49 protein-coding genes (1 of these 49 only partly in view) are annotated in these 57,324 nt (G+C 62.7%); 20 read left to right on the top strand and 29 right to left on the bottom strand.

The features are described from left to right. Nucleotides 1-124: 124 nt before the first annotated feature. On the top strand, nt 125-1,384 hold the full coding sequence (gene wecC, locus JFC13_RS13245; RefSeq protein ID WP_198397546.1) for a UDP-N-acetyl-D-mannosamine dehydrogenase: 1,260 nt from the start codon (nt 125-127) through the stop codon (nt 1,382-1,384). A 73-nt stretch (nt 1,385-1,457) separates the two neighbouring features. Here the strand turns inward: wecC and JFC13_RS13240 are convergent, their stop codons facing one another. The 5 genes from JFC13_RS13240 to JFC13_RS13220 form a co-directional block, all read right to left on the bottom strand. Beyond that, on the bottom strand, nt 1,458-2,285 hold the full coding sequence (locus JFC13_RS13240) for an ABC transporter ATP-binding protein (protein WP_408610768.1): 828 nt from the start codon (nt 2,283-2,285) through the stop codon (nt 1,458-1,460). Then, the gene (locus JFC13_RS13235; RefSeq protein WP_232488589.1) at nt 2,278-3,129 is read right to left on the bottom strand and encodes an ABC transporter permease; all 852 of its coding nucleotides are present in this window, start codon (nt 3,127-3,129) and stop codon (nt 2,278-2,280) included. The genes JFC13_RS13240 and JFC13_RS13235 overlap by 8 nt, the downstream gene beginning before the upstream one ends. A gap of 75 nt (nt 3,130-3,204) precedes the next feature. Continuing rightward, complete coding sequence (locus tag JFC13_RS13230) at nt 3,205-4,437, bottom strand: FAD-dependent oxidoreductase (protein ID WP_198397544.1); 1,233 nt, start codon at nt 4,435-4,437, stop codon at nt 3,205-3,207. A gap of 135 nt (nt 4,438-4,572) precedes the next feature. Beyond that, on the bottom strand, nt 4,573-5,058 hold the full coding sequence (locus tag JFC13_RS13225; RefSeq protein WP_198397543.1) for a pyridoxamine 5'-phosphate oxidase family protein: 486 nt from the start codon (nt 5,056-5,058) through the stop codon (nt 4,573-4,575). 63 nt (nt 5,059-5,121) lie between these two features. Then, entirely contained in the window at nt 5,122-5,376 is a 255-nt protein-coding gene (locus tag JFC13_RS13220; RefSeq protein ID WP_198397542.1) for a hypothetical protein, read from the bottom strand. Nucleotides 5,377-5,558: 182 nt separating this feature from the next. Here JFC13_RS13220 and JFC13_RS13215 point away from each other — a divergent pair, with 182 nt between their 5' ends. Then, entirely contained in the window at nt 5,559-5,885 is a 327-nt protein-coding gene (locus JFC13_RS13215; protein WP_143923694.1) for a rhodanese-like domain-containing protein, read from the top strand. A gap of 56 nt (nt 5,886-5,941) precedes the next feature. Here JFC13_RS13215 and JFC13_RS13210 read toward each other — a convergent pair whose 3' ends face one another. Genes JFC13_RS13210 through glsA form a run of 3 tightly spaced genes read right to left on the bottom strand, consistent with a single transcriptional unit; the run spans nt 5,942 to nt 8,881 of the window. After that, a complete protein-coding gene (locus tag JFC13_RS13210) occupies nt 5,942-6,250 on the bottom strand; it encodes a DUF4287 domain-containing protein (RefSeq protein ID WP_198397641.1) in 309 nt (102 codons plus the stop codon). Further along, nucleotides 6,237-7,859: an MFS transporter gene (locus JFC13_RS13205; RefSeq protein ID WP_232488588.1), complete on the bottom strand. Its 1,623-nt coding sequence runs from the start codon at nt 7,857-7,859 to the stop codon at nt 6,237-6,239. Before JFC13_RS13205 ends, JFC13_RS13210 begins: the two co-directional genes overlap by 14 nt. A gap of 11 nt (nt 7,860-7,870) precedes the next feature. Then, entirely contained in the window at nt 7,871-8,881 is a 1,011-nt protein-coding gene (glsA, locus tag JFC13_RS13200; RefSeq protein WP_198397541.1) for a glutaminase A, read from the bottom strand. 186 nt (nt 8,882-9,067) lie between these two features. Between glsA and pgm the strand changes: the two genes are divergently transcribed. Next, nucleotides 9,068-10,708, top strand: coding sequence for a phosphoglucomutase (alpha-D-glucose-1,6-bisphosphate-dependent) (pgm, locus tag JFC13_RS13195; RefSeq protein WP_198397540.1), 1,641 nt, complete (start codon nt 9,068-9,070; stop codon nt 10,706-10,708). 28 nt (nt 10,709-10,736) lie between these two features. Here the strand turns inward: pgm and fdxA are convergent, their stop codons facing one another. Next, nucleotides 10,737-11,069 carry a ferredoxin gene (fdxA, locus tag JFC13_RS13190; RefSeq protein WP_009884581.1) on the bottom strand — a complete coding sequence of 111 codons (333 nt, stop codon included), beginning with the start codon at nt 11,067-11,069 and terminating at the stop codon, nt 10,737-10,739. Between the two features lie 503 nt (nt 11,070-11,572). Between fdxA and JFC13_RS13185 the strand changes: the two genes are divergently transcribed. Beyond that, nucleotides 11,573-12,031, top strand: a complete 459-nt coding sequence (locus tag JFC13_RS13185) for a hypothetical protein (RefSeq protein WP_198397539.1) — start codon at nt 11,573-11,575, stop codon at nt 12,029-12,031. Between the two features lie 123 nt (nt 12,032-12,154). Here the strand turns inward: JFC13_RS13185 and JFC13_RS13180 are convergent, their stop codons facing one another. Next, nucleotides 12,155-13,204 (bottom strand): LCP family protein, encoded by a 1,050-nt coding sequence (locus JFC13_RS13180; protein WP_198397538.1) that lies wholly within the window; start codon nt 13,202-13,204, stop codon nt 12,155-12,157. A gap of 267 nt (nt 13,205-13,471) precedes the next feature. Here JFC13_RS13180 and JFC13_RS13175 point away from each other — a divergent pair, with 267 nt between their 5' ends. Beyond that, nucleotides 13,472-14,698, top strand: coding sequence for an MFS transporter (locus tag JFC13_RS13175; RefSeq protein ID WP_198397537.1), 1,227 nt, complete (start codon nt 13,472-13,474; stop codon nt 14,696-14,698). Nucleotides 14,699-14,812: 114 nt separating this feature from the next. On the opposite strand, the gene JFC13_RS13170 is transcribed toward JFC13_RS13175, so the two are convergent. The 4 genes from JFC13_RS13170 to JFC13_RS13155 form a co-directional block, all read right to left on the bottom strand. Continuing rightward, nucleotides 14,813-16,156, bottom strand: a complete 1,344-nt coding sequence (locus tag JFC13_RS13170) for a replication-associated recombination protein A (RefSeq protein WP_332839411.1) — start codon at nt 16,154-16,156, stop codon at nt 14,813-14,815. A gap of 82 nt (nt 16,157-16,238) precedes the next feature. Next, nucleotides 16,239-17,507 (bottom strand): MFS transporter, encoded by a 1,269-nt coding sequence (locus JFC13_RS13165; RefSeq protein ID WP_232488587.1) that lies wholly within the window; start codon nt 17,505-17,507, stop codon nt 16,239-16,241. Between the two features lie 38 nt (nt 17,508-17,545). Then, nucleotides 17,546-18,217, bottom strand: coding sequence for a GntR family transcriptional regulator (locus tag JFC13_RS13160; RefSeq protein WP_198397536.1), 672 nt, complete (start codon nt 18,215-18,217; stop codon nt 17,546-17,548). A gap of 56 nt (nt 18,218-18,273) precedes the next feature. Further along, nucleotides 18,274-18,912, bottom strand: a complete 639-nt coding sequence (locus JFC13_RS13155) for a hypothetical protein (protein WP_198397535.1) — start codon at nt 18,910-18,912, stop codon at nt 18,274-18,276. Nucleotides 18,913-19,342: 430 nt separating this feature from the next. Between JFC13_RS13155 and JFC13_RS13150 the strand changes: the two genes are divergently transcribed. Beyond that, on the top strand, nt 19,343-19,609 hold the full coding sequence (locus tag JFC13_RS13150; RefSeq protein WP_198397534.1) for a hypothetical protein: 267 nt from the start codon (nt 19,343-19,345) through the stop codon (nt 19,607-19,609). A gap of 39 nt (nt 19,610-19,648) precedes the next feature. Here JFC13_RS13150 and JFC13_RS13145 read toward each other — a convergent pair whose 3' ends face one another. After that, entirely contained in the window at nt 19,649-21,406 is a 1,758-nt protein-coding gene (locus JFC13_RS13145) for an FAD-dependent oxidoreductase (protein ID WP_198397533.1), read from the bottom strand. A gap of 77 nt (nt 21,407-21,483) precedes the next feature. On the opposite strand from JFC13_RS13145, the gene JFC13_RS13140 reads away from it, so the two are divergent. Continuing rightward, a complete protein-coding gene (locus JFC13_RS13140; protein ID WP_198397532.1) occupies nt 21,484-22,482 on the top strand; it encodes a LysR family transcriptional regulator in 999 nt (332 codons plus the stop codon). 36 nt (nt 22,483-22,518) lie between these two features. Here JFC13_RS13140 and JFC13_RS13135 read toward each other — a convergent pair whose 3' ends face one another. Then, nucleotides 22,519-23,283, bottom strand: coding sequence for an IclR family transcriptional regulator (locus JFC13_RS13135; protein ID WP_232488611.1), 765 nt, complete (start codon nt 23,281-23,283; stop codon nt 22,519-22,521). A gap of 191 nt (nt 23,284-23,474) precedes the next feature. Here JFC13_RS13135 and JFC13_RS13130 point away from each other — a divergent pair, with 191 nt between their 5' ends. Genes JFC13_RS13130 through JFC13_RS13115 form a run of 4 tightly spaced genes read left to right on the top strand, consistent with a single transcriptional unit; the run spans nt 23,475 to nt 28,145 of the window. Further along, on the top strand, nt 23,475-24,023 hold the full coding sequence (locus tag JFC13_RS13130; protein WP_198397530.1) for a thioesterase family protein: 549 nt from the start codon (nt 23,475-23,477) through the stop codon (nt 24,021-24,023). Between the two features lie 47 nt (nt 24,024-24,070). Further along, complete coding sequence (locus JFC13_RS13125; protein WP_198397529.1) at nt 24,071-25,231, top strand: acyl-CoA dehydrogenase family protein; 1,161 nt, start codon at nt 24,071-24,073, stop codon at nt 25,229-25,231. Next, nucleotides 25,228-27,363, top strand: a complete 2,136-nt coding sequence (locus JFC13_RS13120; protein WP_198397528.1) for an acetate--CoA ligase family protein — start codon at nt 25,228-25,230, stop codon at nt 27,361-27,363. Before JFC13_RS13125 ends, JFC13_RS13120 begins: the two co-directional genes overlap by 4 nt. Then, nucleotides 27,360-28,145: an enoyl-CoA hydratase-related protein gene (locus tag JFC13_RS13115; RefSeq protein WP_198397527.1), complete on the top strand. Its 786-nt coding sequence runs from the start codon at nt 27,360-27,362 to the stop codon at nt 28,143-28,145. Before JFC13_RS13120 ends, JFC13_RS13115 begins: the two co-directional genes overlap by 4 nt. A 243-nt stretch (nt 28,146-28,388) precedes the next feature. Here JFC13_RS13115 and JFC13_RS13110 read toward each other — a convergent pair whose 3' ends face one another. Continuing rightward, entirely contained in the window at nt 28,389-29,039 is a 651-nt protein-coding gene (locus JFC13_RS13110; protein WP_198397526.1) for a copper resistance CopC family protein, read from the bottom strand. Between the two features lie 33 nt (nt 29,040-29,072). Continuing rightward, a complete protein-coding gene (locus tag JFC13_RS13105; RefSeq protein ID WP_198397525.1) occupies nt 29,073-29,633 on the bottom strand; it encodes a low molecular weight protein-tyrosine-phosphatase in 561 nt (186 codons plus the stop codon). Between the two features lie 109 nt (nt 29,634-29,742). Between JFC13_RS13105 and JFC13_RS13100 the strand changes: the two genes are divergently transcribed. The 3 genes from JFC13_RS13100 to JFC13_RS13090 all read left to right on the top strand — a co-directional run bounded on the left by JFC13_RS13100 (nt 29,743) and on the right by JFC13_RS13090 (nt 33,160). Continuing rightward, nucleotides 29,743-31,689 (top strand): M13 family metallopeptidase, encoded by a 1,947-nt coding sequence (locus JFC13_RS13100; protein WP_198397524.1) that lies wholly within the window; start codon nt 29,743-29,745, stop codon nt 31,687-31,689. Nucleotides 31,690-31,832: 143 nt separating this feature from the next. Next, nucleotides 31,833-32,726 carry an alpha/beta hydrolase family protein gene (locus tag JFC13_RS13095; protein WP_198397523.1) on the top strand — a complete coding sequence of 298 codons (894 nt, stop codon included), beginning with the start codon at nt 31,833-31,835 and terminating at the stop codon, nt 32,724-32,726. Continuing rightward, nucleotides 32,723-33,160: a MarR family winged helix-turn-helix transcriptional regulator gene (locus JFC13_RS13090; RefSeq protein WP_198397522.1), complete on the top strand. Its 438-nt coding sequence runs from the start codon at nt 32,723-32,725 to the stop codon at nt 33,158-33,160. Before JFC13_RS13095 ends, JFC13_RS13090 begins: the two co-directional genes overlap by 4 nt. Nucleotides 33,161-33,234: 74 nt before the next feature. Here the strand turns inward: JFC13_RS13090 and JFC13_RS13085 are convergent, their stop codons facing one another. Continuing rightward, nucleotides 33,235-34,749, bottom strand: coding sequence for a DUF1684 domain-containing protein (locus JFC13_RS13085; RefSeq protein WP_332839410.1), 1,515 nt, complete (start codon nt 34,747-34,749; stop codon nt 33,235-33,237). Between the two features lie 177 nt (nt 34,750-34,926). Here JFC13_RS13085 and JFC13_RS13080 point away from each other — a divergent pair, with 177 nt between their 5' ends. Continuing rightward, nucleotides 34,927-36,306 (top strand): M18 family aminopeptidase, encoded by a 1,380-nt coding sequence (locus tag JFC13_RS13080; RefSeq protein ID WP_198397520.1) that lies wholly within the window; start codon nt 34,927-34,929, stop codon nt 36,304-36,306. A gap of 360 nt (nt 36,307-36,666) precedes the next feature. On the opposite strand, the gene JFC13_RS13075 is transcribed toward JFC13_RS13080, so the two are convergent. Together JFC13_RS13075 and JFC13_RS13070 are read right to left on the bottom strand one after the other, a co-directional pair. Then, entirely contained in the window at nt 36,667-37,659 is a 993-nt protein-coding gene (locus JFC13_RS13075; RefSeq protein ID WP_232488586.1) for a TAXI family TRAP transporter solute-binding subunit, read from the bottom strand. 16 nt (nt 37,660-37,675) lie between these two features. Further along, the gene (locus tag JFC13_RS13070) at nt 37,676-39,913 is read right to left on the bottom strand and encodes a TRAP transporter permease (RefSeq protein WP_232488585.1); all 2,238 of its coding nucleotides are present in this window, start codon (nt 39,911-39,913) and stop codon (nt 37,676-37,678) included. Between the two features lie 316 nt (nt 39,914-40,229). On the opposite strand from JFC13_RS13070, the gene JFC13_RS13065 reads away from it, so the two are divergent. Together JFC13_RS13065 and JFC13_RS13060 are read left to right on the top strand one after the other, a co-directional pair. After that, a complete protein-coding gene (locus JFC13_RS13065; protein ID WP_198397519.1) occupies nt 40,230-41,000 on the top strand; it encodes an amidohydrolase family protein in 771 nt (256 codons plus the stop codon). A 128-nt stretch (nt 41,001-41,128) separates the two neighbouring features. Next, nucleotides 41,129-42,805, top strand: a complete 1,677-nt coding sequence (locus JFC13_RS13060; protein ID WP_198397518.1) for an ABC-ATPase domain-containing protein — start codon at nt 41,129-41,131, stop codon at nt 42,803-42,805. A gap of 45 nt (nt 42,806-42,850) precedes the next feature. Here JFC13_RS13060 and JFC13_RS13055 read toward each other — a convergent pair whose 3' ends face one another. Continuing rightward, entirely contained in the window at nt 42,851-44,320 is a 1,470-nt protein-coding gene (locus tag JFC13_RS13055; RefSeq protein ID WP_198397517.1) for an MFS transporter, read from the bottom strand. A 294-nt stretch (nt 44,321-44,614) separates the two neighbouring features. Between JFC13_RS13055 and JFC13_RS13050 the strand changes: the two genes are divergently transcribed. Beyond that, a complete protein-coding gene (locus JFC13_RS13050; RefSeq protein WP_332839409.1) occupies nt 44,615-45,355 on the top strand; it encodes a TetR/AcrR family transcriptional regulator in 741 nt (246 codons plus the stop codon). Nucleotides 45,356-45,380: 25 nt separating this feature from the next. Here the strand turns inward: JFC13_RS13050 and JFC13_RS13045 are convergent, their stop codons facing one another. Next, on the bottom strand, nt 45,381-47,729 hold the full coding sequence (locus JFC13_RS13045) for a thioredoxin domain-containing protein (protein WP_198397516.1): 2,349 nt from the start codon (nt 47,727-47,729) through the stop codon (nt 45,381-45,383). A gap of 148 nt (nt 47,730-47,877) precedes the next feature. On the opposite strand from JFC13_RS13045, the gene JFC13_RS13040 reads away from it, so the two are divergent. Continuing rightward, complete coding sequence (locus JFC13_RS13040) at nt 47,878-48,771, top strand: hypothetical protein (protein WP_198397515.1); 894 nt, start codon at nt 47,878-47,880, stop codon at nt 48,769-48,771. A gap of 76 nt (nt 48,772-48,847) precedes the next feature. On the opposite strand, the gene JFC13_RS13035 is transcribed toward JFC13_RS13040, so the two are convergent. After that, nucleotides 48,848-49,663, bottom strand: coding sequence for a glycerophosphodiester phosphodiesterase (locus tag JFC13_RS13035; RefSeq protein WP_198397514.1), 816 nt, complete (start codon nt 49,661-49,663; stop codon nt 48,848-48,850). A 304-nt stretch (nt 49,664-49,967) separates the two neighbouring features. Here JFC13_RS13035 and JFC13_RS13030 point away from each other — a divergent pair, with 304 nt between their 5' ends. Next, nucleotides 49,968-51,461, top strand: coding sequence for an alanine/glycine:cation symporter family protein (locus JFC13_RS13030; protein WP_198397513.1), 1,494 nt, complete (start codon nt 49,968-49,970; stop codon nt 51,459-51,461). A gap of 329 nt (nt 51,462-51,790) precedes the next feature. Here JFC13_RS13030 and JFC13_RS13025 read toward each other — a convergent pair whose 3' ends face one another. From JFC13_RS13025 to JFC13_RS13005, 5 genes are all read right to left on the bottom strand, one after another. Continuing rightward, nucleotides 51,791-52,501: a hypothetical protein gene (locus JFC13_RS13025; protein WP_198397512.1), complete on the bottom strand. Its 711-nt coding sequence runs from the start codon at nt 52,499-52,501 to the stop codon at nt 51,791-51,793. A 313-nt stretch (nt 52,502-52,814) separates the two neighbouring features. Further along, a complete protein-coding gene (locus tag JFC13_RS13020; RefSeq protein ID WP_101573238.1) occupies nt 52,815-53,207 on the bottom strand; it encodes an ectoine synthase in 393 nt (130 codons plus the stop codon). A 156-nt stretch (nt 53,208-53,363) separates the two neighbouring features. Further along, nucleotides 53,364-54,656 carry a diaminobutyrate--2-oxoglutarate transaminase gene (ectB, locus tag JFC13_RS13015; protein WP_198397511.1) on the bottom strand — a complete coding sequence of 431 codons (1,293 nt, stop codon included), beginning with the start codon at nt 54,654-54,656 and terminating at the stop codon, nt 53,364-53,366. A 167-nt stretch (nt 54,657-54,823) separates the two neighbouring features. After that, entirely contained in the window at nt 54,824-55,246 is a 423-nt protein-coding gene (gene ectA / locus JFC13_RS13010) for a diaminobutyrate acetyltransferase (RefSeq protein WP_232488584.1), read from the bottom strand. Between the two features lie 600 nt (nt 55,247-55,846). Next, nucleotides 55,847-57,324: the 3' portion of an L-serine ammonia-lyase gene (locus JFC13_RS13005; protein WP_198397510.1), read on the bottom strand. 37 nt of this gene lie beyond the right edge of the window; the window shows 1,478 of its 1,515 coding nt (coding positions 38-1,515); the start codon falls outside the window, past its right edge — the gene reads right to left on this strand; the stop codon is at nt 55,847-55,849.

Below are 57,324 nucleotides of genomic sequence, written 5' to 3'. Positions count from 1 at the left end.
CCCGAAAAATCATTACTATTTCATTTGTCGTACCAAATCCCCAACACCGGCACGCCTGCAACCACCTTGTCGAACAAACACAGGTACCGTCGGATGAACCACCAACAGTCTGGAGCACCTAGCCATGAATGCTATTGCTGAGAGCACCCGTCCCTCCGTTGCCGTGATCGGTCTCGGTTACATCGGTCTGCCGACTGCCGCGGTCCTCGCAAGCACGGGTGCGGATGTCGTCGGCGTGGACATCAACCAGCACAACGTCGACGTCATCAACGCCGGCCAGGTGCCTTTCGTCGAACCCGATATGGCCACGACTGTTGCCGGAGTCGTCTCGCAGGGATACCTCAAGGCGACGACCGAGACTCCCCACGCCGACAACTACATCGTGGCGGTACCCACGCCCTTTTCCGAGGGTCACAAGCCGGATCTGTCCTACATTGAGACAGCGGGCAAGCAGATCGCCCCGCTGCTCGAAGGCAATGAACTCATCATCCTCGAATCGACGTCGCCTCCCGGTGCCACCGAGTTCCTCGCCGATACGGTCCTCGCTGCCCGCCCGGACCTGACACTCAAGCCGGGCGCCCCTCAGTCGATCTACTTCGCCCACTGCCCCGAACGCGTCCTGCCGGGGCGCATCATGATCGAGCTGCGTACCAACGACCGCATCGTCGGCACCCTCAACGGTGAGGCTGGGGAACGGGCGCGTGAACTCTACGAACTCTTCTGTGAGGGCGAGTTCCTCATGACAGATGCTCGGACGGCAGAGATGGCGAAGCTGACAGAGAACGCCTACCGCGACGTCAACATCGCCTTCGCCAACGAGCTGTCGATGATCTCGGATGGCCTCGACATCAACGTCTGGGAGCTCATCCGACTGGCCAACCACCACCCCCGGGTGAACATTCTGCAGCCCGGCCCAGGAGTCGGTGGACACTGCATCGCCGTCGACCCGTGGTTCATCGTGGCCACCGCACCGGAGCATTCCTCGCTGATCAGGACCGCACGCGAGGTCAATGACGCGAAGCCCCGCTTCGTCCTCGACAAACTCCTCCCCCAGGCCAAGCGCATCAACGATGTGCAGATCGCAACACTGGGACTGGCGTTCAAACCCAACATCGACGACCTGCGTGAGAGCCCTGCCCGGCAGATCGTCGGCAACCTGGCGGACGAGCTTCCGCAGGCGAACATCATGGCTGTCGAACCCAACATCGACAAACTTCCCTCCGAGTTGGCGGCTCGTGAGAACGTGACTCTTACAGAGATGAACGAAGCCGTCCGTGCCGCCGATATCGTGTTGATGCTCGTCGACCACAACGAGTTCGTCCGCCTGGACCGGACGCTCCTGGCGCAGAAGATCGTGCATGACACCCGGGGTGTTTGGAGCTGAGGAACTCAGCCACTCCATAAGCAGAACGGGCGCTCGGTCATCGACCGGGCGCCCGTTGGCATTCACACCTGGGTCAGTCTTTCTCCGCTTTGGTGAAGGCTTGGTATTCCTTGATGACGTCCGCCGCCGGACCGTCGGAACGCAGGACACCCTGCTCGATCCACAGAGCGCGGTTGCACGTGTCTTTGATCGTGCGCATCGAGTGTGAGACGAGGAAGACCGTACCGGCGTTCTCTCTGATCGCACGGATTCGACCCTCGGAGCGATCCCGGAACTTCTTGTCACCGACGTTGAGCGCCTCATCGACGATGAGGATCTCGTGCTGGACCGAGGTCGCGATGGCGAACTTCAGCCTCTGGGACATGCCCGAGGAATAGGTGCGCATCGGCAGATCGATGAAATCGCTCAGTCCGGTGAACTCGACGATATCGTCGAACTTCTCGTCTACCTCGGCGCGGGTCAGGCCCAGTGCCAGAGAACCGAGTACGATGTTGCGCGCACCGGAGAGATCAGGAATCAACGCTGCGCCGACGCCGAGGAGATTCGGCCTCGAGCTCGCGTAGATCGCACCTTCCGAGGTGGGCGTCAGTCCCGTGATGGAACGCATGAGCGTGGATTTGCCGGAACCGTTTGAGCCGATGACTCCGATGGATTCGTTCTTGTGGGCGACGAAGCTGACGCCCTTGAGGGCATGGACCTCGCGAAGTCCGCGCCGCTTTGTCATCACGTCTTTGCTGCCGAGCTTGAGCTTCTTGCCCGTCGCCAGCGTCTTGTAGCGGACGTGGACGTCGTCGCAAACCACCACGGGCGGATGGTTCTTCGTCACCTCGGGGAGACTGCCCGTGTAGATCGGGGTCTCTTCGTTCGACGAATCGCTCATCGAGTCTGTCGAGTCACTCATCGCGACCAAACCTCTCTTCGGCCTGCCAGAAGAAGACGAAGCCGATGATGAAGATGCCGAAGGCCCAGATGGCAAGGTGCCAGAAATAGTCGTAGGGGATGACGCCATCCTTCATGAGGATTCCGCGAGCAATCGCCAACACGTTGTTCAACGGCTGCCAATCAGCATAGGGCTGTAGATCGGGGTTGATCTTCTCAACCATGACCTTGAGGTCGAAGAACACGCCAGAGGTGTAGAAGATCATCCGCGAAATGAACGGGGTGACCTGGGAGAGGTCACGGAAGTGAACAGTGGCGCGGGCAAAGATGAAGGCCACGCCCTGGTTGAAGATCCAGAACAGGATGACCAGTGGGATGAAGAGGAACCAATCCCAGCTGGGCCTCGCCCCCCACAGCATGACCAGGAGTGCCATGAAGATGAAGGTGGGGATGAAGTTCAGCAGGTTCTGGAACACCTTGGAGATAGGCAGTACGATGCGCGGGAACGGCAGGGACTGCACAAGTGATGCGTTCGAGATGATCGACTTCGCACCACCGTTCATCGAAGTGTTGAAGAATTCGAGGACGAAGACACCGATGATGACGAAGGGAGCAAAGTCCGGTGGGCGCGCGGTTGCGCCCTGCATGATGAAACCGAAGACCGTGCCGTAGATGAGCGCGGAGAACGCGGGACGCAGCAGCACCCAAGCCATTCCGAGGCGGTTGCGTTCGTTTTCGCTCTGCATTCGGTACTTGGCCAGGGTGAAGGTGAAGTCGCTGCGAGTGATCAGCTGCTTGATGTACTGAGGCAGTGACGGCCGACCGCCGACTCTTTCGAGCCCGTGCTCCTCAGCTAGCTTAGCCATATCCATGTACAGAAGTTTCTCTCGTCGGCGACTGGGGCGAACACAGGAAGTCTACGTGATGAGGGTAGCCGATTCTCACAGTCGGCTATGAGCCTTGAAGTCGAAGTCAGGGTCCTCGATCTGGGCTCGTGTCGGAATGTTATTACCCGCCAGTACTCGACGGGCTGCTGCCTGCATGGGCGGCCAGTTGAGTGTCTCGACGCCGACGAGCCGTGCATCTGGGCCAGAATCATCGAAGTGGAAGACCTGGAATTTCTTGCCGCTCGGATCGTGTCTGATAACCGACTCGGTGGCATCGGGGCTGGTCAGGCCCGCGGTGAAGACCTTTTCTGGGCCCTGGAAGCTCCAATGCCACGGGATATCAGACCAGGGTTCGGTGTTGTCGGCCTCGTCGGTACTCAACAGTTCGGCAAGATATTTGCCGTGGCTTTCGGCCACCGGTTCGCAGGCCCAGGGATGGTCAAGGGCGAAGGTGCCGTCGGTGATCTGCGCGCAATCACCTGCCGCCCAGACTCGGGCGTGAGATGTTGCCAATTTCTCATTCACCTCCCACGCCTCGGCGGGTCGGAGGCCATCGATGGGAATGAGCGCCGGACGGGCTCCGACACTGGTGACGAACAGGTTGTGAACGTCTGCCGGGATGTCATCCGGGCTGCTGGTGTGGGCAACGAACTTCACGCCGGCTTCTTTGTGCTTCTCAAACAGCACCTTGCGCACCGGAGCAGAGAGTTGTTTTCGCAGGGGTTCGTCTCCGCGCAGGTAGACGGTGGCCTCATGTCCGGCGGCGACCGCCGAAGTGGCGACTTCCATGCCCAGGTACCCGGAACCGAGGACGCCGACGTTGAGCGGGGTACCGGATTCGGCGACGAACTCACGGATCCATTCGGCCTCGGCCAGGTTGTACACAGGGAGGGCGTCCGGATAGCCGGGGATCTCCGGCCGGTTCGCCTCCATGCCAGTGGCAAGGATGCAGTGGGTGAAATCCAGGGTCTCCCTCGACGTCAAGTGGACGGTGCCGGCTGCTGGGGTACCGCCGGTGGGACCGGTCTGCTGGGACTGATCGGCCGCCTCGGCGAGGGTGATCTCTGTGGCCATGTCACGAACGAAGGTGATGAGCTCACCGGCCTCCAGGTGGAAGGGCAGGTGATACCGGGAGTCGTCGAAGAGGTGTTTCGACAGCGGCGGCCGTTCGCTGGTCTCCCCCGCAGCCGGGTCGACGAGCGTGACTGCCTGACCGCGTTCGCTGAGTTCCCGGGCGGCTGTGGTTCCGGCCAGCCCTGCACCGATGATGACGATCTTCTTTGCCATGTCTCCATGCTAGTCCGAGACAGTGGCTATGCGGGTTTTGTCGCTTTGGGGCGGACCGTCACAAGGGGGCAACATGAAACAGCCCCGCCGATGGTCGGCAGGGCTGTTTCCGCAGCGGCAGGGTGCTAACAAGCTTCACAGTTGTGTGGTTGCGCTGCCTCCACCGGTGCGATCGCCTGAAACCTTGGCCTTGGCGATCTGCGCAAGCGCGGAGACCTTCCCGCCCTTGAGTCCCCAATGCTGCGCGGAGTCTCCAGTGACCTTGATGAGTCCGAGACTCGGATCGTTGCGACCGCCCTCGAACCACGCAGCCGTCTCGTCATTCCACAGCTCGTCCATCTTGCCTTGGTCGTCGATGAATTCGACTCTGCCGGAGACCGAAAGCCAATTGCCCGCCTCGGCGACGGTGATATTGACCTGCGGGTTCTGGAGGAGTGCGACCGCCTGGTCTCCCTTCATGCCGAGGAAGAACCACACATCCGCATCGTCGGTGACCTGCTGGGGCACCATCGGATGCGCGAGCAGCTTGCCGTCGTCAAGGGCGGTCGTGAGCATCACGTACCCGCTGTCGCGGAGGATCTTCACGACGTCAGCCTGTTCCAGATTCTCAGTGTGTGTCATTGTTCGCTCCTATCGGTGTGCATCGAACGATGTGTGCTGAGGTCAGCCTGCAGTCATCGGACCTCAGGACTCGTCGTCTTGGGCCGCGGATTCATCGACGGCGGTGTGGGACCCATCAGGATTGCGATAGAGGGTCACTCCTTCGCCTTCGGCGGCGTCTTGGGCACGGTCCTCGACGTTGTCTTCGGTGTATCCGACCTTGGCATGGGAATCCATTTCGGAGGTCCCACCTAAAGGTTCAGTCGCCTCATCCAACTTTGCTGCGACATCGCGCGCTTTGTTCTCTGCGCCCGACTCGTCGCGTTGTTCTCTTGTCATGATCTCTTCCCTTCGCCGAGGATTCCCAATGCGGTTGTACGGTCATTCTCACATGGGTCTCCACCTGGCAACAGCCCCCTTGACCGGTCTCGGCTCACGCTGCCAGCGGCGGACCACCTCGGCGAGCAATCCTGACCGGGAGCATGGTGCATGAGGAACTGGCCCATGTTTAGACTGTGGGCATGGATGAAGAATCAGTCTCCGTGACAGAGATCCCCGATGGCGCCGCCATCATCGACGTTCGTGAGGACGACGAATGGGAGGCCGGGCACATCGAGGGCGCGCTGCACGTGCCGTTGGGTGAGCTGCCGACCCGACTCGATGATCTCCCCCTCGATGACGACATGTACGTCATCTGCCGCACCGGTGGACGCTCCCACCGCGCGGTCGCGTGGCTGACGAACAACGGCTTCGACGCCTATAACGTCGCCGGTGGCATGGGATCCTGGAACCTCGACCACGGCAAGCCGATCGTGTCAGAAAACGGCGAGGAGCCGTGGGTGAAGTAAGGGTCCTCGGCTGAGGAGCGCCTCAGCTATCCGGTGATTGCGGTCGGTGATCGTGATCATGCCGGTCTGCTCGCTTTGCCATCGAGCCAGAGGGTGTCCGATTCGTCGTTGTGGACCCCCTCGGTGCCGACATGCTTGCTGTCGATCTGCGGCCCCTTCTTGATGACGTGGACCAACGCCATGCCATGTCCGCGGCCGAGCCCGTAGTCGGTCTTGAGCCAATCGAGGATCACCCCGGCCTTCACCGCAGGATCGTCATAGCCGTGAGTCTTGGCGATGTCGATGAGTTCGCGTGGGGTCAGCCCCGTCTTGTCTTCGATGGTGTTAGTCCATGGACGCGAATTCGAAGGGCTACTTCGTCGGATCCGGGATCTCGTCGGGACGATAGTTCGGCAGTCGCGAGGCCGGCAGGGCCGCGACCAGACTGATGCCGGCGAGGATGAGAAACCCGATCTTGAGAGTACGCAGGCGCTGATCGGCATTGAGCTCCACGGCCTGCTCGACCTGAGCCGGCGTCGCCGTAGTCTCGGAGAGGACGTCTTCGAGTTCGTCGTTGCTGATGAAGTTGATGTTGTCGAGGTCGACCTGGGCGACGATGTCCTCGGGCAGGCCGGCATGGTCATCGACGGCGCTCATGATCCCCGCGCTCAACACGGTCACCAGCACGGCCCCCATCATCGCCGTGCCCACTGCCGAGGCGAGGTTCTGGGCTGTGCCGCGGATGGAGCCGACGTCGCCGGCCAGATGCTTCGGTGCTGCGGTGACGAGGACGTTGAACACGAGGGTGACGAGAGCGCCTTGACCGATGCCGAAGACGATGAGTCCGAGGATCGTCGGCAGCGTCTCCCAGTTGTTCGTGACCACGAAGGCCAGCCACACCAGTGCCACGGTGGTCAGGCCGAAGGAGAAGAGGGCGATCGTGCGTGGTGAGTAGCGCTTGTAGAAGCGGACGATCAAGGTTGCCGTGACGAAGACGGTGAGGTTGAACGGCAACATCGCCAACGACGTGTCGAAGGGGGTTCGGCCCTGCACCACCTGAATGTAGGTGGGGACGGTGAAGTTCACCGACGCCTCCATCGCGACGATGACGAACATCGCGTACACGGCGGCTCGCTCCGTGGGCCTCGAGAGCACACTGATGTCGACCAGCGGAATCTTGCCATCGGCGATGCGCCTGCGTGTCCACATGAAGAAGGCCTGGCCAAGGACTAGTCCGACGATGACGAAGACCGGTGCCGGTGACAGACCCGCGATGGAGAACGGGGCGCCGTCCTCGGCGCGGATGATGCCCCAGGCGTTGAGATTGTTGAATCCCATGGTCAGCAGCACGATCGCAGCCCCGATGAGCACCGAGGCGACGAGGTCGATGCGGATGCTGGGATCGCCCTTGTCCGAACGCAGTTTGAAGCTCAGGGCGAAGACGATGGCGGCCAGGCCGAGGGTGATGAAGAAGATGGGCCGCCATCCGACCAGAGTGCCCAGCGTGCCGCCGATGAGGAAGGCACTCATACCCGAGAACGCACGCGCCGACCCCAGCGAACCCACGGCAGCCGCCTGCTGTGATCCCCGATAGTTCTCCGCGATGAGCGCCACCAGGGCCGGAACGATGATGGCAGCGGCAGCACCGGCGAGGATCTGCCCGCCGATCACCCACGCCACTGTGCGCGAGAAGATCATCAGCAGCGACGATGCCGCGAAGACGATGAGCACGACCCTGAAGATGATGACCCAGCCGATACGCTGCCCGAGCTTCGCACCCGTCATCACCAGCGCTGCGACGGCGAGGCCGTAGACGACGATCGTCGACGAGGCGACGGTGGGCGCCACCCCGAAGTCCTCGACCATCCCGCCCAGAGAGATCGGGAGGGCTGACACGTTGAAGGACATGAGCACCTGGGCGAGGAACAGCCCGATCATGGGAGTCCAGGATGCACGAACCTCGGCGTGGTCGGTCTTTTCGGCCGGGGCAGTCATAGTGATTCCTTTCAGCGTTGATGAGGTGCGTGTGCTGGGGTGGAGGCGAAGAGATTGAGACCCAAGGCGCGGGAGAGGTCGAAGCAGGCCCGCTGGCCGCGGACGCTGTTGCCGGCGGAGTCGAGGCGCGGAGAGAACGTGCCGAGCGCACCCTTGCCCGGAGCGATGGCGACGATTCCGCCCGCGACTCCCGATTTGGCCGGCAGCCCGATCTCGAAGAGCCATTCACCGCTGTTCTCATACATTCCGCACGAAGCCAGCAATGCGAGGGTGTCACGGGCCACCTCGGCGGAGACCACGCGTTCGCCGGTCACCGGATTCACTCCCCCGTCTGCCAGAGTCGAACCCATCACCGCGAGATCGTGTGCGCTCACCGACAGTGAACACTGGCGGGTGTAGATGTCGACGCTGTCCAGAGGATCAGTGATGATCCTCCCGTAGCTCTCGAGCAGTCGGGCGAGCGCCTTGTTTCGCTGGTTGCTCTCGATCTCGGAGCGGTAGACCCGCCCGTCGAGCTCGAGATTTCTTCCCGCAAACCGGGAGAGTCCGCTGCGGATGGTCTCCCACTTCTCTGCCGGAGTCTCACCGGTCACCAGAGCCGTTGTGGCGATCGCCCCGGCATTGACCATCGAATTCATCGGATGCCCATCATTGAGTTCGATGGCCATCACAGAGTTGAAGGGCAGTCCCGTGTTGTTGACCCCGATGCGCTCGTGGACGAATTCGTGACTGCGGGCCTGGCAGACGAGGGCGAAGACGAAGGCCTTCGAGATCGACTGAATCGAGAAGGTCACGTCGATGTCGCCTGCCTCATGGGCGCGGCCGGCGATATCGATGAAGCTGAGGCCGAACCAGGTGGGATCCGCCTCGGCGAGGATGGGGATGTAGTCGGCGATCTCGCCGTCGTCGAGGTCACGATAACGGTGATGAGCCTCGGCGAGGATCCGGGCCGTTGCTGAAGGGCCGGGCAGCTCGCCGGTGTAAGCGCGCTGCTCGGGTCCTGCGGGTTCGCCTTCGAACACTTTCGACCGCCTCCTCGCGAACAGGGATTGTTGCCATTGATTGCCGCTTTCAGCCTAATCTCCTGCACGTGCCCTGGATAGGTGCCGACTGCGAATTTCCGGCGACGTTGGACTCTCGCCGTCCACGATGCAAGAACTGAAGGCTCAGGACTGTGTGCATCGGTTCGGGTTTGGCATTGTAGAAGTATGACTACTCGCGCCGGCCAGCTGGCCCAGGATCGGGATCTCGTTGACATCCCCGCACTGCTTGACTCGTATTACGATCTCGTCCCCGATTCCTCCGTGCCTGCACAGGCCGTGAGCTTCGGGACCTCGGGACACCGCGGGTCAAGCTTCAACCGTGCATTCAACGAAGCCCACATCGCAGCGATCACCGCCGCCATCGTCGACTTCCGCAAGAAACAGGGCATCTACGGGCCCGTCTACTTGGGCCGTGACACCCACGCACTGAGCGAACCCGCGTTCCTCACCGTGCTCGAGGTCCTGGCCGCCGCTGAGGTGCCCGCGCTCATCGATGAGCGTGACGGCTTCACTCCCACGCCGGTGCTCTCCCACGCGATCCTCGGCTTCAACGCGGGCAAGACCGCAACGGATGCACAGGCCGACGGCATCATCGTCACCCCAAGCCACAATCCACCCTCCGACGGCGGCATCAAATACAACCCACCGCACGGAGGGCCGGCCGGGTCTGAGACGACGACGTGGATCGCCGACCGTGCGAACTCCTACCTCGAAGCAGGATGGGAGAAGATTCCACGCACCGGGTTCCAACGGGCCTTCCACCTGGAGAACACCGAGAACTTCGACTTCATCTCCAACTATACCGAGGACCTCGAGTCGGTCATCGACCTCGATGTCATCCGCAGCTCCGACATCCACATCGGCGCCGATCCCCTGGGCGGAGCCAGCGTCGACTACTGGGCCGCGATCGCCGAGGACTTCGACCTCAATCTCACGGTCGTCCACCCCGAGATCGACCCCACCTGGTCATTCATGACCCTGGACTGGGACGAGAACATCCGCATGGACTGCTCCTCGCCCTACGCCATGGCCGGGCTCATCGCCTCCCGCAACGACTTCGACATCGCCACGGGCAATGACGCCGATGCCGACCGCCACGGCATCGTCACCCCCGATGCCGGGCTGATGAACCCCAACCACTATCTGGCGACTGCCATCGACTACCTGCTCGACAACCGACCCGAATGGTCCTCCAGCGCCGGCATCGGCAAGACGCTGGTCACCTCTTCGATCGTCGACCGAATCGTCGCCGCCCATGATCGGCGGCTGTTCGAGGTTCCCGTCGGGTTCAAATGGTTCGTCCCCGGACTCCTCGATTCGACACTGGCCTTCGGCGGTGAGGAATCTGCTGGCGCATCGTTCCTGCGTCGCAACGGCAAAGTCTGGTCGACTGACAAGGACGGCATCATCATGGCTCTGCTGGCCGCTGAGATGACCGCGAAGACCGGACAGACTCCATCCCAGCGCTATGCGGGACTGGCTGCGAACTTCGGCACCAGCGCCTACGCCCGCCAGGACGCCCCGGCCACCCGGGAGCAGAAGGCGAAACTGGGAGCACTCGACGCCTCCCAGGTGAAGGCGAAGACCGTCGGCGGTGAACCGGTGACCTCAACACTCACCTCGGCGCCGGGAAACAATGCCCCCATCGGCGGGCTCAAGGTCACGACCGAGAACTCCTGGTTCGCGGTGCGACCCTCCGGCACGGAGGACGTGTACAAGATCTACGCCGAGTCACTGCGCGATGAGGACCATCTGCGGGCCGTCCAGCACGACGCTCGGACATTGGTGGATGGGGTGCTGGAGTAGCCCGAAGCGGCTCCCAGCCACCAGCTGGTTACAGCTCGACGTCCTGATTCTGAGGCGGCAGAGCGGCGATGGCTGGGTGGTCCCGGCCGGTGTTGCCCAGGGCTGCAGCGCCTCCCGGCGAACCGAGCTCGTCGAAGAAGTCCACGTTATAGGTGTAGTAGTCCGCCCATTCCTCCGGGACATCGTCTTCATAGAAGATCGCCTCGACGGGGCAGACCGGTTCGCAGGCACCGCAGTCGATGCATTCGTCGGGATGGATGTAGAGACTGCGTTCACCTTCGTAGATGCAATCGACAGGACATTCGTCGACACACGACTTGTCCTTGACATCGATGCACGGCTGCGCGATCACGTAGGTCATGCGGGCCTCCGCTCTCTGCTCGGATCGTCCACTTCCTCTAAGTGACGAATGGGATGGATCTCAGAGCCCACTCTAGGCCTTCGAGCCCAGTCTTCATATGGCCCGGATCACGTCCGACGAGAACGAAGAACCACCTCGGCGAGGTCCGGTCACGATTGGGTTTCACTGTGCAGACGAAAACGTAGCAAACAGCGCTCTGCAACAACCGTGTGTCACAGTCTGGTCGACACCGCCAGGCAGTCGTTCGCACCGCGTCATCAGGCAATATTCGTTGTCGTATGGATCCGGTGGGTTCCGCGCGCTTGCGCGACCGCCGCAGGATTGCAGACAGCTCTTCTCCAGGCTGTGACCCTCTCCGAGTTTCCTCCCAGGCAGTGTGGTCCTGACTTCAAGTCCGAACGCAATACTGGCAGGCGTCGATGAGGTGTCACCGCTCCGGTGACCACACTCACCGCAGGCATCACACAGCGAATACGCCCCCTCGAAGAAGAAGGATCGACACCATGAAGACCACCATTCGCAATCGCGCAGCAGCTCTGGGAATCGCAGCCGTCGCCGGCCTCGCAGGAATCGGCCTGGCCAGTGGCCCCGCACTGGCGGCACCTGCACCCGCAGCGGTCACGAACTCAGACGCCGACGTCGCACCGCAATCGGTTCACTACCCGACGGATACCGGCATCTACGCCGATGAGCTCGTCAGGGCCTGGGGCGCGGGCAATGCGGAGCGGGTCGAAGGGTTCGCCACGCCTGAGGTCGTCGAGGCCCTGAACGAGCACGGCAATGATCATGCGACACATTGGGTCAAGACCGGCGGTGACGGAGCAGCAGGGACCATCTACTCGGACTATGAGAATACCGTCACTGGCGAGACGATGTCTGTCGGAGTTTCCAACGAAGAAGTGTCGAACGGCGGCGAATGGGGCGCACCCCACGGAGTCCACACGGTCCAGTTCGGCAACTGAGATGACGTCACCCGATACGGGTGGAACGAACCCCGCCCCTGAGAACTCAGGGGCGGGGTTCTTCACGTGCACGGGTGGGCGGGGCCACCTCGGCGACGGTGACCTTCCGAGGTGAAGCCAGCGTTACAGGTGCGACTCCGGAGCGTTCTGCACGTAGTCGTCGAGGGTGTCGTTCTTGTACGCGTCCTGGACCTTCTTCAGTTCCTCTTCGTCGACGTTGACGATCGACTGACCGTCACTCGAGGTTCCGACTCCCGCGGTTGGGGAGGTGAAGAACTCGATGTCGCCGGGACGGACGTCGCGCATCGCGAAGGCCGTGGCAGAGATGTACTGCGCGTCGAGACCGGAGTCGACGTACATGTACGGAGAGAAGTCCTTGACCATGTTCTGGATCTTCTTCGGATTCGACAGGGTGTCGGCGGAGATGATCTCGTTGGTCAATCCCCGAATAAAGGCCTGCTGGTTGCGGGCGCGCTGGAAGTCGCCGTCCTGGAAGGACTTGCGTTCGCGCACGAAGGTCAGCGCCTCGTCACCGTCAAGGACGTTCTCGCCCTTGGTGAAGGTGTAGCCGTTCTTCTCAAAGCTCTGCTCCGAGTTCACGGTCACCCCGCCGAGGCTGTCGGTCAGTGCCTTGAAGCCCTCGAAGTCGATGATCGCGACATGGTCGAGTTCCGTGCCGATGAAGTCCGAGATCGTAGACACGGCCAGGGGCAGGCCACCGGTCGACAGCGCGGAGTTGATCTTGGCCTTGCCGTGGCCTTCGATGTCGACCCAGCTGTCACGCGGGATCGACATGACTTGGACATTGGATCCGGACTCTGGGATGTGCATGACCATGATCGTGTCCGAGCGCAGTCCGCGGGAGTCATTGACGTCGACCTGGTCCATCGGCTCATCGGAGCCCAGCAGCAGGATGTTCGTGCCGCCGTCTTCCTTCTGATCGTCAGGACGCTGCGTGCCGAAGATCTGCTCGTCGGTGAGCTTGTTCGCGTTGTTGTCGAAGGTCCGACCCACGTTCCACAGGTAGAGACCTACGCCCAGGACGCCGAGGATGACGATCACGAGCAGGGCGACAAGGATCTTGCGCCAGACCTTCTTCTTTTTGCGTTTGGGACGCTGCGGTCGATCGTCCTGGCTGTCGAACAGATCATCGAAACTGCTGTTGTCCGTCATCGGCACTCCGGGTTTCAGTCAATGCGGCGTGGGTGCCGGCGGGAGAGGATTGCAATATCAGCAATTATATAGCTTTTGTTACATTCCCCCGGACACCTTGCCCCGGTGCGCGGCCGTGTCTTGCCTGTGACCTCGGTTCGTCCCCTGTTCAGCCCTTGTCTGCACCGTGCCGAGTCCTCGCCTGGTCCTCGCCGAGGTGACTCGACTCACCGGTAATAACGCCGTAGCCGTATGGTGGACGCTTGGTGCACTGGGTAGACTTTCCTGGTGTTCAACAACTATCGGGAAATTCTGTCTCTTCCCGGTGCTCTCAAGTTCTCCTTGGCCGGTCTTGTTGCGCGTATGCCGATCGCCGTTCTGAGCCTGGGAATCGTTCTCTTCATCCAAGGCGTGAGCGGATCCTACGGAATGGCAGGCATTGTCGCCGCTGTCTTCATGGTCGTGCAGGCGCTGGCGGGCCCCGGGATCGCTCGCATGGTCGACCGCCTGGGTCAGGCCCGGGTCATGGTGCCCATCGTCATCGTGCACCTGGTCGCCTTGGCCCTCCTCATCGTCAGCGTCTACGAGGACTGGTCGGTCGTCCTGCTGCTCGTCTTCGCCGGCATCGGCGGCGCCACCGTGGGTTCCGTCGGATCGCTCATCCGTTCCCGCTGGTCACATACGGTCAAGAGCCCGAACCAGCTCCAGACCGCGTTCTCCTGGGAGTCGGTGGCTGATGAGCTGCTCTTCGTCTCCGGACCCGTCGTAGCCACCGTACTCGCCACTGCCATATGGCCGCCGGCGGGCATCATCCTCTCAATGATCTCCTCTGCGCTCGGTTCAACGATGCTCTACATCCAGAAGTCGACCGAGCCTCCGCCGATCGAGCGCAGCACCGAGGCCAAGGGTCACGTCGTGTCGAACCCCGGCATCTTCGCGATCATCATCGTCAACGTGTTCCTCGGCGTGAACTTCGGCGCGATCGACGTCATCGCCGTGGCCTTCTCCGAGGAGCAGGGCGTGAAGTCCCTGGCCGGCGTGCTGCTCAGCGCTCTGGCGTTCGGGTCACTGCTGTGCGGTGCACTCTACGGCGCCAAGACCTGGAGCATGCCGAGCCATCACCGGTTCGGCATCGCCGTGTCACTCCTGGCCGTGACCGTCAGCCTCATGCTGCTGGCACAGAACATGTGGTCCTTCGGCGTGCTCCTGTTCTTCGTCGGCTCGACCATCGCCCCGAGCCTCATCGGAGCGAACTCCGTGGTCGAACAGCTGGCACCTCCCAGGCGCCTGACCGAGGCGTTCGCGTGGCTGGGCACCTCGCTGGCCTTCGGAGTCGCCTTCGGATCGGCCATCGCCGGCAACATCATCGACTCCGCGGATGCGAAGACCGCGATGCTGCTGCCCGCCGGCTGCGCCATCGTCGGTGCCGTGCTGGCACTCTCGCTGCTCAAGCGCCTCAACCCCTCGCGCTCGAGCCACGAAGCCCGGCTGCGCAAGGACGCCCTGCGGGGGTGAGTGGTTTGAGTGCCACTTCGCCCCCGGACCGCTAAACGCCCCGCTGCAACGGTATGAGTTAGCACTGACCGTAGGAGTCGGCAGCAGGTTGTCGACAGCGAGTCTGCGTTTCGCTCACCTGTCGCCGTCGTCAGAGTTCTCAGTGTCTGCGCGTTCTTCCTGTCCGCGGATATCTGCACGCATCCGATCCCATTCGGCCACTCGCTGGCCAATGATGTGTTCGTAGCCATTGGTGGTGGGCCGATACACCTTCTGCGGATTCATACCCTCGGGGAAGTAGTTCGCACCAGAGAAGCCTCCTGGCCTGTCCGGATCGTACTCATAGTCTTCCCCGTAGCCGAGGTTCTTCATCAGCGTCGTCGGAGCATTGAGAATATTTGCCGGAGGCATGAGGGAACCGGTCTTCTTCGCGAGCTTCTTTGCCGCATTGAACCCACGGTAGACGGCGATGGACTTCGGCGCGGTTGCCAGGTAGACGACGGCCTGGGCGATCGCGAGTTCACCTTCTGGGGAGCCGAGCCGCTCGAACACATCCCATGCCGCCAGCGCTTGTTGGACGGCTTGAGGGTCGGCAATCGCGATGTCTTCGTTGGCGAATCTGACCAGCCGTCGAGCGATGTAGAGGGGGTCCTCTCCGCCCTCGAGCATTCGTGCCAGCCAATACAGCGAAGCATCAGGGTCAGAGCCGCGCATTGATTTGTGCAGAGCGGAAATGAGGTTGTAATGCCCCTCTTGAGCCTTGTCGTAAATGGGTGCACGTTGCTGAACCAACTCGACAAGGCCAGAGGTGTCGAGAGTCCCGCTGACAGTTTGAAGCTGCTCGATGAGGTTAAGCAGGTAGCGGCCATCACCATCGGCCATTGCCACCAGTCCGTGACGTGCCTGCGCATCAAGAGGCAGTTCTTTGGCGATGGCCTCCTCTGCCCGTGCGATGAGCGTGGTCAGCACCTCCTCGTCGAGGCGTTTGAGGACGAAGACCTGACAGCGGGACAGCAGTGCGGAGTTGAGTTCGAAGCTGGGGTTCTCCGTAGTCGCTCCGACGAGCACGACCGTGCCGTCTTCTACATAGGGGAGGAAGGAGTCCTGCTGGGCACGGTTGAATCGGTGGATCTCATCGACGAACAGCATCGTGCCCTGACCGATCTCGCGCCGCTTGGCAGCCGATTGGAAGACTTTCCGGAGTTCGGCAACACCCGAGAAGGTCGCTGAGACCGACTCGAAGACGAGGTTGGTGCGTTCGGCCAGCAGCCTCGCAATGGTTGTCTTCCCACAACCCGGCGGCCCCCACAACACCATCGAGACCAGCCTGCGCTCGGCGACCATTCGACCAATCGGTGCGTCATCGCCAAGGAGGTGATCTTGCCCGATGACATCTTCAAGGGACTTCGGGCGCAGACGATCGGCCAGGGGACGGCCCACGTCGTCAGGCTCAAACAATGATGGCGGTTCTTGGCTCACGATGTCACCTCCATCTTCACAGCCTAATTGCCGCGGCTGATCGGTTGGTGCTCGCGCCGCTGCCTTGACGGACGCCACGGCGTTACGCGCGGCCCTTCGATGCCAGCGACACGGCACCGAGGCTGAGCAGGCAGACCACTGCTACCGCACCCAACGACACTGCGTAGGGCATGACGGGCAGAAAAGCCGCGAGCACCGTGGGCAGCAGAAATCCGGAGTAGGCCAGCGAGTAGTAGACGCCGGTGATCCCCGCGAGGTCTTTCGGCTCGGCGATGGCCTGGACGATGATGAGTCCGGCGACCACGCAGATTCCGTAGGCGATGCCGAGGACGATGGCGACGACGAAGGCGACGATCGGGTTGGCGACCAGAGCCGCGACAACCGCCAGCCCCATGCCGATGGTCATGAGCGTGAGCCCGACGACCAGCGCACGTCCACCCGTCCACCGGTTGATGCGTGGGACAAGGTTCTGCACCAGTGCCCCCGCGCCCAGGGTGACGACGGTCAGCACGGTCGCGTACATGGTCGTCCACTCCCCCAGCTCCTCCTGGACCAGAGCGGGCATGACCGCATAGGCAACACCTGCGGCGGCGAAGACCCACGGTGCGGCGGGGATGATGAGGCGGATGAAGGTGCGGTGGCCGACGAGCGGAATCCGCAGGCCTCGCCACCAGTGCTGGGCCGACCGACGTTCCCTCGTCAGAGTCTCTGGCGCAGTGCAGACGATGATCAGCGCCGCGATGCTCAAGACAGCGTGAACCGCGTAGGGAATCACTTCAGGCAAGGGCCCCCATTGCGCCAGGCAACCGGTGACCGCCGCACCCATGGCGAATCCCACGGTCAGCGTCAATGCAGGGCGGCGAGCGCCGGCGGTGATTCCGGCCTTGTGGTCGAACGGCGGAGACGAGAGTTCCTTGATCCAGCTGGTGCCCACAGACATGGCCACGCCTACCCCGATTCCCGCGAGCACGCGGCCCAGGCACAGCAGCCAGAAGAGATCGAAGCCGATACCGAGAAGAACACTGCCGATGATGGCGGCGATCGTCCCGGCGATGAGGATCGGTTTGCGGCCGCGTCGATCAGAGAGCGCCGAGGCGACCAAGAGCCCCGGTATCAGTCCACCGACATACGTGCCGAGCAGGAGGTTGGCCTGCCAGACGGCGTAGCCGCCGTCCTCTTCGTACATGTGCACGAGCGGGGTGAAGTGGTTGCCACCCCAGGCGAGCAGGAACATGGCCGGCACGACGCGAAGCCAAGCTCTGCCTCGGCGTTGGGGCACTGTTGTTGCGGAGTGAGAGATTGTCGTTGCGATCTGGTGGTCTGCTGTTTCAGTTGCGGGTTCTGAAGTCATTGCTGGCGATTCTGGGTTGAGTGCTGCGGTTTCCGATGTCACTGGTTCTCGGGGAAGTGCGAGGACTGAATGTGCTCGCGCACGACCTTTCCGAAGTCCTTGGCCTCACCGCGTTCTGCGAGATCAGTGAGCTCGGCATGCTCGTCGAAGAGGGTGTGCAGCGAACTGGGCTGATCGATGACCACTTGGTAGGTCAGGCGGGCCAAGCGCGGGCCCATCGTGGTCAGCATCTCCTCGACAATGCTGTTGCCGCCGCTGCGGATGATGCGGGCGTGGAAGGCGTAGTCGGCACTGGCGAAGTCGAGTGGATGACTGGCATCCAGAGCCTTCTGCTGCCGATCGAGGAGCGTGCGCAGGTCTGCCGCCAGCGGCGCGAAGTCGCTGTCGAGAGTGAATGCCTGGACGGCGTCGGTCTCGAACATGGCGCGCACCGCAAGCAGGTCGCGGCGCTCCTGCCGGGTCACCGTGGTCACGATCGCGCCCTTCTTCGGCACGAGGCGGACCAGCCTCCAGCGTTCGAGTTGGAGCATCGCCTCCCGAGCCGGTGTGCGACTGGCCCTCTGAGCCTCGGCGAGCTCAGCCTCGGTGAGGAGTTGGCCGGGCTCGTAGCGCTGCTCGATGATCTCGCGGGCGGCCCACGCAGCCATCCGCGCAGCGATCGGGGAAGCATCGTCGGTGGTCTCCCACGGGAGCGTCAGCAGGTCGTTCATTGCTCCACGCTATCAGATGCATACATTGATAGATGCATCAGTCATCGACGCACCTATCACCCGAAGGTGCTGAAGTTCCCGCGGAAGATCCCGGCCGGGTCCCGCTCCTCCTTGAGCCGGCGCAGCCGCAGCAGCGATTCTTCGGGCAGTGCATCCGCGAGGCTCTCGCTCGGGTTGAGAAACGTCACGGGCTTGCGTCCGGTCGTCGGCAGAGTCCGCGCCAGATCTGCCTGCTTCTTCGTGATGGACTCAGCGGCCTCCTCGGTGACGGGCAGTCCGAACATGTAGACACTGAACTGTTCACTCAATGCCCCGTGCGGATTGTCGGTTGCTCGCGCGAGCGCTCCGCCGAGGTGCCTGACCTGCACCGATAGCAGCGGAGCGATGGGCGTCTCGAGCAGTGCGTCGAGGACTGAGTCGTCGAGTGAGGTGAGCAGCTCCGCGCGGGAGCTGCCGGGAACAGGGTCGGTCGGTTCGGCGGTGATGGTTCCCAGATCCGCAACGCTCATCGGTGCACGAGTGTCAGAGAGCGGTGTCGGCAATGCATCGCTCGCGCGCATCAGGCTGCGGGCCTCAGCGTCGGATCCGATGTAGGTTGAGTCGATCGCGACCATCGGATCGGCGCCGGGGAAACTGAGGAGGCCCAGCCACAGGTTCAGATTATCCGGCGCGCTCGCTGTTATCGACCGGAACACCTCGGCGACTTCCCTCGCATGGGCGGCCGGCCAGAGCGAAGACCTGCGCTGGGAAGGCTCGTCGGAGGATCAGACATCGAGCGGTGCGGTCACGGACTATTCAGTGTCGAGCGATGGCGCTCCTCGGGCAATCTACTGGTTCCGGTTCGCATATGGCAGGCTCGCCTCCGTCGATGTGCTTGCCGATGAGACGATCCTGGCCTCTCTCGACATCGTGGTCTAGCTGTCGTTCAAGAACTCGGAACTCGTAGGCACTGTAGACAACGCCGGTAATACCGATAACGCAGTCAATACAGAATGCGAGACATTTTTTACTCAATGATCCTTGTCGGTTATTGTAGTCCTCGGCGCAATTGACGCGCCCGATGCCAAGCGAAATAGCGGAGGAGAAGCCCGGCCCACGAACTGGGTCTTCGGTGATGTGATCAACGTGGAATCAATTATCTGGAGCGCCATCACCCTCAGCTTCATCGTCGGAATGCTGTCGAAGGCTTTGCCACGAGCTCCAGGCGCCGTTGTGGGAACCGCGTGGGGAGCCACTGCATTGGCAGCAACCGGAGCTCTCCTATTCAAAGACACGACCGACACCAACCTTGAGATTGTGAGTCTCGGACTCATTGTCACATTCCCGGCATTCCTCACAGGTTTCGCCCTGGTCAGCCTGGTCGGTGATTGGAAGCGCGAGCTCACCGCCTGAAGTTCCTGGCGGTGAGCTCTGCGCTCAAAGAGTTCCGCTTCACTCCACGAGCTTGCCGACCTGGCTGATCTCCTCGTGGCGCATGAGTTCGGCGACCTCGGGATCGACGGCCGGAATGCTCTCCTTCACAACCCCAGTCGAGGGAGACCACACGAGGTTGACCTGCAGGTTCGCATCCTGCTCGGGGTAGTCGCTGCGATTATGGCAGCCACGGGTCTCCCTGCGTTCGAGCGCGCATTCGAGCGTCGCTCGAGCAGCCAGCACCGAAGACTTGAGGTCGAAGGCGTGCGAAAGGTCGGAGAATCCGGCGATGTCGGGGTGAATTCCCACGTCGCTCATGCGTGCTTCGATCGACGCGAGCTTCTCGAGCCCTTCGGCCAAGCCAGCCTCATCGCGGACGACTCCGGCATGCTCGGTCATGAGGTTGCGGATCTCGCGCTGCAGAGCTCGGACGTTCTCTGTCCCGGTGGAGGACAGGAGATCATCGATCTCGGCCCTTGCCTCGGCGATGGCAGGCTGCGACCGCACCTGCGCCCCCAGCTCAGACGAGTACGCGATCGCGGACTGCCCGACGATCCGACCGAAGACGAGGAGTTCGATGAGCGAATTGCCGCCGAGGCGGTTGGCCCCGTGCAGCCCGGACGAGGCCTCGCCGATGGCCCACAGGCCTTCGACGTCGGTGCTGTGCTCGACCGGGTCAACCCACACTCCGCCCATAGAGTAGTGCGCGGTCGGGGCAATCTCGATGGGGCTGACGGTGATGTCGAGCATCTGCGTCTCCATCATCGTCTGGAACACACGCGGCAGGCGGCCCATGATCGTCTCGCGCGGCAGGTGGGAGACGTCGAGCCAGACGCCGCCGTTCTCCGTGCCGCGCCCCTCGGCGATCTCGGTGTAGGCGGCCAGGGCCACGCGGTCGCGGGTGGAGAGCTCCATACGTTCGGGGTCGTAGCGTTCCATGAACCGTTCGCCAAGCGCGTTGCGCAGAATTCCGCCCTCACCGCGTGCGGCTTCGGAGACGAGGGTGCCGGCAGCGTTCTCGGGTTCGATGATGCCTGATGGGTGGAACTGGACGAGCTCGGCGTCGCGCAGGCGGGCTCCGGCCTCGACGGCCAGGCGGAAGGAGTCGCCGGTGTTCTCGTCGCGGCGGGAGGATGTGCGGCGCCAGATCCGGTTGTGGCCACCGGCTGCGAGGATGACCGCGTCGGCATGGATCCGGTAGCGGGAGCCGTCGACGACGTCGAAGCCGAATGCGCCGAAGATGCGACCGTCGGCGACGAGGAGTTTGGTGATGTAGACGCGGTCGAGGATGGGGACGTTCAGGGCCTCAGCACGATGAATGAGGGTGCGCTGGATTTCGAGTCCCGTGTAGTCGCCGGCGAAAGCGGTGCGACGCCAGGTGTGGGCGCCGAAGAAGCGCTGCGAGATCCGACCGTCGTCCTCCTTCGCAAAGTCCATTCCGTATCGCTCCAGGTCAGCGATTCCCTGCTCGGCTCCCTGGGTGACGATTTCGACGGTGCGGGGGTTGGCGAGGTCATAGGATTCCTTGATCGTGTCGGCCGCGTGCTGCTGCCAGGAGTCGTCGGGGTCCATGGTGGCCAGGGCCGCGTTGATGCCGCCGGCGGCCAGCGAGGTGTGCGCGTCATCCTTGGGTCGCTTGCCGACGGCGAGGACGTCGGTGCCGGATTCGGCGACCTCGATCGCGGCGCGCAGGCCGGATCCGCCGGTTCCGATGACCAGCACCGAGGTGGAGATCGTGTGTTCTGTGGTGCGGGCATTTCCCTGTGTGGAGTTCATGTATTCCACGCTAGGTTCGGCCGACTCATGCGTCCAATGTATTGTTTCGCTTGAGTTGATAGCGATACGCTATAAACATGAATCTGGAACAGCTCGCGAGCTTCGTCGAGGTCGCCAACACCGGTCATTTCACGAGGGCCGCTGCCACGCTTCACCTGGCGCAACCCTCATTGAGCCGGCAGATCTCGACGCTGGAGAAGGAGCTCGGCTCCGAACTCTTCCATCGCGCCCATGGACACATCAGTCTCACCGCCGCAGGCGATACGCTGCTGCCGACCGCTCGACGAATGCTCGCCGACGCCGAGGCGGTCCGCCGTGACATGGATGAGCTCGCCGGGCTGCGCAAGGGTCGCATTCGCCTGGGCGCGACGCCGACGCTGTGCGTCAGCCTCGTCGCCGAGGCGATCAGCAGCTTCCACCATGAGCATCCCGGAGTCGAGCTCGAGCTCGTCGAGAAGGGGTCGCGTGAGCTCATCGAGGCGCTGGGTGCCGGCGAACTGGACCTTGCACTCATCACGCGGACGTTGAGTCCGAGCGCGCAGATGCCGCGGCTGCGGATGCGGGAAGTGCTCAGTGAGGACCTGGTGGTGATCGCGGGGGCGGACCACCGTTCGGGCGGGAGCACCTCGTGGTCAGGCGACAGCCGCAGCGGTGCTCCACTCCTGCCCGGTGACACGGTCACGTTGGCGGAAGTCGCGGCACTCCCCCAGGTGCTGTTCCATCACGGATACGATCTGCGCGAAGCCACCTCGGCGGCCTTCGATGCGGCCGGGTTGGCACCGAACATCGTCGTCGAGGGAGCCGAGATGGACGCAGTGCTGCGCTTCGTCGAACGCGGACTGGGGGTCGCGGTCGTCCCGGCAATGGTCCTCGTCGATCGGCCGCGCCTGACCTCGGCACAGCTGCTGGAGCCGAGCCTGTCGCGAACGGTCAGCCTCGCCACCCGCGCGGACGTACGGCCGACCAGGGCCGCCTCGGCGATGGAGAAGACAATCCTCTCGACAGCTCAGTCGCTGACTGTAGAGGAACCCGGCCTGGCGGCGTACGTGAGAGTGATCGAGTCCGAAGAGAGATGACTATCCGAGCTGAACCGAATTCGGCGAGGCGAGCACTCAGTTCGACGCTCGGCCGATGATCTTTGCTGCGGCCTCGACCGCGAGAGCACCGAGCTGAGCAAAACGAGCCTCCGGAATGCGTTCCTTCGGCCCCCAGACGCTGATGACGCCTAGGGGCAACTGAGATGAATCTCTGATGGCTGCGGAGACTCCATGCACTCCCTCTTCGAGTTCACCAGCGGCTCTGCTGTAGCCGATGCGACGAATTGCGGCGAGTTCGTCCAACAGCTCGCTGCGCTGAGTATGCGTGGCCTGAGTGTGCCCGGTGAGGGGACGGGACAGAACTGACTCAATCTCCGCTTCTGGCAGCCACGCCAACATCGCCTTGCCGGCCGACGTCGCATGCAGCGAGACCTGCCGCCCGATCCACCGCACGGTCATCAGGCTCTCCGGAACAACTTCATCGACATACGTCAGACCCAGCTCCTTGGGAACCGCAAGACTGGCCGTCTCACCCGTCGTCTCCGTCAGACGAGTGAGGATCGGATGGCATCGAGCGATGAGCCGTTCAACCCCAGCCGTTCCTGCCAAGCGATTGATGGCAAGTCCGATGGTGTATCGGTTGGAGATGGGGTCCTTCTGGACGTAGTCACTGTGCTCGAGGGTCGCCAAGAGACGCCACGCTGTGGCGCGATTGAGGCCACAGGCCTCAGCTGCTTCAGCCACAGTGCATCCCCCTTGCGAACTCGCTCCGATCGCCTCCAGCAAACTCAAGGCACGCTCCAGGGATTGCACGCGTCCGGTGGGACTGCTTCTCTTCATCTCACTGCCGGCGTCGCCCATACCTTCTCCCTTGCACTGCGACAGTCATCGCTGCGCCCTAGCACCGTATCAGCACCGAAGAAGCACCGTATCAGCACCGAAGACATGCCATCAGCAGATTGACTGAGCACCATTTCAGTCTGCACAATATGAAATACACGTTCATATGATGCAAACTTGAGGAGATGCTCATGAACAAGGAAGCACCTGGGATAGTCACCCCGTTCGAAGGAACTGGCCACCTCACGTGGCAGGACGAGGAGACCATTCCCGCGCCGCTGCAGCTGTACACAACCCTCGTACCGGGGGAATGGGTCGACTACAACGACCACATGAGCGAATCGAGCTTCCTGCTCGCATTCGGAAACAACTCTGACGCCTTCTTCCGATACATCGGGATCGACGAGAGCTACAGAGACGCCGGACATTCGCTCTTCACCGTCGAAACACACATTCACAACATCGCTCAAGCCAGACAGGGCGACCGGCTCGCCCTGTCCTTGTCGGTGCTCGACCTCGATGCCAAGCGCGTCCACATTCTGCACACCATGACCCATGCCGACAGCGGTGAATCGGTTGCCGTCGGGGAACAGCTGCTCGTTCATGTCGACACGAATATCGGCAGATCATCTGAGCTGCCCCCTCACCTGCATGAGCGGCTGTCTCAGATCCAACGAGCACATGCCACGCTGCCACGCCCCGCTTTCATCGGTCGGCCAGTGGGCATTCGCCGCAGATAAACCCAGATTCGCCATCAGCAGAGCCGAACTCAAGGAGGACAGAGAAGATGGACTTCTCACTGGACATCGAACAGAAAGCCGTGGTCGACACCGTACGACGATTCGTCGATCGGGAGCTCATCCCCTACGAAGACGAGGTCGAACGACTCGACGAGGTTCCCGACGGTCTGGCCGAACAGATCAGGGACAGAGCCATCGAGGCGGGACTGTATGCGGCGAACATGCCCGAGGACCTCGGCGGCGGAGGGCTGGACCCGATCTGCCTGACCTTGGCCGAACGTGAATTCGGAAAAGCCTCCTATGCCCTTCACATGCTCGTCGCCAGGCCCAGCAATATCCTGCAGGCGTGCACGGGAGAACAGCGTGAGCGTTTTCTGCTTCCTGCCGTACGCGGCGAACGCCATGACTGCCTTGCGATGACCGAGCCCGGAGCCGGCTCGGACGTCCGCTCGATGACGACCAAGGCGGTGCGCGATGGAGACGACTACGTCATCAATGGCACGAAGCACTTCATCAGTCATGCCGACACCTCGGATTTCGTCGTCCTCTTTGCCGCTACAGGGCAAGAAGACACCCCGCGAGGCCCCCGCAATCTCATCACTGCCTTCCTCGTCGATATCGACACCCCGGGCCTCGAGGTCACACGAGGGTCTGCCAGCGTGTCCCATCGGGGATATCATCAGTGCGAGCTGGCATTCGTCGACTGCCGCATTCCCGCCGACCAGCGCCTCGGCGATGAGGGCCATGGCTTCGATCTGATGGACGAATGGCTGGGGGCCAGTCGCCTCAGCGTCGCGGCCACCAGCGTCGGCAGGAGCCGGCGCGTCTTGGACATGACCACCCAGTGGGCCGCCGAACGCGAACAGTTCCGTCAGCCGATCGGGAAGTTCCAAGGTGTCAGCTTCCAGCTGGCCGATATGGCGACCGAACTCGAAGCGGCGGAACTGCTGACGATGCGGGCGGCGAGCCGTCTGCACAGCGGAACGATGAGCAACCAGGACGCCGCCATGGCCAAGCTGTATGCATCCGAGGCACTTGGGCGGATCACTGACCGCGCTGTTCAGATCTTCGGCGGTATGGGGCTCATGGCAGAGCTGCCCATCGAACGCTTCTGGCGCGACGCCCGGGTGGAGAGGATCTGGGACGGGACCAGCGAGGTTCAACGCCACATCATCTCCCGCTCAATGCTCAGGCCTTTGGGCGCATGATGGTCGATCTGCTCCGCCTGCAACGTTTCCTCAATCCCCGAAGCATCGCCGTCATCGGTGGCTCAGCGGCAGAGAAGGCCATCGAGCAATGCCGAAACATCGGCTTCGACGGCACGATCTGGTCCGTCAATCCTCGTCGCACAACGCTGGGAGGTCTTCCGTGCTATCCGAGCGTCGGGGATCTGCCCGGCGTCCCCGACGCTGCACTTGTGGCAGTCCCTGCCGGAGGGGGCGTCGAGGTCGTAGGACAACTGGCAGACCTCGGTGCCGGAGGCGTGGTCTGCCACGCCTCGGGATTCGCCGAGGACAGCGCCGAGGGGGCCGAACTTCAGCAGCAGATGGTGGCCGCTGCCGGGAGCATGCCGCTGATCGGTCCGAACTGCATCGGCACAGTCAACTACCTCGACGGCGCGGCACTGTGGCCTGACGAACATGGCGGGCACCGAGTCGACCGAGGTGTCGCGGTCATCACACAGAGTGGGAACATTGCCCAGAACATCAGCATGCAGCACAGGGGCATGCCGCTGGCTTTCCTCGCCACCCTCGGCAACAGTGCCCAGCTGTCGACCGCGGATCTGATCTCCGGACTCTTAGAAGATGACCGGATCACCGCCATCGGCGTGCATATGGAGACTGTCGGCGACGTCGAAGCGCTGTCGCAGGCAGCCAATGCGGCTTTGCGGAAGAACGTACCCATCATCGCGCTGAAGTCCGGGACCTCGCAGCTCGGGGAGCAAGCCAACCTCAGCCACACCAATTCGTTCGCCAGCCCCAACGTTCTCGTCGATACGATGTTCTCCCGGCTCGGCATCGGCCGGGTCCATGATGTGTCGACCTTCATCGAGACCTTGAAGCTCCTCCATGTGCACGGCGCCGCACACGGAAATGCCCTGACCTCCGCCAGTTGCTCCGGCGGCGAAGCCGCCTTGGTCGCCGACGCCGCCGAGGCAGCGGGCCTGAACATGCCGCCGCTGCCTCCGGACACGCTGTCTGAGCTCGCCGAACTGCTGGGGCCACGAGTCCATGTACGAAATCCTCTCGATTACCACACCTATATCTGGGGCGATGAGGAAGCACAGCAAGCATGCTTCGAACTGCTGTTGGCCGCGGGGTCTGATCTGCACATCCTGACTGTCGATGTTCCCCGCGGCGATCGCAGCGACCCGAGCCTGTGGCTGGGGACCTTGAGGGCCTTCATCAGGGCACACGGCAATCGACCCAGTCCTGCGGCAGTGATCAGTCTGATGCCTGGGGGGCTATCGGAAGAGATCTCCGAGGACCTCATTGCCGCCGGCATCGTCCCGCTTCAGGGACTTCCGGAAGCCATGCTTGCTCTGCGGACTGCCGCAGCGATCGGAGCCGCCCAAGCTCGGCCGGAGCGCGAGGCCCTAGAACCGGGCAAGACGGACAGCAGCATGCTCACCGATGGCCACCTGGTCGACGAGGCCAGTGCTAAGCGACTTCTGACGCAACGTGGTTTGCCTGTGCCAGACGGATGCGTTGTGTCCACACCGGTCGAGGCTGGTCAGGCTGCTGCGCGACTGGGGTTCCCTGTGGTCGCCAAAGTGGTCTCACCGGTCCTGGCCCACAAATCCGACGTCGGCGGTGTGCGGGTCGGACTGAGGTCCGAAGGAGAAGTCATCCGCGCGGTCAAAGACATGGAGGAGCTGGGCGAGCGCTTCCTCGTCGAACACATGATCACCGATGGGATCGCCGAGCTCGTAGTCGGAGTGAAGAGCGATCCGCAGTTCGGAAAGGTCCTCACATTGGGCCTCGGCGGGGTTTTGGTTGAGGTCGTCCGTGACTTTGCCACCCTATTGCTGCCCGCCGGCCCCGATGAGGTCGAACTGGCGCTGCAGTCATTGCAGTTCTGGCCCGTCCTCGACGGCGTCAGGGGAAGACAGAAGGCCGACGTCCCAGCTGCGGTCACGGCCATCGGTGCGATCATCGACTACATCACCGCCGAGGCGGGTGGCATCTCTGAATTGGAGATCAACCCGCTGATCGTTCGCGCGCAGGGCAACGGGGCGGTCGCAGTCGACGTGCTGCTGCGCCAAACCGAAAAACTGCTCACTCCACCACGTGAAACCGAGTTCACACCACCACCTGAAACCACTGGGAGTCTCACATGAACGACCCTGTCACAGTCGACACTCATGACAGCGTGCTGCTGATCACCCTCGATCGTCCCAAGGCGAACGCCATCGATGTGGCGACGAGCCTGGCCCTTCACCAGGCATTTGCGGATTTCGAAGACGATCCCCATCTGCGTGTCGCGGTGCTCACAGGTGGTGGAGACAGGTTCTTCAGCGCCGGTTGGGATCTCAAAGCCGCAGCCGACGGCGAGGCGGTGGATGCCGATCACGGCCCCGGAGGATTCGCCGGATTGACCGAATACTTCCATCGTACGAAACCGATCATCGCAGCTGTCAACGGCCTGGCACTGGGCGGTGGTTTCGAACTTGCGTTGGCCGCCGACATGATCGTTGCCGCTGATTCGGCAGAATTCGCCCTGCCCGAGGTGCAGCTGGGCATCATCGCCGACTCCGGCGGTGTCCTTCGCCTGCCGAAGCTCCTGCCGACTCCGATCGCCACCGAAATGCTCATGACCGGCCGACGTATGGCCGCAGACGAGGCGCATTCGTGGGGGCTGGTCAACCGCGTCTCAGCAGCAGGTGACGTGGTCGTCGACGCCATGAACCTGGCTGCCGAAGTCGCCGCTGCTGCTCCCTTGGCGCTGCGAGCAGTCAAAGAAGTCACCACACTCGCGGAGACTGCCGGCATTGAGGACGGATTCGACCGCATGCGGTCGGGCCAGCTGCCTGGCTACCAAGCGATGCTCGCGTCCCAGGACGCACTTGAGGGCTCGAAGGCCTTCGCCGAAAAACGCGATCCGATCTGGTTGGGCCGCTGACCGCGTGTGAACCACCTGTCAGGTGTGGAGATCCAGCACGCGGACTGACGGAGCATAACCGCTCTGCTGAGGGTTCTGTCTACGACTTCGATCTGATCCCTGAAAAAGTGAAGTCCCGGAAGCATGTGCTTCCGGGACTTCACGCATCTCTGCCGACGTCGGGCGTCACACTAGCAGTGTGAAGAACGTGCGCTTCACTGAAGCAGAATCTGCAGTCTGAACCAGACTCCGTCTGCCCCAGCTTTATTCGTTCTTCGGACCATCGCCGGAGTCATCACCATTGGTGGTGCCGGGCAAGCCCTGGGCCTTGCGGCGCATGAGGAGGACGACGATGACGATGATGGCCAGGCCGCCAACGCCCAGCAGAACGATCATCGGGGTCGACATCCCGGAATCGCTTCCGGTCGACTCGCCGATCTCGCCGCGCTCTTCGGTGTCCTTGCCCGGTTCGTCGACGACGCCGCCGCCGAGTCCGGCCTGTGAGGACTCTTCGACCGAGCCGCCGGCGCCCTCGGCGTCGGCAATGGTGAAGTCGAAGTCACCGGAGATCGGGTGACCGTCCGATGACACAACACGCCAGGTGACCTTGTAGTCGCCGGGCTTGAGGTTGTCGGGCAGCGCCACGCTGACCTTCTTGCCGTCAGCGGTGAGTTCACCTGCGGAGACATTCTTGCCGTCGATGACGACCTTGACCTCAGATCCGACCTCTTGGATGTCTCCCGAGAAGGTCATCTCGATCCATTCCGGCTGCTGGTCGACCGTTGACCCGTCCTCAGGATTCGAGGAGACGAGCTGGTCATGGGCACTGGCCGGGGCAAAAGCAAAGACACTCAAGGCAGCCACCAGCAGGGCAGCGAAGCCGAGCTTGAGAGCGGACCACTGTGTTCGAGTCATGTCAGTTTTCTCCTTCAACGAATACCTTCAGTATTACCGAGTCTGCTCGGCCAAAGAGTGCAGATAGTCTGTGATTCCCGGCACGGACACTTCTATTGTCTCAAGAGTTTCTTCGAAATCCTTCAATTCCCCGTACCAGGGGTCGGGCACATCGGGTGCAGGGGCACCGGTGTCGGCACCGGCACCGACTCCGGCGGTGCTCTCGCCGGGAACTCCGACAGGAGTCTCCCCGCTGAGCCGGGGATCGAATTCGCGCAGCATCCGCAGCTCGGGGGCCACCTCGGCGGGCAGGTCGGCGATCATCTCATCCAGGGCACGGTAGTGACGGGCCGTCATCGCGATCGCCACGTCACGATCGGCCAGCCATTCGGGAGTGATCTGCCGGGCGACATGATCCTCGGTACGGTAGCCGCCGGTCTTCAGTACCCGCGCCTGAGTGGGGTCGATGGGGTTGCCGGCCTCCTCATCGCTGATGCCGGCCGAGTCAACAACCGCCTCGGCGCCGCTGCGTTCCAGGTGGTTCTGGAGCACGCGTTCGGCCGTGACCGAACGACAGATATTGCCCGTGCACACGAACACCACAGATGCCACCATTGCGCGTTCCTCCTCGTCGATCCGATACCCACAGCTGCGGTGGGCCACCGGCGCATGCGCACCGGAAACTCCTGACCATTGTCCCTGCTGATCACGATACTGTTGCACCATGACATCTGTTACATCGAACGCTTCTGCGCGCCCTCAGGACGATCTGTTCCACTACATCAACGGCGAATGGATCGACTCGTTCACCATCCCCGACGACCGTGCCGGCGACGGCGCCATGCGCGAACTCTTCGACACCGCTGAGACCAAGGTCCGCGACATCATCACCGCCGTCTCCGATGCCCCGCAGGAGCCGGGCAGCGAAGGCCAGAAGGTCGCGGACGTGTTTTCCTCGTTCATGGATCTCGACCAGATCAACTCGCTCGGAGTCACTCCCCTCGATTCCTCCTTCGCCGCCATCGACGCGGCCGAGGACAAGTCCGAACTGGCCAACCTCCTCGGCCGCCTTGAGGTCGAAGGCATCGGCGGGGTCCTCGGCGGCTACGTCACCGCTGATGCGAAGGACTCCGACATCTACGCCCTCTACCTCGACCAGGCCGGGATCTCCCTGCCCGACGAGGACTACTACTTCAACGACGACCACGCCGAGGTGCGTGTGAAGTTCGTCGATCATGTGAAGAAGATGTCCGCCCTCGGCGGAATCGGTGCCAAGAGCAACATCTCCGACACCGAGGTGGCCGCCAAGGTGATGGCGTTCGAAACCGCCTTGGCCCGCCATCACTGGGATCGGGTCGCCTGCCGTGACGCTGAGAAGACCTACAACAAGCTCACCCTCGATGAGCTGCGCAAGCTGGGGCCCGGCTTCGACTTCGACTCCTGGTTCTCCTCTCTGGCCGCCGACGTCGACGGTGAACTGACCTACCTGGTCATCGGCCAGCCCTCCTTCGTCACCGGCATGGCCGAGGTGTGGGAGCGCACCGACATCGAGACGATCAAAACCTGGCTGCGATTCTCCGTCCTCTCTGCCAACGCCTCGCTGCTGACCGATGAGATCGTCGAGGAGAACTTCGACTTCACCGCCCGCACACTCTCAGGCACCCCTGCTCTGCGGGAGCGCTGGAAGCGCGGTGTCGGACTGGTGCAGGGCCTCCTCGGCGAGGCTGTGGGCAAACTCTACGTAGCCCAAGAGTTCCCACCGGAGGCCAAGGACGCCATCGACCACCTCGTCGAGATGCTCATCAAGTCCTATGACAAGTCGATCAACGAACTCGACTGGATGAGCGAGGAGACGAAGAAGAAGGCCCTGGTCAAGCTCTCGAAGTTCACGCCGAAGGTCGGCTACCCCGAGGTGTGGCGTGAGTACCCGGCCGCGATCGACTCCTCTGACCTGGTCGGCAATGTCCGCCGCTGCGCCCGTGCCGAGCACGTGCGTCAGATCAAGCGCATCGGCAAGGAGATCGACCGCACCGAATGGCTGATGACACCGCAGACCGTCAACGCCTACTTCCATCCGGTCATGAACGAGATCGTCTTCCCGGCCGCGATCCTGCAGCCGCCGTTCTTCGACGCCGCCGGTGATGTCGCAGCGAACTTCGGGGCCATCGGCGCGGTCATCGGCCACGAGATCGGGCATGGCTTCGATGACCAGGGTTCGCGCTATGACGGCGACGGCAACCTCGTCGATTGGTGGACGGCCGAGGATCGGGAGCGTTTCGAGGAGCGCACCAATGCGCTGATCGCCCAGTACGAGGCCCTGGTTCCGGCCGGCCTGGACGCGGCGCAGCACGTCAACGGCGCGTTGACCGTGGGCGAGAACATCGGCGACCTGGGCGGACTGTCCATCGGTTGGAAGGCACTTGAGCTGGAGCTGGGTCGGGTGCCGTCTTCCGATGAGGCTGCGACGTTCTTCGAAGCCTGGGCGAAGGCCTGGCGGGCGAAGATGCGCACCGAGGAGCGCGTGCGACGGCTGAGCATCGACCCACATGCTCCGGAGGAGTTCCGCTGCAACCAGGTCGTGAAGAACATGACCGCCTTCCACGACACCTACGGCGTGGGCGAGTCGGACGGCATGTATCTGCCCCCTGAGGAGCGCGTCACCATCTGGTGAGCAGGGTTCCGGGGCTGGTGAGCAGGGTTCCGGGGCTGGTGAGCAGGGTTCCGGGGCTGGCGAGCACTGTTCCGGGCGGTCAGCGACCCTGACCTTTGGCAGCTACCGGGCGCACCATCGGCATGTGAGGTATATTACTTCGCATGCGAAGTAATATCAACGAGATCGAAGCCGTGAGCGTACGCATCCCCACATCGTCCGGCCCGATCCATGGACACGTGATCGAGCCGGGGAACTCTGAGGGCATTGCAGCAGTCGTCGTGCTCCACCCGGCTACTGCTGTCCCCGAGCGTCTCTACAGGGGATTCGCTGAGTTCCTGGCCGGCGATGGCTTTGCCGTCATCACCTACGACTACCGAGGGACCGGCAACTCAGGTGCGCCGAGTGAGAACCGAGGCATCCGAATGCGCGACTGGATGGCCCTCGACGTTCCGGCAGTCGCGCAGTGGGCCGGCGAGCGGTTTCCGGATGCACCGCAGCTTGCGGTCGGGCACAGCATCGGCGGCCATGCCCTGTCACTCGATTACGGCTCATCCGAGCTGCGGGGGTTCGTGACCATCGCGTCTCACGCCGGTGTCACCGCCGCCATTCCGAAGCTCTCGGAGAAGCTGCGAGTCGGACTTGTGCTGCGCGTGCTCGGCCCCCTCACGGCTCGGCTCCTCGGGTATGTGCCGGGCCGCCGCTTGGGCCTGGGCGAAGATATGCCCGGCGCGTCGATGCTGGAATGGAGCAGATGGTCGAGACTGCCCCGCTACTTCTTCGACGATCCCACAATGGGCGCCGCGGATCGAGCGGCGCGGGTGACGACGCCTGTTCTGGCGATCGGATTCAGTGATGACCTCTGGGCGACACCCGAGCAGATCGATGCCATTGCCGATCAATTGACCAGCGCCGAGGTGGAACGACGCACCATCGACCCAGGTTCCGTGGGCGCCTCGGCGATCGGTCACATGGGATTCTTCCGGCGAACGAATCGGGACGCTCTCTGGCCCGAGGTGAGCGCGTGGCTGCGACAGCGACTGGAGTCGATACCATGAGCCGCGTCCGCACGCCTCGTCTGATCTTCCTCCTCAGCAATGCCGAACGCTCCGTCCGACGTTGGATCGAAACTCGTGGCAGGTCGAACGGCATGACGGCCGCGAAGGGCGGGGTTCTGCTGTATCTGCGCCAGAACCCGGCGGCGACGATGAGCGAACTCTCGGCAGCGCTGCGGGCTTCCCCCGCCGGTGCCAGTGGGCTGTTGGCGAGAATGGAAGCTGGCGGACTCGTAGTCCGCGCCCCGGATGAATCGGATCAGCGCATCACACGGGTCACGCTGACCGAGCAGGGCAACCACGTTGCCAGCGAAACGATGACTGCGCTCGGCAGCCTCAACGCGGCTTTGACCGAGGGGTTCGATGAGCAGGAACTGGCCATAGTCGCTCGCTGGCTGAGTCACGCCGCCGATGCCCTCAACACCGCTCAGCGGTAACGGCGCCTTCAGCGCTCCTCAGCGGTGACGGCGCCCTCAGCGGTGCTCAGCGGCGACGGCGCCCTCAAGGTTCCTCAGCGGTGCTGGCGGATGAGACAGACCATGCGGTAGTCGAACTCTTCCCAGCTGGTGATCGGGGTGCTCGACTCCATGGCCGCCTCGAACTCATCGATCTCGTCGAAGTCCGACTCCAACGGGATGTCATAGGACATCTCGAGATAGATGAGTCCGCTCGCATCGGTGTGCACAACGTCGAATCCGGCGTTCTGCGGCGTCAGCTCATTGTTCATCACGATGAGCAGCTTGCCGTCGGTACCCGCGTACTCTTCCTCGATGCCGTCGACGTACCCCTCGGATTCGCGCAGTTCGCGCTGGGCTCGGATGACGAACTCGGCATACGCGCCGATGCCGATCACGGGGATGCGAGAGGTCAGGGCCTCGGTCGCGACCTTGACCAGGCGCGACCTCGCCTTGCGCGTCAGCGGCGCGACATCGCCTCCTGACATGGCGACGCCGTCGAAGCCGACCAGTGACTGAGCGCTGTGTTCGTGGTTCGGGTTGAGCAGCGTGGTGTCGAGTCCGAAACGGGCGTACCACGGCCGGGTCACCTTCGCGCTCTCTTCGTCCCACCAGACGTAGAACAGGAACGGCACGTTGATACCGGCTTCCGAGAAGTAGAACGGCGGGGTGCGCTCCCCCGCTGTGACCTCGAAGGGAACGACGTTGCCCTCGATCGGTGCCGGGCAGGTGGCGAAGGCAGTGAACGCGAACGGGTAGTTGACGGCCCGGTTGAAGTCAACGACCAGTGAGCCGTCATGGTTCGGGACACCCAGGTCGAGGGTCCTCCACGCGGGTGTGGACACTCCATTCGTCGAGTCGTGGAAGTCGAGCTGCAGTCCGCTGGCGGGGTTGCCTGTGGCCAAGAGCGTCACCTCGCCTGCCTCACTGGTGAATGAGACGGTGCCGACTGCCGGAGTCAGCACGTTCAGGTCGTCCTGCGCCGTGTTGATCTCGTGCACTTCAGGCTTCTCGAAGGGAGTGAACTTGGCGAGGAACACGAAGCCGGGGTTCGGGTCGAAGACGGGAACTTCGAAGAACTTGCCCAGCAGCGGCGACTTGGAATCGCGCACCCGGATTCCGATCCGTCCGGCACGGTCGATGAGTTCGTAGAGCACATTGCCGACGGTGAACCATTGGAGGGATCCACCGGTAGGCAGCTTCGCGCTGAATCCGTTCTCTTCGACCCGCACCTCGGGCCCTGCGATCTCGGGGATCTTCGGCAGAATCGTGGTGTCGCTCGGCACCGAAGCCGAGCTGGAAGGAGACGCAGCATTGGTGCTCGGGCCCGCCTCGGCGGACTTGCTCATCAGGTCGAAGGTCGCGGCAGCGGGACCGGCTTTGATCCCAGGCTCAAGGGCCACACTGACCCAACCGTCATCGTCGACAGTGAAGGTGCCGGGAGCGTCGGGCCAGGTCGTCGCGTCTTCGAGCCAGTGCAGACCGGACACACTCAGCCAGCCGAAGGGAGTCGCAAGTGCCGAGTTCCTCGAATCCCGCCAGGTGTTCCATTCGGTCACGAACTGGTTCACTTCGAACACTCCTTGCATTGCATTGTTTCTTGGTGCTGGTTCTCGGGTGATGGACGGCGCAGGCCGAGCGGTCGATGGCTCCTGAGGCACCAGCCCCCTCACCCGCTGCCGTGTCGACGCGGCCTCGAAAACCAATGCCCTTGTGGCCAAAGCTACCGCAAACGATAGGCTGTGAAAATGAGTGCATCGCCCGTGAGACCACGTACGAAAACCCAGGTCGCAGCCGATCTGGCAGACTTCATCAGTTCTTCTCCCAGTTCCTATCATGCCACCGCGACGGCGGCTGCACGATTTGAGGCCGCAGGTTTCCTCCAACTCGATGAGCGCGAGAAATGGTCTCTCGAGCCTGGTCAGAGCCACTATGTCATTCGGGACGGTGCGATCATCGCATGGCGGACTCCGGCAGGCAAAGTCGGCGCCTCCGAGGCTGGCGCGGATGAACCGTCGAGCGACTCGGGTGGACTTTTCAGCGACTCGGGTGGACTGCCCGGCACGGTTCCCGGCTTTCGCGTGTTCGGTTCTCACACGGACTCCCCAGCCTTCAAACTCAAGCCTGGCGAAGAGTTCACCACCGAGGGAACTCGCCAGATCGGCGTCGAGATCTACGGCGGGCCGCTGCTCAACTCGTGGCTCGACCGGGAGCTCGCGCTGGCCGGGCAGCTCAGCCTCACCGACGGTTCCGTCGTCCTCGCGCAGACCCCGCCCATCGCGCGCATCCCACAGCTGGCCATCCACCTCGACCGCCAGGTCAATGACGGTCTGACGCTGGACAAGCAGCGCCACACCACCCCCATCATCGGCCTGGCTGGTCTGGCTGAAGCCGATGTCATCGAGATCCTCGCCGCCTCCGCCGAGGTGGATCCGGAGCAGGTCGTGGGCCACGACGTCTACACGATCCCCGTTCAGTCCCCCGGGCTCTTCGGTGCCCAGGAAGAGTTCTTCGCCGCGCCGAGGTTGGACAACCTGTTGTCTGTCCACGCCGGTGTCTCCGCATTGGTCGACGTCGATGCTGCGTCGTTGGATTCCGTTGCACTCTTCGCCGGGTTCGACCATGAGGAGATCGGGTCGAGTTCACGCTCCGGTGCCTGCGGGCCCTTCCTCGCCGACGTCACCGAGCGCATCATCGCCTCCCTGTTCCCCGGGTCGACGCGCAGTGACTACTTGGCGTCGCTGGCCTCGTCGATCTGTGTGTCCTCCGACGCGGGGCATGCGGCCCACCCGAACTATCCGGAACGCCACGACCCTCATGTCCGCCCCCGCCTCGGCGGCGGTCCGCTGCTGAAGCTCAACGCCCAACAGCGCTATGCCACGGATGCCGTGGGCACCGCCGCCTGGTCGCAGGCATGTACGGCGGCCGGTGTCGAGTACCAGAACTTCGTATCGAACAACGCGATGCCCTGCGGGTCGACGATCGGCCCCCTGACTGCGACCCGCCTGGGCATGACCACCGTCGATGTGGGCCCGGCACTGTATTCGATGCACTCGGCCCGCGAAATGGTCGCCATCGAGGATGTCGTGGCGCTGGGTGCGGCTGCGAAGGCGTTCCTGCAGGGGTGAGCGCGGGGCCGCGGGGTGGTCGCATTCCCGCGGGGTGGTCGCATTCCCGCGGGGTGGTCGCGTTCCCGCGGGGTGGTCGCATTCCCGCGGGGTGGTCGCATTCCCGCGGGGTGGTCGCGTTCCCGCGGGGGTGAGGCTGAGTGCGGCGCTCTGCTGCTGTGGCCTTGATGCGGTGCCGACATGCTGCCGCGAGGCTACCTGTTTCGCGCAGAGTCGAGCTCTACACGTTAAGTCAGGCTGAGCTGGTTGCAACCAACTCAGCCTGACTTAACGTGTAGAGCGCACGCGAAGCACACCCCCACGCGGCTTGATTCCAACCAGCCTCAGACAACCAGCCGTCAGCCAGCTGCCGGCAGCTCCCTACTTGTTCAGTTCTTCCAAGGCCTTCTTCGAGCCCGGGTGGAGTTTGATCGGGTCAGGTGTTTCGGCGTTTTCGAGCTTGATGTCCTTGGCCGCTGCGTGGACCTTCTCCAGCTCGGCCTTCTTGTCGTAGATCAGCTTCGTCAGAGCGCAGGCGGTGCCTTCGTCCATGTCGTTGCGGACCATGAGGACGTTGGGGGTGGCGATGGTCTTGACGGTCTTCACACCTTTGTACGTATCGGCGGGGATCTCGTCGACTTCGTAGACCGGGTTGATCTCCTTCATCGGGCCCTCGAGCTTGGAGATGTCGAGGAATTCGACGTCTTTGCCGTTCGAGGTGAAGAGGTCGGTGACGCCGGCTGTCGGCAATCCGCCGGACCACACCATGCCATCGATCGTGCCGTCTTTCATTCCGTCAACGGTCTTGGTCAGGTCGAGGCGCTGAGTTGTCACGTCGTCCTTTTTGAGCCCTGCCGTCTCGATGAGACGGTTGGCGATGACCTCGGTGCCGGACTTCGGCGAGCCGGTGGAGATCGTCTTGCCCTTGAAATCCTTGACGGATTTGATGTCTGCATCCTTGCGCACGATCACGTGAGTGAAGTTCGAGTAGATGCGCGTCAGTGCCGAGATGTCCTCCGGCTTCTTGAAGTCCGCGTCACCGTTGACCGCATCGGCCGCTGTATCGGCGAGCGAGAACGCAATGTCGTAGTCCCCGGATGACAGCTGCTGCAGGTTCTGCACGGAGGCACCGGTCTCGGCCGCGGTGGCCTTCAGATCGGAGTTGTCGGAGATGATCTGCGCCAGACCGCCGCCGAGGACGTAGTACACACCCGTCGAGTTTCCGGTGGCGACAGTGATCTGCCCGGACGCCGCGGTGCAGTCGCCGCCGCCCTCACCTGCCGGTTTGGCTTCCTGCTTACCGCCGCATGAGCTCAACGCCAGCACCGCGGCAACGGCTGTCGCCGTGATTGTGAACATCCTTGTTCGCTTCATGGACTTCGTCCCTTTCTCAGTTGGACTCGACCGGAGATCCGGTCGAGTGTGTTTCGGTGGATCCGATATCGCTTGTAGTCGCCGAGGTGGTCCTCGGTTTGCGACGCAGCAGCAGGTGAACGATGACGGCGAGGATGAGGGCAGAGAACCCGATCATCATCGACATGGGCTGGAGGTAGAGCAGGGCTCCTGCGGCGATGAAGCACAGGATGCGCTCCGGCCAGCCCGCACGGCGGATGATCCAGCCACCGGCACCGGCGGCGAGTGCAGCCACGGCGAATGCGGACACGAGCCCGGTCCATACCGCGTCGACGAAGCCGCCCTGGGCCACGAGGCTGGCACCTTCGGGCGTGAAGGTGAAGGCCAGCGGGACCAGGAACGCAGGTATTGCATACTTGCATGCCTGCCACATCGTTGCGATGACCCTGCCGCCGGTGATCGCCGAGGACGCGACGGCCGCCAGAGCCGTCGGGGGTGAGACCTCGGACAGGACGGCGTAGTAGAAGATGAACATCGCAGCGGCTGCCTCTGGGACACCGAGTGAGATCAGTGCCGGGCCTACGATGACCCAGCTGATGATGAACGAGGCCGTCACGGGCACCGCTAGGCCGAGGATGGTCACGGCCACGGCGGCGAAGATGCAGGTGAAGATGAGGACCGCGGTCGGGTCTGTCGACAATGCCTGCGCGCCCTTGATGAGGATGTCGGAGATGACCTGGCCGAGGCCGGTCTTCGTGATCGTCGAGACGATGATGCCTGCGGCCGCGCAGACGCTGGTCACCGGCAGGACCGAGCGGATGCCCGAGGACAGTGCCCCGTAGAAGACGTCCCAGATCGCGAGGAGAATCGTCTTCGGTTCGCCGAGGCGGGAGATGACGATTTCGATGATCCCGAAGCCGATGCCCACCAGGGTGGCGTAGACGACGGCTTTGAAGGGTGCCATGCCCATGGAGAGGAAGACGACGATGATGCTCAACGAGATGAAGTGGTAGAAGCCCCTCTTCAGGATGGGCCACGCGCGCAGGCCAGGAGGCGGCGTGTAGTCGACCTCGATCTTGCGGGAGTCGATTTCGATGGCGAGGAAGATGCCCAGATAGTACAGAAGGGTCGGGACCACTGCCCACAGCAGGACGAGTCCATAGGAGACGTTGAGCAGCTCCGCGATGATGAAGGCGGCGGCACCCAGGGTCGGGGGTGAGAGGATCGCACCGATACCGGAGGCTGCGAGCATTCCGCCCGCGTTCTCCTTCGGGTATCCGGCCTTCTTCAGCACGGGCCAGGTCACGGCACCGAGTGAGACTGCAGTGGCGGTGCCGGAGCCGGAGACCGTGCCCAGGAGGAAGCCGGAGAGTGCGACGGTGCGTCCCGGTGCGGCCTTCGACTTCTTGAATAGTGAGAAGCTGAGGTCGATGAAGAAGCTCGCCGCCCCGGTCTTGTCGAGGACCGCTCCGTAGATCGTGAAGAGGACGATGTAGGTGGCTGCGACGTCGAGGGGGATGCCGTAGAAGCCAGAAGCATCGTTGTAGAGGGCGTTGACGATCTGGTCGAAGTTCTGGCCAGCGTGGGATCCGGGCCAGCTGACCGGAATGTAGGCGCCGTAGTAGCTGTAGAGGAAGAAGACGATGCAGAAGATCGGCAGAATCAGGCCAGTGGTTCTGCGCGTCGCCTCAAGGACGAGGAGGAGGAGAACGCCGCCCATGATGACGTCGAGTGTGGTCAGCGAGCCCTGCCGGTTGAGGAACTCGTTGAAGCCGCCGGAGAAGAAGGGCAGCACCGGGTAGGCGCAGGTGAGGAAGGTGAGAACGACGAGCACCCAGTCGATGATCGACGGATTGTCGTTCGACCGACGCTTTGCCTTCCTGCGTGGTTTCGCAGTGGAGTCAGAAGCCGCACCGCTGTCAGCGCCGACATCGCTGCCGGCAGCGACATCGCTGTCGACAGCCTCGGCGACGTCCAGGGCCTGGTCGGCGACATCGCTCTTGCGGCCGAAACCTGGCCGGTAGCAGATGAAGACCAGTGGCAGCACGAACGCCAGGAACCACATGAGGTAGTACTGATTGCCTTGAGTCAGCGGGAAGAAGACCTGTTTGAGAACGAACAGTGACACGACGAAACACACGATCCCCACGCCGAGGTCGAGCCTGCGTGTCAGGGTGCGCTGAGGCAGCTCCTCATCGTACTGCGCGATCAGTTCGTCGACGTTCGTCTGCGGTATCGGGTTCGCAGGAGGCGCCTCGGAAGGACGTGCGGACATCATTGTCCTTTCGGATGCTCGGGTCATATTGCTCAAGCCATGTTGCTCAGGTGTTGTTGTGAACCACCTCACAATATACCGAGCGTCCGCTCACCTTCATCTCCCGCGTCCCGACCAGCGGTCATATTGTCGAGATCGTTACTCGCAGTGCCGATAGGTGGGACTGGGACATCGCTCTCACGGCAGTGCCCCCATCTCGCCGCAGGTGACCCTCAGCACACGACGGGGCCTAACAGGTCAAGTTCCGCATTCGCCAACCACGTGGCCACCCTTTGAGATGAAATGTACCTTGCCGAATACGGAGTAGATTGGGGCCATGAATTCTCCGACCCCGGTCTTCGACTCACACCTGCACATCATTGACCCCAAGCATCCTCTCGTCGAGAACAACGGCTACCTGCCGGACCCCTTCACGGTCGAGGACTATCTGATGCGCATCAGCGGTCTGGGCATTGCCGGCGGAGCAGTGGTCGCCGGGTCATTCCAAGGGTTCGACCAGTGCTACCTTGTCGATGCTTTGAGTACTCTTGGCCCCGATTTCGTCGGTGTCACTCAACTTCCCGTCGACACGTCCGATGATCGCATCCTGGAGCTCGACCGCGACGGAATCAAGGCACTGCGCTTCAATGTCGCCCGGGGAGGCTCAGCAGTCTTGGACGACATGGAACATATGGCTCGTCGGGTCCATGATCTCGCCGGGTGGCACTCGGAGCTCTACATCGATGCCCGCAGCATCGATGAGGATCTCAGTGTCCGCATCGCCGGTTTGCCCGCCGTGAGCATTGACCATTTCGGCATGCACAGCGACGGACTGCCCGCCCTGCTGAAGCTGGTCGAACGTGGCGTCAAGGTGAAGGCGACAGGCTTCGGCCGAGTCGAACTCGACCCTGCCACCACGATGCGAGCGATCGTCGACGTTGACCCCTCGGCACTCATGGTGGGCACGGATCTGCCGTCGACCCGGGCTCCTCGACCGTTCGAGAACACAGATTTCGACATCATCCGTGACACCCTGTCGCCTGAAGAACTCACCGCAGCGTGCTGGAACAACGCCGCAGAGTTCTATCTGGGACGCACGCGCGACTGATGGCGAAGCCGCGGAGAGCCTGATCGCGAGGCCATCGAGAGCCTGTTCGCGGAGCACTGAGCCAAGTCCTGGCGAAGCACGGGGCTCGTCTTGGCCTGCGTTGACCTCAATCAAGTAGCATTCCACGGATGAGCTCCCCACGATCGAATCTCGCATCCACTCTGCACAACCTCGATGGCCGCAGCTACGGAAATTACAAGCAGATCCGTGGCAGCTACGAGTTCGGGCCGGTCACCGTGTTCATCGACCAGGTCCAGGTTGATCCCTTCGCCTCACCGTCGAAGGTCCGGATCAGGATCAACCGCGCCGAGGCGGGGTTCCCCACTGACATCACCACCGAACGCGCAGATCGCATCGCAGCCGCTGACTTCCTCTTCCGCGTTGGTGATTCATTCCTGCACCGCAATGACCGGCGTTCGATCATCCTCGGACGTCCGGGGCAGGAGGTGCTCGAACGCACCAACGTCCTCATCGATGACGAAGGCTTCGAGGCACGCCTGCTCGTCAATCTCCCGGCTCGGGGCCGTCGCATCCTGGGCCATCAGGCAGCTGACATCCTCACCCGGGATGTGCCCGAGCTCGCTCGGGCCATGTTCGTCCACGCCAATCTGTCCCAGGCCGATCTGCACGAGCATGTCCAACTCCACCGGGATCAGCTGGAACTGCAGAACCACCTCGACGAGGAAGGTCTTCTCGCGTTCATCGGCAATGGCGCGATCCTGCCGAGGCGATCCGGGGATTCGGATCTGCCGATGGATTCGAACGCTGTGGCCTTCACCAGCCCGAGCTCGCTGGAGCACACCATCACGCTCTCGAGCGGACGCAGGCTCACCGGCATGGCGATCCCGTACGGTGTCACGGTCATCGTCGGCGGCGGCTATCACGGCAAGTCGACGATTCTGCGTGCTCTCGAGCGCGGCGTCTACCCGCATATTGCAGGCGACGGCCGGGAATGGGTCATCACGGAACCCAGTGCCACCTCCATCCGGGCCGAGGACGGTCGCGCCGTGACCGGCGACGACATCTCGCCCTTCATCAACAATCTGCCATCCGGCACTGACACGAGAGCCTTCACCACGACGAACGCGAGCGGGTCCACGTCACAGGCGGCCAACCTCGTGGAAGCTGTGGAAGTCGGTGCTCGTTCGCTGCTCATCGACGAGGACACCTCGGCGACGAACTTCATGATCCGCGACGATCGGATGCGCGCACTCATCCCCGCCGACCGCGAACCCATCACCCCTTTCGTCGATCGCATCCGTCCGCTGTTCTCCCACCGAGGCGTCTCCACAGTGCTGGTCGCCGGTGGATCGAGCGCATTCTTCGAGGTGGCTGATCATGTCATCGCCCTCGACGCCTACGTGCCCCAGGAAGTCACCGAGAAGGCGCACGAACTCGTGGGTATGAAATCAGCCGATGACACAGGAGAAGTGTTCACCACTCCGCAGCCTCGAGTCCCCACGGCGAAGGCGCTGCACCCCAGCTCGAAGACGAAGTCGGCGAAGGCGAAAGGGCTCGGTCAGGTTCAGTTCGGCAAGGCCTTCATCGATCTGACCGCGGTGTCCCAGCTCGTCGACCCGCAGCAGACGACAGGCATCGCCGAGGCGCTTGAGTACATGGCCGAGATCTTCGACGACCAGACCTCACTCACCGAGGCTCTGGCCGAGGTCGAGGACATGCTCGAGGCACAGGGACTCGACGGCCTGACCGGCAATCGCGATCATCCGGGGCATGTCGCCCGCCCTCGCGCACAGGAGATCGCGGCAGCTCTCAACCGCTTCCGAGGGCTGCGCCTGGTGGACTGAGCCGACTCTCCGGAGTCGACTCGCCTTCAGAATCGGGGCACCTGCTCAGTGCTCCTCGATCTCTTTCGAGTCGGTCAGCGTGCGAATCCCGATGATCGACATCACCAACACGATACCGGCGAGGACCGCGAACGAAATCTGCTGTGAGTGCACGAAGCCGGCAATCTTCGCCGAATCCCAGGCCCCCTGCGGCAGTGTGCTGCCGAGAACCGTGGCCATGATCGTGCCGACTATCGCAACGCCCACTGCATTGCCGAGCTCTTGAGCAGTGTCGTTGAGCGCCGATCCGATCGACGTGTGCGTCTCCGGCAGTGCGCCGAGGAGGGCGACCGCACCTGTCGTCATGATCGTCCGCATCCCCATGGTCATGATGAGCATCCCGGCCGCGCACCAGAGGAAGCCGTGTGTGAGCGCGAAGATCCAGATGATGAGGCTGACGAGGACGAGCGCGATGCCGCCGATCGAGGTCGTACGGTGGCCGAATCGGGCCACGGCGCGATCGACGAACGGGCCGGCGAGCAGCATGCCCGCGACGAACGGAAGATTCGCCAGTCCCGCCTGGAACGCGGACCAACCCCAGGCGAACTGGTAGAGCTGAGTCGAGACGAACATGACTCCGACCATGGCGATCATTGTCGCGGTCTGCAGAATCGCTGACCCGCTCACTGTCGGCAGGGCGAGCAGTTTGAGATCGAGCATCGGATCCTCGGCGGTCTTCTCACGCCAGATGATTCCGACAAGGGAGAGCACTCCGGCGGCGAAGACGATCACTGTCAACGGTGCACCCCAACCGTTTTCGACCCCAGCGGTGAAGCCGTAGAGGAGGAAGCCCAGGGAGGCCACAGACAAGATGCCGCCGGGGATGTCGGCACCGCCTTCGCGACGGTCTGCCGGGTCGTCCTGGGCGATCCCGAAACGCACACCGAGCCAAGCAATGACCGCGACAGGGGCGTTGACCACCAGGAGTGCCTGCCAGGGCAGATTCGTGATCGCCAATCCGGCGATTGTCGGGCCGATCGCGAAGCCGATCATTGAGACGACCACGATGAGGCCGATCGCCCTCGTGCGCAGGTCATCACGGTCGAAGAGGCGGAAGATCAACGACATGGTCAATGGGGCGATGAATGCGGCGAAGACTCCTGCCATTGCTCGCACCGCGATCAGCTGTGCGGGCGTGGAGACGAGTAGCACCGCGAGTCCGGTGAGACCGAACAGCACGAGGCCGAAGAGGAGGGTTCGACGGCGACCGAGCTTGTCGCCCATCGTCCCGCCAACCATGAGCAACCCGCCGAACGTCAGCGAATAGGCGCCGACGATCCACTGCAGGTCTGCTGGAGAAGCGCTGAGGTCTCGCCCGATCGTGGGCAGAGCGACGTTGAGAATCGAGTTGTCGACCATCTCGACGAGCATGGTCAGACACAGAGCGAGAAGAGCGGGCCAAGCAGCTCGGAGACTCTGCGGTTTGCGTACTTGCGTATCGGCGGATGAGGTGGTCGAGGAGTATGGGGAGGACATGTAGGTCCTTTCGCGGGTAGGTCGAAAGGTCGGCTGGAGTGCCGGCGAGAGAAGAACGTTGCTATCGAACAATGTTCGCTAATGGAACTACGTTCGATTCATCGAACTATGTTCGAGAATAGAACGGTGTTTGATTGAATGCAAATCTCTCTGTAGATTCAAGGCATGGCATCTGAGACTCCCCCACGTCCGCGAGGCGATCACAACGCGAATTCACGCAGACAGGACCCTCGTGATTCAGCGACGGAGGCTCAACGCAGGAGCATTCACTCCCGACGCCGAGGTGGTCGTGGGGTGGCGCGCACGCGCACTTCCCTCTCGCTGGAGCAGATCATCGAGGCCGCGATCACCACGCTCGACACCGTTGGGGCGGAGAAGATGACACTGCGCGGACTGGCCGCACAGCTCGACAGCGGCGTGGCCAGTCTCTACTGGTACGCCTCCGGCAAGGACCAGCTGATGGCCATCGTCTCCGATGAGCTGTTGGGACGCGCATTGGACGAGGCCGAGGCCCTCGAACGTGCCGATCAGCCGCACCCGAAGCAGTTTGAGAACTATCCTCCCCCAGAGCCCGATGGCCGCACGAGCACCGGTACCGCTGAGGGCCTGCTGCAGATTCGACGGCTCGTGCTGTGCCTGTTCGCCCAGATGCTTGAGCACCGTTGGCTGGCCTCTCAGCTCATCAAGGCGGGCCCCGACGAGCAGAATTCGCTGAGCTACTGGGAGTTAGTCGGTCAGGCCCTCCAGAATAGTGGGCTGGACCTGACCCGCCAGCTCCAGGCGTCAATGGTCGTGTCCACCTATGCTTCCGGCATGGGCGCGGAAGTCTCTCAGCGTGCGATCGAACGCGAAGCCGCCGAGGATGCTGAAGCCCAACACACTGCCCAAATCGACCACTGGGCAAGTTTCAGTGAGGAAGACTTCCCCTTCGTGCACTCTGTGCTCGGCGAGTTCGAAAACCTCGACGAGGCATCGGATTTCGTCATGGGCCTCGACCTCGTCCTGTCAGGATTGGAACGCCTCACCTGGGACTGAACAGCGTTAAGGGTGAAGCTGCGACTCAGAAACCGTCGAGCTGCTCGAGGAGTTCGCCCACGGTGGCCACAGGCAGGGAGCACTGCGTCCCTCGGCAGACGATCGCGGTCCCTTCTGGCACCTCGACCTCGGATCCGCTCACACCCGGGACTCCGGTTGAATCGGTCAGGAGCGTGACCGCAGGGTGCCGGGCAGCGAATCCGCTCAACTCGGCATTTCGAGTGGCCACACGCACCGGGCCGAGTGCTCGTTCGGACTGCCACAGCGCGTGACCGCAGCCGCGCGGGGCTCGACCGGCGAGTGCCCTATAGACACCGAGCAGGCGATCGCGCAGTTCAAGAAGTCCTCCAGTGCTCAGATCCTCAGCCCCAGCGGTGCCAGTGGACGAGTCGCCACCCACCGCACGACTGCCCGTCGAACCGGTCTCAGCACTGCTGTCGACACCGAGCTCTGCGAGCAGAAGCGCCACCTCTGCTGCGGCAGACCTGCCGGAGGGCACCGTGTTATCCACCGGATCGGATGCTCTCACACTCAGGATCTCGTCGCCCATGGAGTCGAATACCTCGAGCGTCTCCCCTTCAGCAGTGAAGTCGGCAAACATCCTCGCGCTCAACAACACCAGGTCACTCACCTGCACGGACGCTCCCGGCAGCTGTCGAACTGTGATGCCGGCAGTGATGAACTGCGCCCAGTCAGCGAGTCCGGCCTGGCCGGGTCCAGGTGTGTCGCCGGTGAAGCTGCGGCGGACGTTGAGCCTCGAATCGGAGCTGGCACCACGGGCGCTCACGTCTGAGTCGCGGTCAATGCGTGGACCGGAGTCGCCGAAGCGCGCCAGCATCGCGTCCCACAGATGGACTGCCGCACTCCCCCAGCTCACCGACGCATCAGTGTCTGCGGAAGCCCCGGCACCACTCGTCCCGTCCGTGCCGCCTGTGGCACCGGTGTACAGCGCCGCTTCGGCCAGAGCCGTGACTGCCAATGAATTCCATTCGGTGATCGTCTTCTCATCCCGCGCCGGCTGGGACCGCTGCTCCAGCAATTCTCTGAGCCCGGATCGTTGCGCGACCGTCGCCGAGGTGGCCCACGGCGCGGGATGCTCCTTGTCGAAGGGCACCTCGTCCATGCCCAACCAGTCGATGATGCGGATGGCGGCGATGACGTTCCCGGAGAGCTCTGCGCCGGCCGGCGATTCGACGAGTTGGAGCAGCCCCTCCTGCCCCACCTCGGCGAACTCCTCGGGTGTGACGACATAGGCGGCGCCCTCTTCCAGCACACCGTCAGCGTTGAGGGAGTCCGCGTCGAGCGCGGCGATGAAGCGGTCCCCGTCGGACATGTCCGCGTTGAGGAAATTCGCGGTGTCGGTGACCTCGCGTTCGGCGAGCGCCAACCACTTCGAATCCGGGTTGAGCCCGCGTTCGACCTTCGCCCACTGGACGGCGGCGCGCAGGTAGAGCGCATTGTCGTAGAGCATCTTCTCGAAGTGCGGCACGAACCACTGCCGGTCGACGCTGTAGCGGGCGATGCCGCCGCGCACCTGGTCACGCATGCCGCCGCTCGCGATCCGTGCGAAGGTGCTGCGCACCGCGATGAGGCAGTCGAGGACGAGCTCGCCCTCGAGATGTCCGTCGGCGCCGACCCTGTCGACCTTTCCGGGAGCAAGAGCCCCATCCCTCGCCGAGGTGGTCCCGCCCAAGCGCACGAACGTGGCCAAGAGCTGCATGAGGTTCATCAGCGGCGGGAACTTCGGTGCCTTGCCGAACCCACCCCAGGCGGGGTCATAGGAGTCGAGCAGGGACTCGGCTGCCGAGTCGAGTTCTTCGGCACTGAGCAGTTCCGAGGCGGCTTCGGCGGGCAGGGCATCCGAGACTGCACTGGCCATATCGGCGAGCCCACGATCCATGCGCTTGGTCATCTCGGTCACCTCGGCCCGGCGCTCCGTCCACGACTGTGACACGGCCGCGAGCACCTGTGTGAACGCGGGCAGGTTCCCCCGCGGTGCCGGCGGGAAGTACGTCCCGGCGTAGAAGGGACTGCCTTCGGGTGTGGCGAAGATCGTCATCGGCCAGCCGCCCTGGCCGCGCATCGCCTGGAGGGCGTTCATGTAATAGGAGTCGATGTCCGGCAGCTCTTCGCGGTCGATCTTGATCGGCAGGAAGTTCTCGTTGATGACAGCCGCGATGGCCTCGTCCTCGAAAGATTCGTGGGCCATGACGTGGCACCAGTGGCACGTGGAGTACCCGATCGAGATGAGCAGAGGCACGTCACGACGTGCCGCCTCGGCGAGGTTGTCCTTCGTCCACATCCGCCAGTCGACGGGATTGTCGGCGTGGGCGCGGAGGTACGGGCTGGTGGACGACGCGAGTTCATTGGCCATGGACCCAGCGTCTCATCCGAACGCCCCTGCTGAGAACCGGCGCTTCATTCCACCGGCCCTGACCGTGGCGTCGACCACTGATCGGAACCGTCCTCTTATCGACAAGCCAAGTGGTTAAATCCATGTGGTTCTATGGGATGATTCCACCATGGATGAGGAGACGTATTCGCAGACGAAAAGTCCTGGGACAGCTGCCGCCGAGAACCAGGAACCTGCGCTCAGCAGCGGCCCGCCCCCGATGCGCTTCACGGTGGTCGCACTCGCGTTCGTCGTTCATTTCGTCGCCTGGATCGGCTACTGCGCACTCATGGTCGCTTCATCCAACTACTACTTCGCCCAGGGCGTGCCCACCGGAGTCGCCATGTTCGTCCTGGCTTGTGTGGCCGGTGCCGCTGCCATCGTCATCGCGCGCGAGCTCTCGCCCATCCCGCGCAGCATTGTCACCGTGCTCAGCATTGCCATCTTCGGTATCTCCGGCCTCGCCGAGGTGGTCGGACGCGTCGAACGACCGACGCCGGAATTGATGGTTGTGACCTTCGCAGAAATTGTCCCGCTCATCGGCATGCTTGTCTTCCCCTTCATCATCGCGGGGGTCCTCGTTGCAGTGGCAGGCAAGCCTGCGGTGGCGGGCCGGCCGACAGTCGGCGCAGGTATCGTGCTTCTCGCCTGTGTGGTGATCGCGTTCTGCTGCCTCCTGCCGTACTTCGGGGTCCTCGATCCGGCTGCGCTGCCCTCATGGTTCAGGCCGGAGGTGCCGATCGCACTGAACTCCGGAGTCGGCACGGTTGCCGTGGTGTTCGTGCTTGGGCGTGTGCAGTTCCGCGCCTTGTCGTTCGGCTGGTCTCTGGCCATCCGAGCCTTCGGCTTCGTTACCCTGGCTTGCGGAATGCACCTGTGCAGCCTCTCGACAGGTCTGCTCGTGGGCTTCTATCCTCTTGGCGACGGCGGCAGGATGTTCTGGACGGGAGCCACGTTAGGGTTCCCCATCGGCGCAGTGGCTCTGCTCGTTTCTGTGGCAGCGGCGAGGCGTCGGTTGTCTTGAGCCACACTCTGCCTTCCCTCGGATCAGTTCTGTCCCGAGTCATCCCGGACCTGGTGCTCGCCTCGGCGCGCTGACCTCAGAGGTCTTCGACGACCGCGACGAGCCGGTCGGGCCTGTTGGTGATGATGCCATCGGCCCCGAGGTCGACAGCCTTTTCCATGTCTTCGACGCTGTCGACGGTCCACACCAGGCTCGACATCCCCAGCTCGTGGACATGGCCGAGGAAGGTGGCATCGGCCGCGATGTACTGGGGATTGACCTGATCGACCCAGGTGGCGAAGTCGCGCAGTTCGTCCGGGCAGGGCCGCCCCAGAACCCCGACGGGGATCTCTGGCGCCAGCGCGTGGAACTCACGGATGAAGGCCCAGTCACCGGACTGGACGACGAGCATCCCCGCCGCCAATGCCCGGTCCAGATAGTTCGGGGATGCGGTCAGAGATTCAACGAGCGCCTGGGCGAACCCCGGGTATTGGGTGGGGTGTTTGACCTCGAGGAGCAGCCCGGTGCGGGTCACGTGCACCAGATCGAGCACCTCAGCGAGGTGAGGGACCCGGACGCCGGCGAACGATTGGGACTTCCAGCTGCCCGCGTCGAGGCTGGCGATCTCTGCTGTGGTCATGGTCTTCACGCTGTAGTCCGTACGGTCAGGATGGGCGACGCGGACATTCGTCGTCCGCTCCACGGTGACGTCGTGGATGACGACGAGTTCTCCGTCAGCATTCATGTGCACGTCGATCTCGAGCATGTCGGTGCCCTGGTCGATGGCCGCGACGAAGGCCGGGATCGTGTTCTCCGGATAGTCGGCTGACGCGCCACGATGCGCGATGACCAGAGGCGGAACCCGAGTGTGGGTGACAGCCTCGGAGGTGTGGTTAGCGAGGGTGATTGGCATGGCGGGGACTCCTCAGAGTTGGCGACTCGGTGCAGGCTCGAGCGGCCGATGGTGCAGTGTATTGCCGACAACCCTAAGCAACCCGAGCAATGAACGGATGATGTCTGGGTAGACGCGACGTGAATGCTAGATGGGTACAGCGTCAGAGATTTCGCCTGTGTGAGGGACTTGCGCAGGGGCGATGTCATGCGTTTCCTCACTTCGGTGGCAGACTGGAGTACAACTGCAGAAGTAGCACATGGTGTTCACACACCGACATACCCACACAACCAAGCACTGAGCTTGTCGAAGGAGGCATAGATCAATGGAGATGCTCCAGAGCGCGTTCGACAGCGTCAGCGGAGTCATTACGTACGCTCTCGTCGCAGTTCTCATCCCCACAGGGTTGTACTTCACGATTCGTACGGGTGCCGTTCAGCTACGGCTGCTGCCCGAAATGTTCCGCACGATCGTGGAACCAGGCGGACACGATTCCGAAGGCAATCGGAACATCTCTCCGTTCCGCGCCTTCTCCATCTCTGCCGCTTCTCGTGTCGGCACGGCCAATATCGCCGGTGTCGCTCTTGCCATCTCCTTGGGCGGCCCCGGTGCGGTGTTCTGGATGTGGCTGACTGCCATCGTCGGCGGCGCCACCGCCTTCGCTGAGTCCGCACTCGGACAGCTCTACAAGGAGAAGGACGGGCCGAACTTCCGAGGCGGTCCTGCGTACTACATCAACCGCGCGCTGAATATGAAATGGCTCGGGCTGGTGTTTGCGGTCATCGTCGCCATCACCTACGGCATCGTCTTCAACTCCGTGCAGTCGAACTCCATCGTCGACGCGGTCGGAGCATCATTCAACGTCGACGATTCCAACTTCGCCTTCACCGCAATCACCGGTGTGGTCGTCGCCGTCGGGGCGTACCTGATCTTCGCCGGGGGTGCCAAGCGCATCTCGAATGTCTCCGCATACCTCGTCCCGATCATGGCCGGGCTGTATCTGATCGTCGGCATCATCGTGGTGGCAATCAACCTCGGCGCTGTCCCCGGAATGATCGTCACCATCTTCAGCGACGCGTTCAGCTTCAACTCGATCGCTGGAGGTTCGATCGGTTCGATCATGCTCATCGGTGTTCAGCGCGGCCTGTTCTCGAATGAGGCCGGCATCGGTTCGGTCCCAAATGCGGCGGCGACGGCGTCGGCGTCGCACCCGGCCAAGCAGGGTTTCGTTCAGGCACTCGGCGTGTACTTCGACACGATCCTCGTCTGCTCGATCACCGCTTTCATCATCCTCCTGTCGAACCCGGAGTACGGCAGCTCGGCCGAGGGAGTCCAGCTGACGCAGACCGCCTTGAGCGGACAGCTCGGCCAGTGGGCGATCCACTTCCTCACGTTCGCAATCTTCCTCTTCGCGTTCACGTCGATCCTCGGCAACTACTACTACGGCGAAGCCAATATCGAGCATCTGACCCGCAGCAAGGCCGCGCTGCGCATCTATCAGGTGATCGTGATGGTGGCTGTCTTCATCGGCGGGATCGCCGCACTCGACCTGGTCTGGACGGCGGCAGACATCTTCATGGCGATCATGGCGCTGATCAACCTGTTCGCGCTCCTGATGCTCTCACCTGTGGTGTTCAGCCTGTTGAAGAACTATATGGAGCAGCGTCGCGCTGGGCTGGAGCCGATCTTCCGCCGCGGTGACCTTCCCACCTTCAAACGCATCAACACCGATGTCGAGGCCTGGGACGGCACGGACGAAGTCACCACGGCGAAGTTCTGGCACGACCGTGGCAAGAAGGTGCGCCCGGACGACAAGTGATTCTGCCGGCACAGTGATCGTGAAACCACACCGGGCGCACCCTTCTCTGGGAGCGCCCGGTGTGGTTTTCACGTTCTCTACCTAGGAGGAAGTTCCCATGACTGTGGATCGCAGAGAATTGGCCGAATCCCTCGGGTGCCTCCGTTACAACGAGAACCCCCGCGCATCAGGATACGGAGGCCGTCAGACAGCCGAGCTCGGTGTCTTGGGGCTGCCTCTGGGCGAAGCGTTAGGCCCGTTTGAAGGGCCCCGCGGATATATGCAGGGGGCAGACCTGACAATCCGGGAGTGAGGTCGGTCAGCGCCTGGCCGACCTCACTCACGGACGGTCAGCGCTTGACCGACTTCGAGGTGGCGCCGGTCGCCCAGCTGACCTGGCTGAAGGTCACGCGATAAGTCTTCTTGCTCTTCGTCTTGACCTTGTACGTGGCCTTGCCCTTCTTGGCAGCCACGGTCTTGATGGTCTTCCACTTGCTCCCGGACTTGACCTGGAACTTCACCTTAGGGTTGTAGCTGACCTTGCCGTATTTCTCCGGGTTGTAGACCTTGGTCTTCGAAGTCAGAGTGACGGTCTTGCCGCTGCGCTTGGTCGACAGGGAGGCGTAGGTCTTGCCGCGAACGTAGAAGTAGCCCTTGGTGTAGTCGGTGCGCGCGTACCAGAAGGAATCGTAATTGGAATTTGAGTAGTCAGCGTCGATTTCAGACGGCCCAATGGTGTATTTGCCTAGACCTTCGAGGCTCGGGCAAATCATCGCTCGATCCTTGTCATACGGATACGAGTAGTCGCCAAAGAAGGCAGTTGTCGCGTTTCCGTGGCGCCCTGCGATTTCGGAATCTACTGACCAAGAGTCGACGTTTCTCTTCTTGTACTTCAGGTGGACATCAAAGTACTTGCAATTCGAATTTGAAATCACCATGTTCTTGGCTGAAAGCTTCGTCACGTCGAAGGACATCGTCGCCGCCTCAGCGGACACAGCGGGACCGACGACAAGGGCGATAGCGGCAACGGCAGAAACAAGGGCGCGTCTGATGAACTTCAAGGGGACTCCGAAGGTAAGAGGTAAGAACTGGGATTGCCAGAGTAGGAGTCTTGGGATGTGCTGTCGGCAGCGTCAGGCATCGAAACTTGAAAGTTGTATGACCGAAGAGTACCACATCTGAAGTCGACCCGGTCGACACTTCGTCAGAACACGGAAAAGGTGGCCACGGGACCAAGTTCAAGCCCCGCGCAATGCGGACTTGCCTCGGTTCCGTGGCCACCATTTTTGTGGTGTCCGGAGGCCGGACGATGCTTCAGTGACCGATCAACGATCGGCCACCTCGGCGAGGGAGCTTCTCAGCTCACGAGAGGACTCAGTCCTCTTCGACGATGAGCGGGTAGACACCGTTCTCGTCGTGGGTCTCACGGCCAGTGACCGGCGGATTGAACACGCAGGCCATGCGCAGCTCTTCGTCTGCCACGACGGTGTGCTTCTCGTGTCCGTCGAGCAGGTACATGGTGCCATCGGAGAGTGGGTAGGTTTCGCCTGTCTCCTGGTCGGTCAGAGTGCCCTTGCCCTGCACGCAGTACACGGCTTCGACGTGGTTCTGGTAGTGGAAGGTCGAGGTCGTCCCGGCGTAGATCACGGTGTCGTGGAGCGAGAATCCGACGCGTTCCTTGCCCAGCACCATGCGGCGGCTGCGCCAGGTCTCTGACTTGATGTCGCGGTCTGTGTCGTTGAGGTCATCGCGGTTGACTACGTACATTCGTGGTCCTTTCGTTTGGCATATCAGACGGGCTGCCGATGTTTCAGTCGAAATCTCGACCGATCCATCGGCAACGCGTCATACAAGTTTCATGGTTGAGTCTCGGCGTACCGAAAACTCAGTTTTTCAGGCTCTCGCGCTCAGCTGGGAGCTGGCTCAGACCGCCGCAGGTTCTGCGGCCGGAGCGAACTTCAGCACAGCGGCCTCGATGATGTCGAGGCCCTGCTCCAGATCGTGCGAGGAGATGGTCAGCGGAGGCATGATCTTCGTTACTTCATCCTTGGGACCGGAGGTCTCGAGGAGCAGGCCGTTGTCGAAGGCCTCTGCTGCCACCTTGCCGGCGACCTCGTCGTCCTCAAAGTGCAGTCCGGCGAGGAGTCCGCGTCCACGGATGGATGCTCCCTCTGCCTTCTCCACAATCGAGTCGAGGCGCTGGTGCAGTGCGGCGATCGTGTCGGCCAATTCATTCTGGAACGTGTTGTCGGCCCAGAAGTTCTTGATCGCGGCGGTCGCCGTGACGAATGCGGGGTTGTTTCCGCGGAAGGTTCCGTTGTGCTCGCCTGGTTCCCAGACGTCGAGCTCGGGGCGGAACAGGGTGAGTGCCATCGGCAGACCCGAGCCGGAGATCGACTTCGACAGGCACACGATGTCAGGCTCGATGCCAGCCTCTTCGAAGCTGAAGAACGATCCGGTACGGCCGCAGCCGGCCTGGACGTCGTCGACGATAAGCAGGATGTCGTGTTTCTTGGTCAGTTCGGACAGAGCACGAAGCCATTCGGCGCGAGCGGCGCGGAGGCCGCCTTCACCCTGCACGGTCTCAACGATGACAGCTGCAGGCTTGTCGACACCGGAGCCGGAGTCTTCGAGGACCTTCTCGAGCCACAGGAAGTCAGGGATCTCGCCGTCGAAGTAGTCGTCATAGGGAATCTTCGAGCTGTTGGTCAGCGGGATGCCTGCACCTTCGCGCTTCATCGAGTTTCCGGTCACCGACAGCGATCCTAGGGTCATGCCGTGGAATGCATTGGTGAAGGACAGCATGTGCTGACGGCCGGTGACCTTGCGAGCCAGCTTGAGGGCAGCCTCGACGGTGTTGGTTCCCGTTGGTCCGGGGAACATCACGGTGTAGTCGAGTCCGCGCGGCTTGAGGATGAGGTCCTGGAAGGTCTCGAGGAACTCACGCTTGGCCGGGGTCTTCATATCCAGTGAGTGCAGAACAGCACCTGACTGGAGGTACTCGACGAGAGGGTTCATCACGACGGGGTTGTTGTGCCCGTAGTTGAGAGCTCCGGCGCCGGAGAAGAAATCGATGAATTCCTTGCCGTCTTCGCCCCACTGCTTCGCGCCATGTGCCTTGGCGAAGGTGGCAGGCCAGGAGCGCGAGTATCCTCGCACCTCTGATTCGCGGGTTTCGAAGATATCGGGAGTTGTGGTCTTAGAGGTTTCGGTCATCACTTGAGTCCTTTCGACTTCTGGATTACCCGCCTGCCTCGTGAGCAAGCGGCTAGGCGGTGGCCGCGACCGATCAGTTTCGGGTACGGCGTTCGCCTGTCGGCGTCCTCAGACGGGATCAGCTGATCCCCAGGTCGCCTGGTGGCACCACGCTTCTCAGCGGTGCATCAAAGTGGTGCGATTTCGTACAGGTACTCGGTGTCGTGACCATCCGGGTACAGATCCGGAGTGATCAGCGCACGTCGTTCGCAGTTTGCGTCACGCTGCTCAGCGAATGACTGGAACAGACGGTTTGACGCATCGTTGTCATCGGTGATCGTCGTCTCCAGGCGGAGCGCATTGGTGCGATCAGCCAGCTCGTTGAGCATGGTCTTCGCCAATCCGTGTCCGCGGAAGTCCGACGACACTGCGACCTGCCAGATCATCAGCGTGTTAGGCCGATCCGGGCGGGTGTAACCGGTGACGAACCCGGCGGGCTCTCCGCCGATTCGCGCGATGGTCGAGGTTGCCGAGAAATCACGACACCAGAGGATGTACGAGTACGAAGAGTTGAGGTCGAGAACGGCCGAATCTTTAGCCAGTCTCCACATGTGTTGTCCGTCCTCCATGGTTGGAGTACGGACATCGGTTTCTGTTTGAGGTTCAGCGACTGCGTTTCTCACGCCCCTAAACCTAACGACCTGAGGATGAGCGTCAACTCCGAAATCGGCGATTCACGCCACATTCGGGGGTGATTCCCGCGCGTGTTCCCCAAGTCATGAACCGGGGCTTCCCCATGGCATCTCTGGGATGCGTCAGGGCTCTCCTGCGCGCTCATTCCGGGGCAGAGCTTCGTTATCGTTTCGTTACATTTCAGAGGGTTTGGAACAGCGGTTCCACGGCTGTTCCACGTTTCGACGTCGCCTCTGAGCATGACTACAGGGTGACTTTTCAGGGCGTGTGGCCGCAGCCTTGCGCGATGCAGGAATTGTCAGCCGGGGAGACCCCCGACCGATACATTGCCGGAGCCCCCAGACTCCGGTGCACGCAGCGGTGTCTGGGGGCTCCGGCGATGTATCGGATCGCAAGCGTGGTCTCGATGGCACCACAGCCTCTGACCGGGACTTCCCGGCAGGCAGCGCAGTGGGCCGGCCCAAAAGGCCGGCCCACTGCCACGTGAGGCCCGCCTCATGGGCGCCTCGCGGGTTACTTCAGCATTCGACCACGTTGACGGCGAGGCCGCCCTGCGCTGTCTCCTTGTACTTCGAGCTCATGTCCGCGCCTGTCTGGCGCATCGTCTCAATCACCTCGTCGAGGCTGACTCTGTGCTGGCCATCGCCCCACAAGGCCATCCTCGAGGCGTTGATGGCCTTGCCGGCGGCGATCGCGTTGCGTTCGATGCACGGGACCTGCACGAGCCCGGAGATCGGGTCGCAGGTCAGGCCCAGGTTGTGCTCCATGGCGATCTCGGCGGCGTTCTCGACCTGCTCGGGAGTTCCGCCCATGATGGCGGCCAGTCCCCCAGCTGCCATCGACGACGCGGATCCGACCTCGCCCTGACAGCCCACCTCGGCGCCGGAGATCGATGCCCTCTCCTTGTACAGAACACCCACCGCCGCCGCGGTGAGCAGGAAGTCCACGATCGCCGTGTGCTTGGCGGCCTCGCCGCCCTTGACCACGGAATCCACGTAGTTCAGCGCATAGTGGAGGACGGCAGGGATGATGCCGGCGGCACCGTTCGTCGGCGCGGTGACCACGCGGCCACCCGAGGCGTTCTCCTCGTTGACGGCCATGGCGATGAGGTTGACCCATTCCAGGTAGTAGCCGGGATCGCGATCGGGGTCCTCGGCCTTGAGCTTGAGGTACCAGTCGTGGGCGCGCCGGCGCACCTTGAGTCCGCCGGGCAGATAACCAGAGCGATCCAGGGACGCCGAGGCGCATTCCTCCATCACTGAGTAGATGTGGAGGAGTCCGTGCCGGATCTCGTCCTCATCGCGCATCGACTTCTCGTTGACGAGCATGATCTCTGCGACGGACATGCCCGTGTCCTTGCATCGCTGCAGGAGTTCAACGGCCGAGTGGAACGGGTACGGCAGCTCTTCGCTGTAGGACTGCAGCTCGGCGTCGACGACCGAATCGGCAACGGCGAATTCGCTGGCGTCGTCGTCTCGGGAGTCGGCAACAGCCTCGGCGGCCTGCTCCTTCTCGCGGAACTCGGTCTCGGAGGTGACGAAGCCGCCGCCCACGGAATAGTAGGTCTCTTCGGCCAAAGTCTGACCTTCGGCGTCGAAGGCGGCGATGGTCATGGCGTTCGTGTGTCGGGGTTGGATGGTCAGGGGACGCTTGACCATATCGTCTTCGGTGAAGGCGATCTCGACGCCGCCCCCAGCAGAGTCCGCGCCGTCGGCAGCACCAGCGCCACCGACAGCGTCGCCGAGGAGGATCGTGCCCGTCTCGGACATCCGAGTCCGGCGGGCAGTGAGTTCATTGGCTTCGACGCGATCGGGTGCACAGCCCTCAAGGCCGATCAGGATGGCGTCGAAGGTGCCGTGTCCGGCACCGGTGGCGGCAAGGGATCCGAACACATCGACCTTGATGTTGGAGACGGATCCGAGCTTGTCGCCCAGAAGTGTGAGGAAGCTCGATGCCGCTCGCATCGGGCCGACGGTGTGGGAACTCGACGGGCCGA

It is taken from the genome of Brevibacterium antiquum (genome assembly GCF_016107655.1).
In the GTDB taxonomy this organism is placed as follows: domain Bacteria; phylum Actinomycetota; class Actinomycetes; order Actinomycetales; family Brevibacteriaceae; genus Brevibacterium; species Brevibacterium antiquum.
This window is presented reverse-complemented; position numbering and strand designations above follow the sequence as displayed.

Excerpts from the sequence above, each read along its gene's own strand:
- JFC13_RS13215 (WP_143923694.1), top strand. The coding sequence starts at position 5,559 with ATGGATGAAGAATCAGTCTCCGTGACAGAGATCCCCGATGGCGCCGCC.
- JFC13_RS13235 (WP_232488589.1), bottom strand. The coding sequence starts at position 3,129 with ATGGCTAAGCTAGCTGAGGAGCACGGGCTCGAAAGAGTCGGCGGTCGG.
- JFC13_RS13140 (WP_198397532.1), top strand. The coding sequence starts at position 21,484 with ATGAATCTGGAACAGCTCGCGAGCTTCGTCGAGGTCGCCAACACCGGT.
- JFC13_RS13120 (WP_198397528.1), top strand. The coding sequence starts at position 25,228 with ATGATGGTCGATCTGCTCCGCCTGCAACGTTTCCTCAATCCCCGAAGC.
- fdxA (WP_009884581.1), bottom strand. The coding sequence starts at position 11,069 with ATGACCTACGTGATCGCGCAGCCGTGCATCGATGTCAAGGACAAGTCG.
- JFC13_RS13105 (WP_198397525.1), bottom strand. The coding sequence starts at position 29,633 with ATGGTGGCATCTGTGGTGTTCGTGTGCACGGGCAATATCTGTCGTTCG.
- JFC13_RS13055 (WP_198397517.1), bottom strand. The coding sequence starts at position 44,320 with ATGTCCTCCCCATACTCCTCGACCACCTCATCCGCCGATACGCAAGTA.
- JFC13_RS13070 (WP_232488585.1), bottom strand. The coding sequence starts at position 39,913 with ATGTCCGCACGTCCTTCCGAGGCGCCTCCTGCGAACCCGATACCGCAG.
- JFC13_RS13185 (WP_198397539.1), top strand. The coding sequence starts at position 11,573 with ATGAAGACCACCATTCGCAATCGCGCAGCAGCTCTGGGAATCGCAGCC.
- JFC13_RS13090 (WP_198397522.1), top strand. The coding sequence starts at position 32,723 with ATGAGCCGCGTCCGCACGCCTCGTCTGATCTTCCTCCTCAGCAATGCC.
- JFC13_RS13040 (WP_198397515.1), top strand. The coding sequence starts at position 47,878 with ATGGATGAGGAGACGTATTCGCAGACGAAAAGTCCTGGGACAGCTGCC.
- JFC13_RS13220 (WP_198397542.1), bottom strand. The coding sequence starts at position 5,376 with ATGACAAGAGAACAACGCGACGAGTCGGGCGCAGAGAACAAAGCGCGC.
- JFC13_RS13035 (WP_198397514.1), bottom strand. The coding sequence starts at position 49,663 with ATGCCAATCACCCTCGCTAACCACACCTCCGAGGCTGTCACCCACACT.
- JFC13_RS13125 (WP_198397529.1), top strand. The coding sequence starts at position 24,071 with ATGGACTTCTCACTGGACATCGAACAGAAAGCCGTGGTCGACACCGTA.
- JFC13_RS13165 (WP_232488587.1), bottom strand. The coding sequence starts at position 17,507 with ATGACTTCAGAACCCGCAACTGAAACAGCAGACCACCAGATCGCAACG.
- pgm (WP_198397540.1), top strand. The coding sequence starts at position 9,068 with ATGACTACTCGCGCCGGCCAGCTGGCCCAGGATCGGGATCTCGTTGAC.
- JFC13_RS13065 (WP_198397519.1), top strand. The coding sequence starts at position 40,230 with ATGAATTCTCCGACCCCGGTCTTCGACTCACACCTGCACATCATTGAC.
- JFC13_RS13145 (WP_198397533.1), bottom strand. The coding sequence starts at position 21,406 with ATGAACTCCACACAGGGAAATGCCCGCACCACAGAACACACGATCTCC.
- JFC13_RS13135 (WP_232488611.1), bottom strand. The coding sequence starts at position 23,283 with ATGAAGAGAAGCAGTCCCACCGGACGCGTGCAATCCCTGGAGCGTGCC.
- JFC13_RS13225 (WP_198397543.1), bottom strand. The coding sequence starts at position 5,058 with ATGACACACACTGAGAATCTGGAACAGGCTGACGTCGTGAAGATCCTC.
- JFC13_RS13205 (WP_232488588.1), bottom strand. The coding sequence starts at position 7,859 with ATGACTGCCCCGGCCGAAAAGACCGACCACGCCGAGGTTCGTGCATCC.
- JFC13_RS13110 (WP_198397526.1), bottom strand. The coding sequence starts at position 29,039 with ATGACTCGAACACAGTGGTCCGCTCTCAAGCTCGGCTTCGCTGCCCTG.
- JFC13_RS13130 (WP_198397530.1), top strand. The coding sequence starts at position 23,475 with ATGAACAAGGAAGCACCTGGGATAGTCACCCCGTTCGAAGGAACTGGC.
- wecC (WP_198397546.1), top strand. The coding sequence starts at position 125 with ATGAATGCTATTGCTGAGAGCACCCGTCCCTCCGTTGCCGTGATCGGT.
- JFC13_RS13240 (WP_408610768.1), bottom strand. The coding sequence starts at position 2,285 with ATGAGTGACTCGACAGACTCGATGAGCGATTCGTCGAACGAAGAGACC.
- JFC13_RS13060 (WP_198397518.1), top strand. The coding sequence starts at position 41,129 with ATGAGCTCCCCACGATCGAATCTCGCATCCACTCTGCACAACCTCGAT.
- JFC13_RS13045 (WP_198397516.1), bottom strand. The coding sequence starts at position 47,729 with ATGGCCAATGAACTCGCGTCGTCCACCAGCCCGTACCTCCGCGCCCAC.
- JFC13_RS13030 (WP_198397513.1), top strand. The coding sequence starts at position 49,968 with ATGGAGATGCTCCAGAGCGCGTTCGACAGCGTCAGCGGAGTCATTACG.
- JFC13_RS13180 (WP_198397538.1), bottom strand. The coding sequence starts at position 13,204 with ATGACGGACAACAGCAGTTTCGATGATCTGTTCGACAGCCAGGACGAT.
- JFC13_RS13115 (WP_198397527.1), top strand. The coding sequence starts at position 27,360 with ATGAACGACCCTGTCACAGTCGACACTCATGACAGCGTGCTGCTGATC.
- ectA (WP_232488584.1), bottom strand. The coding sequence starts at position 55,246 with ATGTGGAGACTGGCTAAAGATTCGGCCGTTCTCGACCTCAACTCTTCG.
- ectB (WP_198397511.1), bottom strand. The coding sequence starts at position 54,656 with ATGACCGAAACCTCTAAGACCACAACTCCCGATATCTTCGAAACCCGC.
- JFC13_RS13020 (WP_101573238.1), bottom strand. The coding sequence starts at position 53,207 with ATGTACGTAGTCAACCGCGATGACCTCAACGACACAGACCGCGACATC.
- JFC13_RS13160 (WP_198397536.1), bottom strand. The coding sequence starts at position 18,217 with ATGAACGACCTGCTGACGCTCCCGTGGGAGACCACCGACGATGCTTCC.
- JFC13_RS13075 (WP_232488586.1), bottom strand. The coding sequence starts at position 37,659 with ATGAAGCGAACAAGGATGTTCACAATCACGGCGACAGCCGTTGCCGCG.
- JFC13_RS13100 (WP_198397524.1), top strand. The coding sequence starts at position 29,743 with ATGACATCTGTTACATCGAACGCTTCTGCGCGCCCTCAGGACGATCTG.
- JFC13_RS13095 (WP_198397523.1), top strand. The coding sequence starts at position 31,833 with ATGCGAAGTAATATCAACGAGATCGAAGCCGTGAGCGTACGCATCCCC.
- JFC13_RS13080 (WP_198397520.1), top strand. The coding sequence starts at position 34,927 with ATGAGTGCATCGCCCGTGAGACCACGTACGAAAACCCAGGTCGCAGCC.
- JFC13_RS13230 (WP_198397544.1), bottom strand. The coding sequence starts at position 4,437 with ATGGCAAAGAAGATCGTCATCATCGGTGCAGGGCTGGCCGGAACCACA.